At 63.3% G+C, this 52110-nt stretch carries 40 protein-coding genes and 4 tRNA genes (1 of these 44 running past the window's edge); 34 read left to right on the forward strand and 10 right to left on the reverse strand.

Translation table 11 applies throughout. The features are described from left to right. On the reverse strand, nucleotides 1–2706 hold the 5' portion of the coding sequence (locus HU750_RS20405) for a bifunctional diguanylate cyclase/phosphodiesterase (RefSeq protein WP_186682026.1). It extends 591 nt beyond the left edge of the window; the window shows 2706 of its 3297 coding nt (coding positions 1–2706); the start codon lies at nucleotides 2704–2706; the stop codon falls past the left edge of the window. A 61-nt stretch (nucleotides 2707–2767) separates the two neighbouring features. Then, nucleotides 2768–3646 (reverse strand): LysR family transcriptional regulator, encoded by an 879-nt coding sequence (locus HU750_RS20410; RefSeq protein ID WP_027596733.1) that lies wholly within the window; start codon nucleotides 3644–3646, stop codon nucleotides 2768–2770. A gap of 130 nt (nucleotides 3647–3776) precedes the next feature. Between HU750_RS20410 and leuC the strand changes: the two genes are divergently transcribed. The 5 genes from leuC to asd all read left to right on the forward strand — a co-directional run bounded on the left by leuC (nucleotide 3777) and on the right by asd (nucleotide 9077). Next, complete coding sequence (gene leuC, locus HU750_RS20415) at nucleotides 3777–5210, forward strand: 3-isopropylmalate dehydratase large subunit (RefSeq protein ID WP_027596732.1); 1434 nt, start codon at nucleotides 3777–3779, stop codon at nucleotides 5208–5210. After that, complete coding sequence (gene leuD, locus HU750_RS20420; protein ID WP_027596731.1) at nucleotides 5207–5851, forward strand: 3-isopropylmalate dehydratase small subunit; 645 nt, start codon at nucleotides 5207–5209, stop codon at nucleotides 5849–5851. Before leuC ends, leuD begins: the two co-directional genes overlap by 4 nt. Nucleotides 5852–5999: 148 nt before the next feature. Further along, complete coding sequence (locus HU750_RS20425; RefSeq protein ID WP_186682028.1) at nucleotides 6000–6764, forward strand: class I SAM-dependent methyltransferase; 765 nt, start codon at nucleotides 6000–6002, stop codon at nucleotides 6762–6764. 54 nt (nucleotides 6765–6818) lie between these two features. Continuing rightward, nucleotides 6819–7901, forward strand: coding sequence for a 3-isopropylmalate dehydrogenase (gene leuB, locus HU750_RS20430; RefSeq protein ID WP_186682030.1), 1083 nt, complete (start codon nucleotides 6819–6821; stop codon nucleotides 7899–7901). Nucleotides 7902–7964: 63 nt separating this feature from the next. Continuing rightward, entirely contained in the window at nucleotides 7965–9077 is a 1113-nt protein-coding gene (gene asd, locus HU750_RS20435; RefSeq protein ID WP_186682032.1) for an aspartate-semialdehyde dehydrogenase, read from the forward strand. Nucleotides 9078–9188: 111 nt separating this feature from the next. Here asd and HU750_RS20440 read toward each other — a convergent pair whose 3' ends face one another. Then, nucleotides 9189–12263 (reverse strand): TagA domain-containing protein, encoded by a 3075-nt coding sequence (locus HU750_RS20440; RefSeq protein WP_186682034.1) that lies wholly within the window; start codon nucleotides 12261–12263, stop codon nucleotides 9189–9191. A 209-nt stretch (nucleotides 12264–12472) separates the two neighbouring features. On the opposite strand from HU750_RS20440, the gene HU750_RS20445 reads away from it, so the two are divergent. From HU750_RS20445 to HU750_RS20520, 16 genes are all read left to right on the forward strand, one after another. After that, a complete protein-coding gene (locus tag HU750_RS20445; protein WP_186682036.1) occupies nucleotides 12473–13477 on the forward strand; it encodes an aspartate-semialdehyde dehydrogenase in 1005 nt (334 codons plus the stop codon). A 70-nt stretch (nucleotides 13478–13547) separates the two neighbouring features. Continuing rightward, nucleotides 13548–16250, forward strand: a complete 2703-nt coding sequence (locus HU750_RS20450) for a motility hub landmark protein FimV (protein ID WP_186682038.1) — start codon at nucleotides 13548–13550, stop codon at nucleotides 16248–16250. A 110-nt stretch (nucleotides 16251–16360) separates the two neighbouring features. Continuing rightward, nucleotides 16361–17218 carry a tRNA pseudouridine(38-40) synthase TruA gene (truA, locus tag HU750_RS20455; protein ID WP_099453327.1) on the forward strand — a complete coding sequence of 286 codons (858 nt, stop codon included), beginning with the start codon at nucleotides 16361–16363 and terminating at the stop codon, nucleotides 17216–17218. A 59-nt stretch (nucleotides 17219–17277) separates the two neighbouring features. Continuing rightward, entirely contained in the window at nucleotides 17278–17898 is a 621-nt protein-coding gene (locus tag HU750_RS20460; protein ID WP_099453328.1) for a phosphoribosylanthranilate isomerase, read from the forward strand. A gap of 218 nt (nucleotides 17899–18116) precedes the next feature. Beyond that, nucleotides 18117–19010 carry an acetyl-CoA carboxylase, carboxyltransferase subunit beta gene (gene accD, locus HU750_RS20465; protein ID WP_027596723.1) on the forward strand — a complete coding sequence of 298 codons (894 nt, stop codon included), beginning with the start codon at nucleotides 18117–18119 and terminating at the stop codon, nucleotides 19008–19010. Beyond that, a complete protein-coding gene (gene folC / locus HU750_RS20470) occupies nucleotides 19010–20296 on the forward strand; it encodes a bifunctional tetrahydrofolate synthase/dihydrofolate synthase (protein WP_186682040.1) in 1287 nt (428 codons plus the stop codon). Before accD ends, folC begins: the two co-directional genes overlap by 1 nt. A gap of 4 nt (nucleotides 20297–20300) precedes the next feature. After that, a complete protein-coding gene (locus tag HU750_RS20475) occupies nucleotides 20301–20960 on the forward strand; it encodes an SPOR domain-containing protein (protein ID WP_099453330.1) in 660 nt (219 codons plus the stop codon). A 148-nt stretch (nucleotides 20961–21108) separates the two neighbouring features. Further along, complete coding sequence (locus HU750_RS20480; RefSeq protein WP_012313468.1) at nucleotides 21109–21666, forward strand: CvpA family protein; 558 nt, start codon at nucleotides 21109–21111, stop codon at nucleotides 21664–21666. A 42-nt stretch (nucleotides 21667–21708) separates the two neighbouring features. Continuing rightward, on the forward strand, nucleotides 21709–23214 hold the full coding sequence (purF, locus tag HU750_RS20485; protein WP_027596720.1) for an amidophosphoribosyltransferase: 1506 nt from the start codon (nucleotides 21709–21711) through the stop codon (nucleotides 23212–23214). Nucleotides 23215–23229: 15 nt separating this feature from the next. Beyond that, nucleotides 23230–24441 (forward strand): O-succinylhomoserine sulfhydrylase, encoded by a 1212-nt coding sequence (locus tag HU750_RS20490; RefSeq protein WP_085273675.1) that lies wholly within the window; start codon nucleotides 23230–23232, stop codon nucleotides 24439–24441. After that, nucleotides 24438–25211, forward strand: a complete 774-nt coding sequence (locus tag HU750_RS20495) for an SDR family oxidoreductase (protein ID WP_027596718.1) — start codon at nucleotides 24438–24440, stop codon at nucleotides 25209–25211. The genes HU750_RS20490 and HU750_RS20495 overlap by 4 nt, the downstream gene beginning before the upstream one ends. Nucleotides 25212–25532: 321 nt before the next feature. Then, nucleotides 25533–25608 (forward strand) — tRNA-Val (locus HU750_RS20500). Nucleotides 25609–25700: 92 nt separating this feature from the next. Beyond that, nucleotides 25701–25777: transfer RNA gene (locus HU750_RS20505), tRNA-Asp, on the forward strand. A 101-nt stretch (nucleotides 25778–25878) separates the two neighbouring features. Next, nucleotides 25879–25955, forward strand: a tRNA-Asp gene (locus HU750_RS20510). A gap of 140 nt (nucleotides 25956–26095) precedes the next feature. Then, nucleotides 26096–26172 (forward strand) — tRNA-Asp (locus HU750_RS20515). 189 nt (nucleotides 26173–26361) lie between these two features. Beyond that, the gene (locus HU750_RS20520; RefSeq protein ID WP_186682042.1) at nucleotides 26362–27195 is read left to right on the forward strand and encodes a DUF2242 domain-containing protein; all 834 of its coding nucleotides are present in this window, start codon (nucleotides 26362–26364) and stop codon (nucleotides 27193–27195) included. 230 nt (nucleotides 27196–27425) lie between these two features. Here the strand turns inward: HU750_RS20520 and HU750_RS20525 are convergent, their stop codons facing one another. Both HU750_RS20525 and HU750_RS20530 read right to left on the reverse strand, forming a co-directional pair. Then, nucleotides 27426–28466, reverse strand: coding sequence for an AraC family transcriptional regulator (locus tag HU750_RS20525; RefSeq protein WP_027596716.1), 1041 nt, complete (start codon nucleotides 28464–28466; stop codon nucleotides 27426–27428). 4 nt (nucleotides 28467–28470) lie between these two features. Beyond that, nucleotides 28471–29589 carry a nitrilase-related carbon-nitrogen hydrolase gene (locus HU750_RS20530; protein ID WP_186682044.1) on the reverse strand — a complete coding sequence of 373 codons (1119 nt, stop codon included), beginning with the start codon at nucleotides 29587–29589 and terminating at the stop codon, nucleotides 28471–28473. A gap of 190 nt (nucleotides 29590–29779) precedes the next feature. Between HU750_RS20530 and HU750_RS20535 the strand changes: the two genes are divergently transcribed. Beyond that, the gene (locus HU750_RS20535; protein WP_186682046.1) at nucleotides 29780–31816 is read left to right on the forward strand and encodes an NADPH-dependent 2,4-dienoyl-CoA reductase; all 2037 of its coding nucleotides are present in this window, start codon (nucleotides 29780–29782) and stop codon (nucleotides 31814–31816) included. Nucleotides 31817–31894: 78 nt separating this feature from the next. Further along, the gene (locus tag HU750_RS20540; protein ID WP_186682070.1) at nucleotides 31895–32788 is read left to right on the forward strand and encodes a pyridoxal-phosphate dependent enzyme; all 894 of its coding nucleotides are present in this window, start codon (nucleotides 31895–31897) and stop codon (nucleotides 32786–32788) included. On the opposite strand, the gene cybB is transcribed toward HU750_RS20540, so the two are convergent. Further along, complete coding sequence (gene cybB / locus HU750_RS20545) at nucleotides 32779–33324, reverse strand: cytochrome b561 (RefSeq protein WP_099453335.1); 546 nt, start codon at nucleotides 33322–33324, stop codon at nucleotides 32779–32781. The genes HU750_RS20540 and cybB overlap by 10 nt on opposite strands. A gap of 137 nt (nucleotides 33325–33461) precedes the next feature. Then, complete coding sequence (locus HU750_RS20550; protein ID WP_186682048.1) at nucleotides 33462–34397, reverse strand: DUF1853 family protein; 936 nt, start codon at nucleotides 34395–34397, stop codon at nucleotides 33462–33464. A gap of 88 nt (nucleotides 34398–34485) precedes the next feature. Here HU750_RS20550 and HU750_RS20555 point away from each other — a divergent pair, with 88 nt between their 5' ends. From HU750_RS20555 to HU750_RS20605, 11 genes are all read left to right on the forward strand, one after another. After that, a complete protein-coding gene (locus HU750_RS20555; RefSeq protein WP_027596710.1) occupies nucleotides 34486–35376 on the forward strand; it encodes an NAD(+) kinase in 891 nt (296 codons plus the stop codon). Continuing rightward, on the forward strand, nucleotides 35376–36347 hold the full coding sequence (locus HU750_RS20560) for a metallophosphoesterase (RefSeq protein ID WP_027596709.1): 972 nt from the start codon (nucleotides 35376–35378) through the stop codon (nucleotides 36345–36347). Before HU750_RS20555 ends, HU750_RS20560 begins: the two co-directional genes overlap by 1 nt. Beyond that, entirely contained in the window at nucleotides 36344–37231 is an 888-nt protein-coding gene (locus HU750_RS20565) for a rhomboid family intramembrane serine protease (RefSeq protein ID WP_027596708.1), read from the forward strand. Before HU750_RS20560 ends, HU750_RS20565 begins: the two co-directional genes overlap by 4 nt. Nucleotides 37232–37244: 13 nt before the next feature. Next, nucleotides 37245–37505 (forward strand): YeaC family protein, encoded by a 261-nt coding sequence (locus HU750_RS20570; RefSeq protein WP_027596707.1) that lies wholly within the window; start codon nucleotides 37245–37247, stop codon nucleotides 37503–37505. After that, complete coding sequence (locus HU750_RS20575; protein ID WP_085273671.1) at nucleotides 37502–38332, forward strand: DUF2797 domain-containing protein; 831 nt, start codon at nucleotides 37502–37504, stop codon at nucleotides 38330–38332. Before HU750_RS20570 ends, HU750_RS20575 begins: the two co-directional genes overlap by 4 nt. 13 nt (nucleotides 38333–38345) lie before the next feature. After that, entirely contained in the window at nucleotides 38346–41003 is a 2658-nt protein-coding gene (gene pepN, locus HU750_RS20580; RefSeq protein WP_186682050.1) for an aminopeptidase N, read from the forward strand. Between the two features lie 227 nt (nucleotides 41004–41230). Next, on the forward strand, nucleotides 41231–42271 hold the full coding sequence (locus HU750_RS20585; protein ID WP_186682052.1) for a YCF48-related protein: 1041 nt from the start codon (nucleotides 41231–41233) through the stop codon (nucleotides 42269–42271). A 20-nt stretch (nucleotides 42272–42291) separates the two neighbouring features. Further along, on the forward strand, nucleotides 42292–44667 hold the full coding sequence (locus HU750_RS20590; protein WP_186682072.1) for an efflux RND transporter permease subunit: 2376 nt from the start codon (nucleotides 42292–42294) through the stop codon (nucleotides 44665–44667). Between the two features lie 139 nt (nucleotides 44668–44806). Continuing rightward, a complete protein-coding gene (locus tag HU750_RS20595; protein WP_186682054.1) occupies nucleotides 44807–45097 on the forward strand; it encodes a DUF5629 family protein in 291 nt (96 codons plus the stop codon). Further along, nucleotides 45063–46193, forward strand: coding sequence for a lactonase family protein (locus tag HU750_RS20600; RefSeq protein WP_186682056.1), 1131 nt, complete (start codon nucleotides 45063–45065; stop codon nucleotides 46191–46193). Before HU750_RS20595 ends, HU750_RS20600 begins: the two co-directional genes overlap by 35 nt. Before the next feature lie 136 nt (nucleotides 46194–46329). Then, complete coding sequence (locus HU750_RS20605) at nucleotides 46330–46509, forward strand: hypothetical protein (RefSeq protein WP_186682058.1); 180 nt, start codon at nucleotides 46330–46332, stop codon at nucleotides 46507–46509. Nucleotides 46510–46542: 33 nt separating this feature from the next. On the opposite strand, the gene HU750_RS20610 is transcribed toward HU750_RS20605, so the two are convergent. From HU750_RS20610 to HU750_RS20620, 3 genes are read right to left on the reverse strand one after another with little or no spacing between them, the layout of a single operon-like run. Continuing rightward, a complete protein-coding gene (locus HU750_RS20610) occupies nucleotides 46543–47136 on the reverse strand; it encodes a glutathione S-transferase N-terminal domain-containing protein (RefSeq protein WP_186682060.1) in 594 nt (197 codons plus the stop codon). After that, complete coding sequence (locus HU750_RS20615) at nucleotides 47133–50777, reverse strand: AAA family ATPase (RefSeq protein WP_186682062.1); 3645 nt, start codon at nucleotides 50775–50777, stop codon at nucleotides 47133–47135. Before HU750_RS20615 ends, HU750_RS20610 begins: the two co-directional genes overlap by 4 nt. Beyond that, entirely contained in the window at nucleotides 50774–52012 is a 1239-nt protein-coding gene (locus HU750_RS20620; protein WP_186682064.1) for an exonuclease SbcCD subunit D C-terminal domain-containing protein, read from the reverse strand. Before HU750_RS20620 ends, HU750_RS20615 begins: the two co-directional genes overlap by 4 nt. Nucleotides 52013–52110: the final 98 nt, after the last annotated feature.

Here is a 52110-nt window from a genome sequence, read left to right on the forward strand (position 1 = left end):
CAGGATCAGGCCGCTTTCTTCCAGTACCTGAATGAACTGCGCCGGTGGCTGCTGGCCGAGCTGCGGGTGGTGCCAGCGCAGTAGCACTTCGGCACCGACAATACGGTTGTCGCGGGCATCCACCTGGGGCTGGAAGTGCAAGGCCAGCTCACCCCGTGCGAGCGCCAGGCGCAGGTCGTTTTCCATGCGCAGGCGCTCGCTGGCAGCCTTTTGCATGGTGGTGTGGAACAACTGGGTGGTATTGCGCCCGGAGTCCTTGGCCCGGTACAGGGCGATATCGGCACGCTTGAGCAGGTCGGCGGGGGTGGTGCCGTGGTCGGGGATCAACGCCACGCCGATGCTGGGGGTTACTTGCAGGCGCTGGCCATCCAGCGACATCGGTTCGGCCAGCAGTTCGCGCAGGGTGTCGGCCAGCTCGCGCACTTTGCTTTCGACCTGTTCGCGGCTGCCTTCCAGGCCGCTGAGCAGCACCACGAATTCATCGCCCCCCAGCCGCGCCACAGTGTCTTCCAGGCGTACGCTGGCCTCCAGGCGCGCGGTGATGATCTTCAGTACCGTATCGCCTACCGGGTGGCCCAAGGAGTCGTTGATGTGCTTGAAGTGGTCGAGGTCAAGGAACAGCAGCGCGCCACGCAGGTTGTGGCGCTTGAGCAGGGCGATCTGCTGGCTCAGGCGGTCCATCAGCAGGGCGCGGTTGGGCAGGTTGGTCAGCGGGTCGTGGTACGCCAGGTGGCGGATCTGCGCCTGGGCATTTTTCAGTTGGCTGACATCGCGGGCGGTCAGCAGCAGGCAGTCGGTCTCGTTGAGGGTGATCGGTTCCACCGACACTTCGACGGTGAGGATGTCGCCGCGTTTGTTGCGCCCGAGCATCTCCCGATGGTGCACCCGGCCACGCTCTTTGAGCTCGGCGAGCAGGGCGCTGCGCTGCTTGTCATCGGCCCAGATGCCCAACTCATACACGCTGCGCCCGACCACTTCGGCCGCGCTGTAGCCGGTGAGCCGGCAGAAACCATCGTTGATTTCCAGGTAGCGGCCGCTGTAGCGCTCGGTGATGGTGATGGCATCAGGGCTGGAGTGGAAGGCCTTGGCGAACTTCTCTTCGCTGGATTTCAGCGCCGCCTCGGCCCGTTGCTGCTGGGTAATGTCGCGCAGGGTGGTGACGCTGCAGGGTTGGTCATCGACGCTGATCAGGCAGCTGGATATCACGCAGGTCAAGGGCACGCCGTTGCGGTGGTTGACCACCACCGCAACGTTGCTCAGGGCCTGTTCGCGGATCACCCGCTCGATGCGTTGCGCACGTTCGATGGACTCAGCCCACAGGCCGATTTCCTCGGCGGTGCGACCGATTACCTGGTCGGCGCTCCAGCCGAACGTCTGGGTAAAGGCCGGGTTGATCTCGATGAACTGGCCGGTGTCCTGGCGGGTCACGCAGATGGGGTCAGGGCTGACCTGGAACAGGCTGGCGAACTTTTCTTCCGAGGCGCTGAGGCGTTGCTCGCGCTCGACCTGGTCGGTGATGTCCAGCAGGGTGCCGGCCATGCGCAAGGGGTTGCCTTGGTCGTCCCGGTACAGCCGTGCGCGGCTTTCGATATAGCGTGACGCGCCGTTCTCCAGCTGCACGCGGTAAGTGATCTGGTAATTGCCCGCAGGCCCTTCGCGCAGGCTGCGGTAGGCTTGGCGCATGACATTGCGCTCTTCCTCCGGTACGCCCTCGAAAAAGGCATCGAACGATTCGTGGAAGGGGATCGGGTCCAGCCCGTGTAGCTGCGCGGCACGGGCCGAGCCGTAGAGCATGCCGCTGGGGATGTGCCAGTCCCAGGTACCCAGCTGGGCTGAGTCCAGGGCCAGGTCGAGGCGTTCCTGGCTGTCCTTGAGGGCCTGTTCGGCACGCTTGCGTTCGGTAGTGTCGACGAAGGTGCTGAGCAAAAATGTCACCCCCTCCAGTTCGATGGCCTGGGTGCAGAGGATGCCGTCGTGCACCTTGTCGTTGCTGGCCCGGAACTGCACTTCCATGATCAGTGGGCCTCCGCTGGCGCGGGTAGCGTCCAGCAGTTGCGGGCGCTGCTCGGGGTGCACCCACAGGCCCAGCTCCAGGCTGGTCTTGCCAATCACTTGGTTGCCTGGCCAGCCGAACATGTCTTCGAAATGCTGGTTGACCTCGAAGATCATGCCGTCGTGGCGGCGGGTCAGGAGGATCGCATTGGGGCTCAGGTGAAACAGCGTGGCAAAGCGTTTTTCCGAGTTGATCAGCGCCGTTTCGCGCTCGCGCTGGCGGGTGATCTCACGGATGACCCCGATCATCTGCGGTCTGCCGTGGCGGTCGTGGGTCAGGCTGCCGTTGATTTCCAGCCAGTGCAGGCTGCCATCCGGCCAGCGGATGCGGTGGCGCATGGCTTGCTCCACGGGCTCGCCGTTGACCACCGCTTGGAACAGCTGACGGGTGCGTGCGCGGTCTTCTTCGGGCAGCAGGTCGAGGTAGTCGATGTCGTTGGGCAGCGGGCGTAGCGGGTCGAAGCCGAACAGCGCCTGGGTACCGCGTGACCAGCTGACCCGGCCGGTTTCGATGTCCCACAGCCAGGCCCCCAGGCGGGCGCCGTTGAGCGCGGCGAGCAGTTGCGGGGCGTTTTGCCAGGCCTGTTCGGATTCCTGTGGGTCGGCCGCAGGAATGCGCGGCAGGCGCGGAAAGCGGTTTGCTGATTTGGGCATTGGTACCAGACCTTTGGCGTTTGACGAGTCCTTGAGTTGGAAATGCCGTACTGACGACCGGTCAGGCGGACCCTGCATGGCTGTCGAGCAAGGCCATGAAGGCCCTCGCCGCATTCGATAGCGTTCGCTCCGTGTGCAAAATGTAGCCTAGCTGGCGCGACAGCTGTATGCCGGGTAAAGCGATGGGTGCAACCTGATCATCGAGCATGGTGCGCGGCAGCACGCTCCAGGCCAGGCCAATGGAAACCATCATTTTGATGGTTTCCAGGTAGTTGGTGCTCATGGCGATGTTCGGCGTCAGGCCCTGGCTTTCGAACAGGCGCTGGACGATGTGGTGGGTAAAGGTATTACCACCCGGGAAGACCGCCGGGTGGCGCGCGACATCGGCCAGGCTGACCGCGTGGTTGTTGGCCAGCGGGTGTTCCGGGGCCGCCACGAAGTCCAGCGCGTCGTCCCACACCGGGATCGCCTTGATCAGGTGGTGGGGCTCTGGCGCCAGGGTGATAACGGCAATTTCAGCGCGGCCATGGAGTATTTCGTCGTAGGCAGCTTCTGAGTCCATGAACTGAATATCCAACGCCACCGAAGGGTATTGCCGTGTAAAGGCCCGTAAAAGTGGGGGCAAGCGGTGCAAGCCGATATGGTGGCTGGTGGCCAGGGTCAACCGACCACTCACTTCCCCGGTCAAATTGGTCAGCGCGCGTCGGGTATCATCAAGCACGTTGAGAATTTGGTAGGCCCGTGGCAACAGCGCCCGCCCGGCCTCGGTCAGGGTCACTTCACGACCCAAACGGTCGAACAGGCGCACATCCAATTGCTGCTCAAGCCCGGCGATGCGTTTGCTGATGGCGGGCTGGGTCAGGTGCAGGCGTTCGCCGGCCCCCGAGAAGCTGCCAGTCTCGGCAATGGCGATAAAAGCGCTGAGGTTGGCCAGATCCATCTTTCAGATTCCTGGTGGTTATGCAAAGCATAAAAATTATGAATTTGAGTTATTCAATCTATCGCCATAGCATCGTCCGTACAAGCCAAGGGGTCTTTGGCATAGAAAGACGCTGATGAGGAACAGTCTGATGGCTGGCAAAACGCTCTACGACAAACTCTGGGAAGCCCATGAGGTCAAGCGCCGTGATGACGGCTCGTCCTTGATCTACATCGACCGCCACATCATCCACGAAGTGACGTCGCCCCAGGCCTTCGAAGGCCTGCGCCTGGCGAACCGCAAGCCATGGCGTATCGATACCAACATCGCCACCCCTGATCACAACGTGCCGACCACGCCAGAGCGCAAGGGCGGTATCGACGCCATCGTCGACCAGGTGTCGCGCCTCCAGGTGCAGACCCTCGATGAGAACTGTGACGAGTACGGCATCGTCGAATTCAAGATGAATGACGAGCGCCAGGGCATCGTCCATGTCATTAGCCCAGAGCAAGGTGCCACCTTGCCGGGCATGACCGTGGTCTGCGGCGACTCGCACACGTCCACCCACGGCGCTTTCGGTGCCTTGGCCCACGGCATCGGCACCTCCGAGGTCGAGCATGTGCTCGCCACCCAGTGCCTGGTCGCCAAGAAGATGAAGAACATGCTGGTGCGCGTCGAAGGCGAATTGCCTGCAGGCGTCACTGCCAAGGACATCGTCCTCGCCGTCATCGGCAAGATCGGCACCGCGGGTGGCAACGGCCACGCCATGGAATTCGCCGGCAGCGCTATCCGTGGCTTGTCCATGGAAGGCCGCATGACCATCTGCAACATGTCGATCGAAGCCGGTGCCCGCGTGGGCCTGGTGGCGACCGATGCCACCACCGTCGCCTATGTCGAAGGCCGCCCCTATGCACCGAAGGGCGAGCAATGGAAGCAAGCCGTCGAGTCGTGGAAAGACCTCGTCTCCGATGAAGACGCCGTGTTCGACACCGTGGTCGAACTGGATGCCGCGCAAATCAAGCCACAGGTCAGCTGGGGCACATCGCCCGAGATGGTGTTGGCCGTTGATCAGCGCGTACCGGACCCAGCTGCCGAAGCTGACCTGGTCAAGCGGGGCTCGATCGAGCGTGCCCTGAAGTACATGGGCCTGACCGCCAACCAGGCGATCACCGATATTCAGCTGGACCGCGTGTTCATCGGCTCGTGCACCAACTCGCGGATCGAAGACTTGCGCGCCGCGGCCGAAATCGCCAAGGGCCGCAAAGTGGCCGCTACCGTCAAGCAGGCCATTGTCGTCCCGGGCTCGGGCCTGGTGAAGGCGCAAGCCGAGCGTGAAGGCTTGGACAAGATCTTCCTTGAAGCGGGCTTCGAGTGGCGCGAGCCTGGTTGCTCGATGTGCCTGGCGATGAACCCGGACCGCCTGGAAAGCGGCGAGCACTGTGCCTCGACGTCCAACCGCAACTTTGAAGGCCGTCAGGGTGCCGGTGGTCGTACTCACCTGGTCAGCCCGGCCATGGCCGCCGCCGCTGCGGTGACCGGCCACTTCATCGATGTCCGCGAGTTGATCCAAGGGAGCGCAGCATGAAAGCCTTTACCCAGCACACTGGCCTCGTCGCGCCGTTGGACCGTGCCAACGTCGACACCGACCAGATCATCCCCAAGCAGTTTCTCAAGTCGATCAAGCGCACCGGCTTCGGCCCCAACCTGTTCGACGAGTGGCGCTACCTGGACGTGGGCCAGCCCTACCAGGACAACAGCAAGCGCCCGTTGAACGAAGAGTTCGTGCTCAACCACGCGCGCTACCAGGGCGCCAGCGTGTTGCTGGCGCGCGAAAACTTCGGTTGCGGTTCGAGCCGCGAACACGCGCCATGGGCGTTGGACGAGTACGGCTTCCGCAGCGTCATCGCACCGAGCTTTGCCGACATCTTCTTCAACAACAGCTTCAAGAACGGCTTGCTGCCGATCATCCTGAGCGATGAGGAAGTCGATGAGCTGTTCAAGCAGGTCGAAGCCAACCCTGGCTATCAGCTGACCATCGACCTGCAAGCCCAGGCCGTGACCCGTCCTGATGGCAAGGTGCTGCACTTCGAGATCGACGCGTTCCGCAAGCACTGCTTGCTCAACGGCCTCGATGACATCGGCCTGACCTTGCAGGACGGCGATTCTATCAAGGCCTTCGAAGCCAAGCACCGCGCCAGCCAGCCTTGGCTGTTTCGGGATGCCTGATAGGCGTAGGTGACAGGGCTGGCCCCTTCGCGGGGCAAGCCCGCTCCCACAGAAACTCCTCTGCCTCAAGTCTTGTGCAGTACCTGTGGGAGCGGGTTCACCCGCGAAAAGGCCGGTAAAGGCAACAAGAAACCAAAAGGATTTATACATGACCAGCACCACCCACACCGACGTGGTCCAACGCCAGTTCGGCGAGCAGGCCAACGCCTACCTCAGCAGCGCCGTGCACGCCCAGGGCACCGAGTTCGCCCTGCTGCAAGCCGCGCTGGCCGGCCAGGCCGAGGCTCGCGTGCTGGACCTGGGCTGCGGTGCCGGTCATGTCAGTTTCCACGTTGCGCCCCTTGTCACCGAAGTGGTCGCTTACGACCTGTCGCAGTCCATGCTCGACGTGGTGGCCAGTGCCGCCGCCGACCGTGGCCTGGGCAATATCATCACGCAACGCGGCGCCGCCGAACGCCTGCCGTTCGCCGACGCCTCATTCGACTTCGTTTTCAGCCGCTACTCGGCACACCACTGGAGCGACCTGGGCCTGGCCCTGCGCGAAGTGCGCCGCGTGCTGAAACCGGGCGGTGTGGCGGCCTTCATCGATGTCATGTCGCCGGGCAGCCCGTTGCTCGACACCTACCTGCAAACCGTTGAGGTGCTGCGCGACACCAGCCACGTGCGCGACTATTCCGTCGCCGAATGGCAACGCCAGGTTAGCGAAGCCGGCCTGCATGTGCGCAGCCACACCCGCCAGCCGCTGCGCCTGGAGTTTGGCACCTGGGTCGAGCGTATGCGTACCCCCGAACCGATGCGTGTGGCCATACGCCAATTGCAGCAAGCCATGGGCGAGGAAGTGCGGCAGTATTACCAGATTGAAGCCGACGGCTCGTTCAGCACCGATGTGCTGGTACTGTGGGCTGAGCGCTGAGTTTTTTTCGGTGTGGCCGAGCTGGCCGCACCGCTTGAATGGATAGAGGAAAGCATGAGCAAGCAGATTCTGATTCTCCCAGGTGATGGCATTGGCCCGGAAATCATGGCCGAGGCGGTGAAGGTGCTGGAGCTGGCCAACGACAAGTTCCAGCTCGGCTTCAGCCTGGCCCACGACGTGATTGGTGGCGCGGCCATCGACAAGCACGGCGTACCGCTGGCTGATGAGACCCTGGAACGTGCGCGCCAAGCCGATGCCGTGTTGCTGGGCGCTGTGGGCGGCCCGAAATGGGACAAGATCGAGCGTGACATCCGCCCTGAGCGCGGCCTGCTGAAAATCCGTTCGCAACTGGGCCTGTTCGCCAACCTGCGCCCGGCCATCCTCTACCCGCAACTGGCCGATGCCTCGTCGCTCAAGCCGGAAATCGTCTCGGGCCTGGATATCCTCATCGTTCGCGAACTGACCGGTGGCATTTATTTCGGCGCGCCACGTGGCCAGCGTGAACTCGAAGGCGGCGAGCGCCAGGCTTATGACACGCTGCCCTACAGCGAAAGCGAAGTGCGCCGTATTGCCCGCGTCGGCTTCGACATGGCCCGCGTGCGCGGCAAGAAGCTGTGTTCGGTGGACAAGGCCAACGTTCTGGCCTCCAGCCAATTGTGGCGCGAAGTGGTCGAAGACGTAGCCAAGGATTACCCGGATGTCGAGCTGAGCCACATGTACGTGGACAACGCCGCCATGCAGCTGGTGCGCGCGCCCAAGCAGTTCGACGTGGTAGTGACCGACAACATGTTCGGTGACATCCTGTCGGATGAAGCTTCCATGCTGACCGGTTCCATCGGCATGCTGCCGTCGGCGTCGCTGGATGCCAACAACAAGGGCATGTACGAGCCGTGCCATGGCTCGGCGCCGGACATCGCCGGGCAGGGCATCGCCAACCCGCTGGCGACCATTCTGTCGGTGTCGATGATGCTGCGTTACAGCTTCAACCAGCACGCTGCCGCAGAGGCCATCGAGCAGGCGGTCAGCCTGGTGCTGGACAAAGGGCTGCGCACCGGTGACATCTGGTCGGCCGGCTGCGACAAAGTAGGCACGCAGGAAATGGGCGACGCAGTAGTCGCAGCGCTGCGGAATCTGTAATCTCTCTGGCCCGCCACCGTTTTTGGTCGGTGGCGGCCCACTTTTAGCAAAGGTGTAGTTGCGATGAAACGTGTAGGTCTGATCGGTTGGCGCGGTATGGTCGGTTCCGTGCTCATGCAGCGGATGCTGGAGGAGCAGGATTTCGACCTTATCGAGCCGGTGTTCTTCACCACCTCCAATGTCGGTGGCCAAGGCCCGAACGTGGGCAAGGATATTGCTCCGCTCAAGGACGCTTATTCGATTGAAGAACTCAAGACCCTCGACGTGATCCTGACCTGTCAGGGCGGCGACTACACCAACGAGGTCTTCCCCAAGCTGCGTGAGTCGGGCTGGCAGGGTTACTGGATCGATGCCGCCTCGTCGCTGCGCATGCAGGACGATGCAGTGATCGTGCTCGACCCAGTCAACCGCAAGGTGATTGACCAGCAGCTCGACGCCGGTACCAAGAACTACATCGGCGGCAACTGCACCGTCAGCCTGATGCTGATGGGCCTGGGTGGCCTGTTCGAAGCTGGCCTGGTCGAGTGGATGAGCGCCATGACCTATCAGGCGGCCTCCGGTGCCGGCGCGCAGAACATGCGTGAGCTGATCAAGCAGATGGGCGCTACTCACGCGGCTGTGGCCGATGACCTGGCCAATCCGGCCAGCGCCATTCTCGACATCGACCGCAAGGTCGCCGAGGCCATGCGCAGCGAAGCCTACCCGACCGAGAACTTCGGCGTGCCGCTGGCTGGCAGCCTGATCCCGTGGATCGACAAGGAACTGCCGAACGGCCAGAGCCGCGAAGAGTGGAAGGCCCAGGCCGAAACCAACAAGATCCTCGGCCGCTTCAAGAGCCCGATCCCGGTCGATGGCATTTGCGTGCGCATCGGCGCCATGCGCTGCCACAGCCAGGCGCTGACCATCAAGCTGAACAAGGACGTGCCGCTGGCCGATATCGAAGGCATGATCAGCCAGCACAACCCGTGGGTGAAGCTGGTGCCGAACCAGCGCGAGATCAGCATGCAGGAACTGAGCCCGACCAATGTCACCGGTACCCTGAACATTCCGGTAGGTCGCCTGCGCAAGCTGAACATGGGTTCCCAGTACCTGGGCGCGTTCACCGTTGGCGACCAGCTGCTGTGGGGCGCTGCCGAGCCGCTGCGCCGCATGCTGCGGATTCTGCTGGAACGTTGAGCCGGGTTTGAGCGTTCGAAGCCCTGCAAGGCGTTGGCCTTGCAGGGCTTTTTTTTGCACAGCGTTGGCGATGGGCAGCTCATGCGCGATCGAGCGGTTTGTCAGCTGCAATCACGGCTGGTCAGGTCCGTAGCTAAAGAACTGAGAGTCACCCCCCAAGGGTTTAAGCGAAACCGTACCATCCTGCCCTACATCCAGGAATTGACCAGTCTTCTTGTTCTGAAGTCGAATCGTGTAGAGCTGCGCGCGTAGCATTAACCAGGTGAGTCTGTCCGCACGCGGTTGCGCGCACCCCTGAAGCTTCAACTCGTCGTTCAGGCATTGACCTGCGCCGTTCATAAGTGCGATCTCGTTACCTTCACCTGGTATGTTGGTCGTGCTGATCCAGTACCAACTTTTCAGGGGATTGGGCTCGCAGGTCGACATTGCTACTGTTTCGCCCGAAGTTATCATGCAGCGATTTTTATGCACCACTGTGAGCTTCACTAGCGCTTGTTTCTGGAAACGTTGGCCTGGGCTGTAGGTCAGCGGGGCAAGCACTGGGGTGCTGTTACTTTGGCTGGCGGTGATGAACTTTCCGGTAGTCAGTTCCTGTAGATAGATGTCAGACGGGGTCTGGGTCAGGTCTTGGCGTGTCCACCAAACGGTATCTTTGCGCGGGAAATGGCATTCGCCAGTTGCTAAACGGGCGTTGATGCAACGGCCCGAGAGGTCGACTGGCTCGTATGCGTCGAACTGATGGGGGAACACATTCTTGGGTGGGAGGCGCCAAATTGCGTCCGCATTGCAGGTCGCAAGTTTCAAACCTTGATCGGTGGCTGTTAGGCAGGCGTTTCGTTCTTTTGAATACAGATATAGCGGCTCCCAGACCTGATTTATCTGCTCGCCGTGCTCAGCCCCCATGCTAATGACCAGGGGAAGGCGGTTATCTTCCAGCTGTCGCTCATAAACGACGGCGTTATCCACCTTGAGCACCGCTTTGACAGGTTTACGCTGGGAGTTGACATTGAAAACGGCCGTTTTCAACGTGTCTTTCGCGATGGGGCCGGCGTAGAGTGGGTGTGTTTCGATGGCGCCGCTGGCGTAATGAATATCGACCCGATAACTGTGCGGGTTGTGATCGTCGCCTGGCATGAAATGTTGCAATTCGTTATCGCTGCTATTGGGGAGCAAGTCCAGGTCGCGGGGGCCAGTGGGGGTAATGAATTTGCCTGTGTTGCTTTCTTGCAGCTTCAGCAGGCGAGAATGATTCGTGAGGTCTATGCGGCCGCGCCAGCGAACTTGTCGTTCGGCGTTGACGCAACTGCGAAAGTGAAAATTGAACTCCAGGCATTTTCCCTCCCTGTTACGCACGATGACAATCGGTGCGAGTGGCGCTTCCGCTGCGTTATTAGGGGGTACGGTTTCTATGGTTAATTGAGCCGATTCGTCATCGCAAGCTTTCAATACCAGCAGGTCGTTCTCCGAGGCGAGGCATTGCGAGGTTGTCGTCATCAATACGGAATAGCTTGCGCTGCGCTGTGGGCGGGTCGCAGAACTGGCAGATAACTGTGCAGGCCTGAAGACATTCCCATAGTTGCTCAAAATGGCCGGATAGATTTGGTTGATGCCGTCCCGGTTGTGGGACGGGTCTGAAAAGGTCGCCACCAAGGTATGGACCGGCACTGCAGTTTCAATAGGGACTTGATTTGATTCGGGCGAAAGCAACGACGGTAGGGCGGCAGGTTGCTGAATGCCTGAGTCAGGGAGGCCGTGAGAGGGGGCAGTCACCGCAAGGCCTTTGTCTTCCTTGGCGGCAACGGCAGTGACGCCAATGGCGGGCGGGCGGTGGTCGTCAAACACATCAGCGTACTTTGCGCCGTCCGGCAGCCGTCCGAAGCGCTGTTGTACACGCAGCGTCTGCTGGTGGTTATAGGGAGAAATATAGCGCTTCCAACTGGCGCCTTCTGTCGATTTCAGGCCCAGTTTTTCGAACTCGTCAATCAAGGGCGCCGAAGCGGGACCGGAAGCCCAAGGAGGGGCGGAGAGTGATCCAACAACCTGGCCGAAGTAGTGCAAGCCCAAATAGTCTACCGGGAGACTGTAGCGGTGTGGGTCAGGATGTGTGTGTGGCAGAAAGACATTGTCATACGCCCTATACGACCAGTCTTCGTAGCGTGGGGGTGTATCGTGGGGGAGGCCAAAGGCGTGGCCTGTTTCATGCCAGAAGCCATCGGGGAAGTAAGGGTAATTACAGCTGTTACCTCCACAGCTGGCGGCTACGCCTGGCGGCAATGGAGGCATGCCGTTTGGCGTGTCAAGCAATTGCCCCGTAATGGCCACAGGGTATCCCGCTTTCTTGTCGCCCAGGTTCGAAGCCGCGCGCCAGTAGTGGCCCATGCCCACTTTGGCCGGTAACGTCTTGTCGCCGAACGCAGCCCACTCCATGCCATTCGTTTTGTCGTAAACATGCGGCTTTTGGTCGGGGCCCATGGCAATGATGCGTGGCCAGTAGGCTTTGCCGGTCCCTAGGTGAAGGCGTTGAGTGGGCAGTTCGGAGAGCATTTCCCGTGCTGCAATACGCGCGGCAGTGGGGTTGTACTCACCGTCGAACTGTTCGAGGGTATCCCTGCACGTCGACTCATCCTTGAAGATGCAGCCCTTGATGTTCATCAGCGTCAGCCCCTCGCTTTCAGGGGTCATGAACACGAATTTGTAGGTGGGTAGTGAGCCTTTATTGTTCGGGTTGCCAGCTTGCTGAAAACTGATGCGTGCATCAGCGGTGAACAGGTTCCAGGGTATCTGATAGGTGAACGTGTTTTCCCTGAACTTCGGGTAGCTGCCTTCAATGGTCTTTCCAGAGAAGGTGTCCGTCTGGTCATATACCGCAGTGCCTGGAAGCGCTTCCGGGCGATCCATGCGTACGGTGGTGGTGCGGCCCTGCCGCGTTATGATCATCTCAACGTCAGTGACGGGCTTGTTGGGCCTGAACAGGACCAAGGCCGCTTTGTGCGGCACCAGAAAAGGGTCGAAGATTCTGCGAGTCGCCGCTACCACATGCGTTTGGGCAAAATCTACCTGCCCCCCCAGAGTGCCCTGCAGATCATTCCTCGGCGCATCCGCGAAGTTAGTCGGGTCGTAATCCTGAGGTGCGCAGGCGCTAGTGGCCAAACAGGACAAAAGTGTTGTTACCAGTAGTGGGCGCATAACGTGTCCCTTGATGAACAGACGTCATGCGAGAGTGGTGGCGATCGAGAAATCCCGAAACTGGCAAAAATGTCAGGTAGCGCCTGTCGTTCTCACCGGCCTGATGTTCGTCTGTCGGTCGCAGAGGGGCTGGCGTATTGAGGGTGTTCGTTGTTCCATAATCCGAGTAAAGTGCCGCCCCCCGCCGTTTCAGCAAAAGGATCCCCTCCATGACCCAACCTCTGGACATCGCCGTCGTCGGCGCCACCGGTAGCGTCGGTGAAACCCTCGTACAGATCCTCGAAGAGCTGGCATTTCCGGTCGCGACCCTGCACCTGCTGGCCAGCATGGAGTCGGCGGGCAGCAGCGTGATGTTCGCAGGCAAAACGATCAAGGTGCGTGAAGTCGACAGTTTCGATTTCGCCCAGGTCAAGCTGGCCTTCTTCGCTGCCAGCCCTGCCGTCAGCCGCAGTTTCGCCAACAAAGCCCAGCAGGCGGGCTGCACGGTCATCGACCTGTCCGGCGGCCTTGACGACGCCCTCGCCGTGGTGCCGGAAGCCAATGCTGACAGCATCGCCAACCTTAAGCTGCCTGCGCGCTTGGCCAGCCCTGGCTCTGCAGCCGTTGCCCTGGTTGTCGCGCTGGCACCACTGAAAGGCCTGCTGGACATCGAACGGGTGCAGGTCATGGCCAACCTGGCGGTCTCTGCCCAAGGCCGCGAAGCGGTCAACGAACTGGCCCGTCAAACCGCCGAGCTGCTCAATGCTCGCCCGTTGGAGCCGCGCTTCTTCGACCGCCAGGTGGCGTTCAACCTGCTGGCCCAGGTGGGTGCGGTTGACGAACAAGGCCATGCTGGCCTTGAGCGGCGTCTTGTCAGCGAGCTGCGCGAGTTGCTGGGGCAGCCCGAGCTGAAGATTTCCGTGACCTGCATTCAAGTCCCGGTGTTTTTCGGCGATAGCTTCAGTGTGGCGGTGCAAAGCCGTAAACCGGTAGACCTGGTGGCAGTCAATGCTGCGTTGGAGAGTGCCGACAGCGTCGAGCTGGTCGAGCGAGACGATTATCCGACGCCGGTAGGTGACGCAGTGGGCCAAGACGTGGTCTATGTTGGACGTGTACGCCATGGTGTCGATGACGACCAGCAGCTCAACCTCTGGCTGACCACCGACAACCTGCGCAAAGGCGCCGCGCTCAATGCTGTGCAAGTGGCGCAATTGTTGATTAAACACAGGCTGTAAAAGATACTGCGAGCACTTTTGTCCTGCTCTGCATGCAGGTTTCGGGACGATTCATACAAGGGAAGAGGTCATGCTTCGAATTCGCAAACTGGTTCTGGCCATGGCGGCTGCCTCGGCGCTGTCGTCGGGCATGGCCAATGCGTTGGGCTTGGGGGAGCTGACCCTCAAGTCGGCACAGAATCAGCCGCTGGACGCCGAGATCGAATTGCTCGACGTGCGCGACCTCACTGCCGCCGAAGTGGCGCCCAGCCTGGCGCCGCCGGAAGAGTTCAGCAAGGCGGGGGTAACCTTTGCGACTTACCTCGAAGACCTGACATTCACGCCGGTGATCAACCCCAACGGCAAGAGCGTGCTGCGCGTCACCTCCAGCCAGCCGCTGCCGGGGTCTGTGGTCAAGTTTCTGGTGCAGGTGATGTGGCCGCAGGGGCGACTGCTGCGTGACTACAGCGTCCTGCTCGACCAGGCCAAGGCCCAGGGCAAGCAGCCTGCGCCAGGCAATGTTGCACCCGCAGTGACGGGTGCCAGCAGCTACACCACTCAGCGCCGCGACACCCTGTGGCAGATTGCTGCGCGCAACAGCCAGGGCGGCTCGATTCAGCAGACCATGATTGCGATCCAGGCGCTGAACCCGGACGCCTTCATTGGCAACAACATCAACCAGTTGAAGGTGGGCCAGGTACTGCGCCTGCCCGACCAGCAACAAATCCAGGCCATTGCTCAGGGCGAGGCGGTTCGCGACGTGGCCGAGCAGTATGCGGCCTGGCGTGAAGGCCGGCGCCTGGGGCCGCGTGCCCGTCAGCTCGACGCCACCCGCCGCGGTGCCGCCGAGGCCGCGCCAGAGCGCATTGCCCAGGGTGACAACCTGCGCCTGGTCAGCCCCGGCAACCAGGCAGGTGCTGCGCCGGCCAAAGGCCTGAACGACAAACTGGCCGTGGCCCAGGAAAGCCTCGATACCAGCCGTCGTGACAACGATGAGCTCAAGAGCCGCATGGCGGACCTGCAGAGCCAACTGGACAAGCTGCAGCGTCTGATCGCACTGAAAAACGACCAGTTGGCCCGGCTTGAAGCCCAGGGCGCAGCAGGTGAGGCGCCAGTCGCCGCTGCGCTGCCAGGCGAGCCTGCGCCGGCCAATCCGGCAGCTAACGCCGAGCCGGACGTAAAACCTGCACCGGCGGCCGTCGATACTGCGCCGGCCAGTGTGCCTGACGCCCAGCCGCGCGCTGACGGCGTGCTTGGCAACCCGTTGCTGCTGTGGCTGATTGCAGGGTCTGCGTTCCTCGTGCTGTTGCTGCTGCTGGTGCTGTTGATGCGCAAGCGCAAGGCCCAGGAAGAAGCCGAGAAACACCTGCGCATGGCGCGGGCCTTGGCTGAGGAAGAGCAGGGTGCGGGCCTGGATATCGATGCCGACAGCTTTGAAGGCCTGGAGGTCTCTGCGCCGAGCGTAACGCTGTCGCCAGCGGTGGTCGCGGCGTCTGCTGCTGCCGCCACTGCTGCAGAAAAGCCCGCGGTCGCGCTCGCCGAGCCAGCGCCGCAGCCAGACACGACGGCCGCCCTGTTGGCGGAAGTCGAGCAAAGCCTGCAAAGCGGCCGCCTGAACCATGCCGCCGAGCTGCTTGAGACGGCCCTTGCCGCAGCGCCTGAGCGTGACGTACTGCGCCTGAAGCTGATGGAAGTGTATGCCCGTCAGGGTGATCACAGTGCGTTCGTCGAGCAGGAGCGTGTGCTGCCAGCGACTGAGCAGAATGTTGCTCAGGTTGACGAACTCAAAGGCCGTTTCCCAGCCATGCTGGGGCTGGCCGCCGCCGGTTTGGGTGCGGCAGCGTTGGCTGCCGAGATGGATGAGCAGTACGTGCAGGGCCTGCTGCAGGACCAGCCTGAGGCGCCGGTGGTTGAAGACATCGTGCCCGAGGGCGCGTCAGAGGCCGAGCCAGAGGTGCTGTCGGAGCCCGATTTCGTCGCAGAGCAAGCGCTGGACGACATCGTTGAGCCTGAGGTCGAGGCCATCAGCGAAGTTCCAGCGCTTGATGCGTCGGATCTGGACAGTGACTTCGACCTGAGTCTGGGTGAAGACCTGCCCGAGGAAGACCCGTTGGCAGCGCCGCTGCTCGACGAGCCAGTGCTGGACGAAGTGCAGGTAGAGGAACAGCCCGCTGCCGTGGAGGCTGAGCTGCAAGCTGACGCTGAAAAAGACGCTGAAACAGACGTCGCAGCCGATGCCGATGCTGATTTCGAGGCGATGCTGGCGCAGGCCGAGCCGCAGCCCGTTGCCGATCTGGATGATTTCGACCTCGACGTCAGGGAGCCCGTAGCCCCGGCTGTCGCCGAACAGACGCCGGTAGACGTTGCCGACGAGCTGGCAGCCTTCGACAGCGTGCCGGCGTTTGACCCGACCACCGAACTGGACCTGCCGTCGGACTTCGACCTTTCGCTGTCGCTGGAGGATGACTCGCCGGCTGCCAAGAGCTTTGCTTCGGAGCTGGATGACGTCAACGCGGAGCTGGACAAGCTGTCCCAGAACCTCGAGTCGCCTTCGCTGGAACCGCACTTCACCGCTGAAGACGCCGTTGAGCAGCCCGAGCCCGAGCCGCTGGACGACTTGGACTTCGACTTCTTCTCTGGCAGTGATGAAGTCGCCACCAAGCTCGACCTGGCGCGCGCCTACATCGACATGGGCGACCACCAGGGCGCCCGTGACATCCTCGATGAAGTCGTCAAGGACGGCGACGGGACGCAGCGTCAGGAAGCCGAGGACCTGTTGTCTCGGTTGGTCTGAGCCCCGTTCTGAGGTCTCGCGGCTAAACAGATGTAACCACCCCCAACGGCAGCCCAACAGGGCTGCCGTTGTCGTTATAATCCCGCCATTGCGTAATCACCACAGGTTTCATGCTTTTGGACATCATCGACACCACCGCCGAATCTGCGGCTGAAGGCTACTCCCGCATCGCCCTGGGCGTGGAATACAAGGGCTCGCGCTACCGCGGCTGGCAGCGCCAGGCCAGCGGCGTGCCCAGCGTCCAGCAAGCCCTCGAGCAGGCGTTGTCGAAAGTCGCGAACGAGCCGATTTCCGTGATCTGTGCCGGGCGTACTGATGCCGGGGTTCACGGTTGCGGGCAAATCGTGCACTTCGACACGCGCGCCATCCGCGATGAGCGCGCCTGGACCCTGGGCACCAATTTCAACCTGCCCCACGACATCAGTGTGGTCTGGTCGCGCCCGATGCCGGCGGACTTCCATGCCCGCTTCAAGGCCACCGCCCGGCGTTACCGCTACGTCATCTACAACGACCCGATCCGCCCCGCGCACCTGGCCGAGGAGGTGACCTGGAACCACCGCCCGCTGGATGTCGAGCGCATGGCCGAAGCCGCCGAGTTCCTGCTCGGTACCCATGACTTCAGCGCCTTCCGCGCCAGCCAGTGCCAAGCCAAGTCGCCGATCAAACACATCCATCACCTGCGCGTCACCCGCCATGGCCAGATGATCGTGCTGGACGTGCGCGCCACGGCGTTCCTGCACCACATGGTGCGTAACATCGCCGGTGTGTTGATGACCATCGGCGCGGGTGAGCGGCCCGCCACCTGGGCGCGGGAAGTACTGGAAGGGCGCAACCGCCGCGAGGGTGGGGTGACGGCACACCCGTACGGTTTGTACCTGGTGCAAGTGGAATACCCCGAAGCCTTCCAATTGCCCCAGCGTTACATCGGCCCACACTTTTTGACCGGCTACGAGGCATTGGCAGACTGACGGGCCAAAAGCCTTTTGCTAACATCCGGCCTTCACCGAAACAGCAGGGTTCGCAGTCCATGAGCAACGTTCGCAGCAAGATCTGCGGGATTACCCGCATCGAAGACGCGCTGGCTGCCGCCGAGGCGGGGGCCGATGCCATCGGCTTCGTCTTCTACGCCAAGAGCCCGCGTGCCGTGGACGTGCGCCAGGCGCGCGCGATCATTGCCGAGCTGCCGCCGTTCGTGACCACCGTCGGGTTGTTCGTCAACGCCTCGCGTTGCGAGCTGAACGAGATCCTCGAAGTGGTTCCCCTGGACCTGCTACAGTTCCACGGCGACGAAACCCCGCAAGACTGTGAAGGCTTCCATCGCCCCTGGATCAAGGCCCTGCGCGTGCGCCCGGGTGATGATCTGGAAGCGGCCTGCCGGCTTTATGCTGGCGCCCGCGGTATCTTGCTGGACACCTATGTGCCCGGCGTGCCCGGGGGCACGGGTGAAGCCTTTGACTGGTCGCTGGTGCCGGCGCGCCTGAGCAAGCCGATCATCCTGGCCGGTGGCCTGGACGCGCAGAATGTCGGCCGGGCCATTGCCCAGGTCAGGCCTTATGCGGTGGATGTCAGCGGCGGGGTGGAGCAGGCCAAGGGCATCAAGGATGCGGCAAAGATCGAAGCCTTCATGCGTGCGGTGAAACAGGCGTGACGGTGGATGTGACGGTTGGCGGCGCACCATCGTCCATAGCTATCGCAGCCCCTGCGGGGCGCCCGCCGATACGGTGGGCGAACAACACATTAACGGTGGCGCGGCGCGCCGGAAGCCCCGGCGGCCGTGCCATCATCGTTTCATAAAAGATTTTGAGCTCAAGGGCAGGGCAGGCCGGTTACGCCGGCCCCCGCCCGCCGATACTGGAGAAAGAAAGCATGAGCAACTGGTTAGTCGACAAACTGATCCCTTCGATCATGCGTTCCGAGGTGAAGAAGAGCTCGGTGCCTGAAGGCCTGTGGCACAAGTGCCCGGCTTGCGAGGCCGTGCTGTATCGTCCGGAGCTGGAAAAGACCCTCGATGTCTGCCCTAAGTGCAACCACCACATGCGCATCGGCGCACGTGCGCGTATCGACATCTTCCTCGACGCCGAAGGCCGTGCTGAGCTGGGCGCCGAGCTGGAGCCGGTCGACCGCCTGAAATTCCGCGATGGCAAGAAGTACAAGGACCGCCTCACCGGTGCGCAGAAGCAGACCGGCGAAAAAGACGCGCTGATCTCCATGAGCGGTACCCTGATGGGCATGCCGATCGTGGTCAGCGCGTTCGAATTCTCCTTCATGGGCGGCTCCATGGGTGCCATCGTCGGTGAGCGTTTCGTTCGCGCCGCCAACTACGCCTTGGAAAACCGCTGCCCAATGGTCTGTTTCTCGGCCTCCGGTGGCGCACGTATGCAGGAAGCGCTGATCTCGCTGATGCAGATGGCCAAGACCTCGGCTGTGCTGGCGCGCCTGCGTGAAGAAGGCATTCCGTTCATCTCCGTGCTGACCGACCCGGTCTACGGCGGCGTTTCCGCCAGCCTGGCGATGCTGGGCGACGTCATCGTCGGCGAGCCCAAGGCACTGATCGGTTTTGCCGGCCCGCGCGTGATCGAGCAGACCGTACGTGAGAAGCTGCCAGAAGGCTTCCAGCGCAGCGAGTTCCTGCTGGAACACGGCGCTATCGACCTGATCATCTCCCGTGGCGAACTGCGCCCGCGCCTGGCCCGTCTGCTGGCGCAGATGACCGGCCAGGAAACCCCGGAGCAGGCACGTGAGGCGGCTGCGGTCGCGTGATGAAACAACGATCCCTGGGCGAATGGCTCGCCTACCTCGAGCAGTTGCACCCTTCGGCCATCGACATGGGGCTGGAGCGTTCGCAGAACGTGCTTTCCCGCCTGGCGCTGGGCAAGTTGGCGCCGCGCGTGGTGACCGTCACTGGCACCAATGGCAAGGGTTCCACCTGCGCCTTCGTCGCCGCGATGCTGCGTGCCCAGGGGCTCAAGGTGGGCGTGTACAGCTCGCCACACCTGTTGCGTTACAACGAGCGGGTGCTCATCGATGGCCAAGAGGCCAGTGATGAGCGCCTGTGCGAAGCCTTCGCCGCCGTCGAGGCGGCGCGAGGCGACATTTCCCTGACCTATTTCGAGATGGGCACCCTGGCGGCGTTCTGGTTGTTCTATCAGTCCAAGCTGGATGCCGTGGTGCTCGAAGTGGGGCTCGGTGGCCGTCTGGACACCGTGAACGTGGTGGATGCCGACCTGGCGCTGGTGACCAGCATCGGCGTCGACCATGTCGATTACCTGGGTGATACGCGTGAGCTTGTCGCTTTCGAAAAGGCCGGCATCTTCCGCGCTGGCAAGCCGGCGCTGTGTGGCGACCTTGACCCGCCGCAGCCCTTGCTGGACAAGGCCCATGAGCTGGCGGCGCCGTTGTTCTTGCGTGGGCGTGACTTCGACCTGGAAAGCACAGGCGACAGCTGGCACTGGCGTGGGACCACGGCCGAAGGTGCGCTGGTAGCATTGCGCGATCTGCCGTTGCTAGACCTGCCCATGGAAAACGCCACCCTGGCCCTACAGGCCTACCTGTTGATGGGCCTGCCCTGGGATGTCGGTCAACTGCGCCAGGCGCTGCTCGATACCCGTATCACCGGTCGCCTCGATCGCCGTGAAGTGCGCTGGCAGGGCAAGCGTGTGGAGCTGTTGCTGGATGTCGGCCATAACCCGCATGCTGCGGCGTACCTGGCACGGCGTCTGGCGGTAAGGCCGGTCAAGGGGCGCCGCCTGGCAGTGTTCGGCCTGCTGGCCGACAAGGACCTGCCGGGCGTTGTCGAGCCTTTGCAGGCGCTGGTCGACGACTGGGCGGTCGCACCGCTGGACACGCCGCGCAGCCGTCCGGCCGCAGAACTGGCTGACGCCTTGACGAACCTCGGCGCCGCAGTGAAGTCTTATGCCAGCGTCGACGCGGCCCTCGAAGGGCAATGCGCGCAGGCGACGGCGGATGATCAGGTCCTGCTGTTCGGTTCGTTTTTCTGTGTCGCCCAGGCCCTGGAGTGGTTGGCGCGGCAGGCCCCGGAGGGTTGAGTAGATGGCAGTGCTGGATAAAGGGATGAAACAGCGCATGGTAGGTGCGTTGGTGCTGGTGGCGCTGGCGGTGATCTTCCTGCCGATGCTGTTCACCCGCGAGGACGAGATGCGCCAGGTGCGTGTCGAGGCCCCGCAGGCGCCGGCCATGCCGAGCCTGCCAGAGGTGCAAGTGGAGCCGGTCGCCGTGCCGGAGCCGCAGGTCCTTCCGGAAGAGCCGCAGCAGCCACCGGTGGTGGTTGACGAGTCTACCGCGCCAGCCAGCACGCCTAGCCAACCGATTACGCCATCCCCGCAGACGCAAACGCAGGCCCAGGCTGCCAAGCCGCCAGCGCCCAAGGTTGAAGCCACACCGGCCGCCACGCCTGCGCCTGCCGTTGCCGCCGCCAAGCCGGCAGCGCCGTCTAAGATCGACGTGAATGGGTTGCCGGTCAGTTGGTCTATCCAACTGGCCAGCCTTTCCAATCGTGCCGGGGCTGAAAGCCTGCAGCAGACGTTGCGAAGCCAGGGCTACAACGCCTACATCCGCTCGGCGGGTGGTATGAACCGGGTGTATGTCGGGCCACTGATCGAGCGCGCCGAGGCCGAGCGCGTACGTGATGCAATCAACCGCAAGCACAGCCTCAAAGGCTTTGTGGTGCGCTTCCAGCCCGAGCGCGGCTGATAGCGCTGCCTCTTTGTAGGAGCGGCCTTGCGTCGCGAAAGGCCGCTCCTACAAGTATCGCGCAGTTGTTAATCGGCCCGACATTCCGCTTACCCCCAGCCCGCCGCTCTGGTAAAATGCGCCGCCTCAAACGTCTGCAGGCAGCACCGTGGCATTTACCTGGGTTGATTGGGCGATCATCGCGATCATCGCCGTCTCCACACTGATCAGTCTCAAGCGCGGCTTCGTCAAGGAAGCCTTGTCCTTGCTCATCTGGATCATTGCCGGTGCGGTTGCCTGGATGTTCGGTGGCTCGCTCTCGGTGTATCTTGAAAGCTACATCCAGACGCCATCGATGCGCATCATCGCAGGCTGCGCCATTCTTTTCGTCGCCACCCTGCTGGTGGGGGCCATGGTCAACTTCCTTGTCGGCGAGCTGATCCGCGTGACCGGGCTGTCGGGTACCGATCGTTTCCTCGGCATGGCTTTCGGCGCCGCGCGCGGGGCCTTGCTGGTGGTAGTGGCCATCGGGCTGCTTAGCCTGGGGCCGGTTCAACAAGACACTTGGTGGCAGGAATCACGCCTGATACCACAATTTCTCTTGGTCGCTGACTGGTCGAAAAACCTGATTCTGGGTTTCACCAGCCAGTGGATGTCCAGTGGGGTGATCAGCACACCGGCTGATCTCCCGTTCAAGGAACAGTTGCTCGGGCCGGCAAAGCCCTGAGCGCTATTCACTCAAGTTTCGTCAAAGTAGGGGTTGCGTCGCATGTGTGGCATCGTCGGTATCGTCGGTAAGTCGAACGTCAATCAGGCGCTGTATGACGCGCTTACGGTCCTCCAGCACCGCGGCCAGGACGCTGCCGGTATCGTGACCAGCCATGACGGCCGGTTATTCCTGCGCAAGGATAATGGCCTGGTGCGCGATGTCTTCCAGCAGCGCCACATGCAGCGGCTGGTCGGCCACATGGGTATCGGCCACGTGCGCTACCCAACGGCGGGCAGCTCGACCTCGGCCGAGGCCCAGCCGTTCTACGTCAACTCGCCGTACGGCATCACCCTGGCGCACAACGGCAACCTGACCAACGTCGAGCAGTTGGCCAAGGAGATCTACGAGTCCGACCTGCGCCACGTCAACACCAATTCCGACTCGGAAGTGCTGCTGAACGTGTTCGCCCACGAGCTGGCCGTACGCGGCAAGCTGCAGCCGACCGAAGAAGACGTGTTCGCTGCGGTTTCCCACGTGCACAGCCGCTGCGTAGGTGGTTATGCGGTGGTGGCCATGGTCACCGGTTATGGCATCGTCGGTTTCCGTGACCCGAACGGTATTCGCCCGGTGGTGTTCGGCCAGCGTCACACCGACGAAGGTGTGGAGTACATGATCGCCTCCGAAAGCGTCGCCCTGGACGTGCTCGGCTTCACCCTGATCCGCGACCTGGCGCCGGGCGAAGCGGTGTACATCACCGAAGAAGGCCAGCTGTACACCAAGCAGTGTGCACAAAACCCGAAACTGCAGCCGTGCATCTTCGAACACGTCTACCTCGCCCGTCCGGACTCGATCATGGATGGCGTCTCGGTGTACAAGGCGCGCCTGCGCATGGGCGAAAAGCTGGCCGAGAAGATCCAGCGTGAACGCCCTGAGCACAACATCGACGTGGTCATCCCAATCCCGGACACCAGCCGCACTGCGGCGCTGGAACTGGCCAACCACCTGGGCGTCAAGTTCCGCGAAGGCTTCGTCAAGAACCGCTACATCGGCCGTACCTTCATCATGCCCGGCCAGGCTGCGCGCAAGAAATCGGTACGCCAGAAGCTCAACGCCATCGAGCTGGAATTCCGCGGCAAGAACGTGATGCTGGTGGACGACTCGATCGTGCGCGGCACCACCTGCAAGCAGATCATCCAGATGGCCCGCGAAGCCGGCGCCAAGAACGTCTACTTCTGCTCCGCAGCCCCTGCGGTGCGCTACCCCAACGTCTACGGCATCGACATGCCGAGCGCTCACGAACTGATCGCCCACAACCGCACCACCGAACAGGTGGCCGAGTTGATCGGCGCCGACTGGCTGATTTACCAGGACCTGCCGGACCTGATCGAATCGGTCGGTGGCGGCAAGATCAAGATCGAGCACTTCGATTGCGCAGTGTTCAATGGTGAATACGTCACCGGCGACATCGACGCAGCCTACCTTGATCGTATCGAGCAGGCCCGTAACGACCTGGCGAAGGTGAAGACCCAGGCGGTCAGCGCGATCATCGACCTCTACAACAACTGATTAGGGAGCGACGGCATGACGGATCAATGGGATGCCGGACGACTGGACAGTGACCTCGAGGGTGTCGGCTTCGACACCCTGGCGGTGCGCGCCGGGCAAAACCGTACACCAGAGGCCGAGCACAGCGAAGCGCTGTTCCTGACCTCCAGCTATGTTTTCCGTACGGCTGCCGATGCGGCTGCACGTTTTGCTGGCGAAACGCCAGGTAACGTCTACTCGCGCTACACCAACCCGACTGTGCGTGCCTTCGAGGAACGCCTGGCGGCCATGGAGGGCGCCGAGCAGGCAGTGGCGACGTCCACCGGTATGGCGGCGATCCTTGCCGTGGTCATGTCGCTGTGCAGCGCCGGTGACCATGTGCTGGTGTCGCAGAGCGTATTTGGCTCGACCATCAGCCTGTTCGAGAAATACTTCAAGCGCTTCGGCGTCGAGGTGGACTACGTGCCGCTGGTCGACCTGTCGGGTTGGGAAAAGGCCATCAAGGCCAATACCAAGCTGCTGATCGTCGAGTCGCCGTCCAACCCGCTGGCCGAGCTGGTCGATATCACTGCTCTCAGCGAAGTCGCCCACGCGCGTGGCGCCATGCTGGTGGTGGACAACTGCTTCAGCACCCCGGCACTGCAGCAGCCGCTCAAGCTGGGTGCCGACATTGTGTTCCACTCGGCAACCAAGTTCATCGATGGCCAAGGCCGTTGCATGGGCGGTGTGGTGGCTGGGCGCAGTGAGCAGATGAAAGAAGTGGTGGGCTTCCTGCGTACAGCAGGCCCGACCCTCAGCCCGTTCAATGCGTGGATCTTCACCAAAGGCCTGGAAACGCTCAAGCTACGCATGCGTGCGCACTGCGAGAGCGCTCAGCAACTGGCTGAGTGGCTGGAGCAGCAGGACGGCATCGAGAAAGTGCATTACGCCGGCCTGCCAAGCCACCCGCAGCACGAACTGGCCAAGCGCCAGATGAGCGGCTTTGGTGCGGTGGTCAGCTTCGAGGTCAAGGGCGGCAAAGAGGGCGCCTGGCGCTTCATCGATGCCACGCGGGTCATCTCGATCACCACCAACCTGGGTGACAGCAAGACCACCATCGCGCACCCTGCCACCACCTCCCACGGCCGCTTGTCGCCGCAGGAACGTGAGGCAGCGGGTATCCGCGACAGCCTGGTCCGCGTCGCCGTGGGCCTTGAAGATGTGGCCGACCTGCAGGCAGACCTCGCGCGTGGGTTGGCGGCACTGTGATTGAAATCAGCGGCAGTAAGCCAGGCCATAACGGCCGGGTAGCCTTGGTGACTGGTGCCGCTCGCGGCATCGGCCTGGGGATTGCCGCCTGGTTGATCTGCGAAGGCTGGCAGGTGGTGCTCAGCGACCTTGACCGCCCACGCGGGGCCAAGGTGGCCAAGGCGTTGGGTGACAACGCCTGGTTCATCACCATGGACGTTGCCGACGAGGCGCAGGTCAGTGCCGGGGTGTCCGAGGTACTGGGGCAGTTCGGTCGGCTCGACGCGCTGGTGTGCAATGCGGCGATCGCCAACCCGCACAACCAGACGCTGGAAAGCCTTAGCCTGGCGCAATGGAACCGCGTACTGGCGGTCAACCTCAATGGCCCGATGCTGCTGGCCAAGCATTGCGCACCTTACCTGCGTGCGCATAACGGGGCGATCGTCAACCTGACCTCGACCCGGGCACGGCAGTCCGAACCGGACACCGAAGCCTATGCGGCAAGCAAGGGCGGCCTGGTTGCGTTGACCCATGCCCTGGCCATGAGCCTGGGCCCGGAGATCCGCGTCAATGCGGTGAGCCCGGGCTGGATCGATGCACGAGACCCTTCCCAGCGCCGTGCCGAACCGTTGACCGATGCCGACCATGCCCAGCACCCGACGGGCAGGGTAGGGACGGTGGAAGACGTGGCGGCCATGGTGGCCTGGCTGTTGTCGCGCCAAGCGGCTTTCGTCACCGGCCAGGAGTTCGTGGTCGATGGCGGCATGACCCGCAAGATGATCTACACCTGAGCTGTCAGATGTTAAGAAGGGGACCGAAAGGTCCCCTTTTTGTTTCCAGCGATTATTCATCGCGCGACCGCTTGGTGCAGGGGTAGCCTTATGCTGCGAAGAGGGCAGTGAGCTCATGCTGAATCATCGGTGCTTTCATCGGCCTCTTCGCAGCACAAGGCTGCTCCTACAGTGAAGGCAGCATTGATCCGTTGGCCTCACACCGGCAAACCTCTTTTTTGCCCTTTTTGAAAAAAAATTCAATGGGGGTATTGACTTAGCATCGGTACCTGCGTAAATTTCGCGGCCTCAGCGAAGCAAACGCAACAAGCAACATCGCGGGGGTGATTAGCTCAGCCGGGAGAGCATCTGCCTTACAAGCAGAGGGTCGGCGGTTCGATCCCGTCATCACCCACCACTTCCTGAGCGTTCCTGGTGCAGGAAGCTTCGAAAGAAGCAGATAGCCAGAGAGGAACAAGGCCTGATAAGCCACGACGTAAGTCACTATGCGCAGCGGTAGTTCAGTCGGTTAGAATACCGGCCTGTCACGCCGGGGGTCGCGGGTTCGAGTCCCGTCCGCTGCGCCACTTTTTAGTAACAGATGGGTGCCTTGCACCGGTCTGAGATCGAAAGGCAAATATGCCTGAGGTCGATCCCAGTTTCAATCGGGCGCAAGCCTGAACGATACGCAGCGGTAGTTCAGTCGGTTAGAATACCGGCCTGTCACGCCGGGGGTCGCGGGTTCGAGTCCCGTCCGCTGCGCCATCTTAGCTTCGAAGCCCCTTGAACGCTTCGAAGCAACAAAAAGAGCGATCAACGTGTCGCTTTTTTTGTTCCTGACTTCACTGTGCCCTTGGCCGGTAAGCAGGCAACAGGTTTCAACTGGGCGCAAGCCCAAGCGATACGCAGCGGTAGTTCAGTCGGTTAGAATACCGGCCTGTCACGCCGGGGGTCGCGGGTTCGAGTCCCGTCCGCTGCGCCATCTTCGCCTCGAGGCCGCTTGAACGCCTCGAAGCAACGTGAAAAGCGACCTTAGGGTCGCTTTTTTCGTTTTCACGCCCCGCCAGCCCACATTTACACGAAGCTGACAGACTCTTCACGGATGAACGGTTTCAGTGCCCGTGCGCAGTGATGCACAATAGGCACCTTCTCGACTTACCCGGAATTCGCAATGACCAGATCATCCGTCTTTGGTGCGCTCGGGCTGGCCCTGGTGCTGGCGGGCGTGACCGGTTGTTCCTCAAAAAAAGCTGCCATCTACGAACATGAGAACTTCGATGACTCGGGCACCTTCTCGCGCAGCTTCCCGGTGACCGATGCCGGCTCCTGCGAGGCCGCTCGCCGCGCCTTGCTCAGCCAGGGTTACATCATTACCAGCAGCGGTGCCAACCAGGTGACCGGCAACAAGAGCTTTCAGCAGAACAGCGAAAACCACCTTCAGATCAGCTTCAACGTTACCTGCGCACCCGACGTGAGCGACGAGCAGCGCTCGACCATGTTCGCCAACGCCCTGCAGGACCGCTACAGCCTGAAGAAATCCAACACTTCCGCCAGCCTTGGCGTGGGCGTGCTGGGTTCTGTGTCCATGCCGATAGGCTCCAGTGATGACTCGATGGTCAAGGTCGCCAGTGAGACGGTGACGGCGGCGCAGTTCTACGACCGTTACTTCGCACTGGTAGAGAGCTATCTGCCGAAGCCGAAAAAAGCCAGTAAGGCTAAGGCCAAAGTCGAGCCTGAGGCGCCCGCCCCCAAGGTTGAAAAACCAGCGGTCGACCTGGGGTTGCCGGAGCAGGCGGCTGCAGCGCCTGTGGCCGCTCCTGTAACGCCCGCGGCTGAACCCACCCCAGCGCCTCCTGCCGCCATTGCCCCCGCCAGCGAAGTGCCAGCAGCGCCAGCGGCAAATGACAGCCAGGGGTCACAGCCTGTAGCGCCGCCCGCCGAACCTGCGCCTATCCAGGTGCAACAGGAGACACAGCCTGCAGAGCCGGTACCCGCGGCGCTCTGACACATTCCCTGTTACAGACAGGCGGCGATAACGCCGTCGATTCCTGCTACGTTTACTTCTCATGAGCTTGTCATCATTCCTTCACCCAACCTGCTTAGGTTGAAGGCGACATCTACGAAGACAAATGAGAAAAGAGGACGCAGGGCAATGGATGAATATCAGGAAGAGCTGCTCGAGTTCCAGGCATACGAACTGGACACCCCGGAACCCGCCGACGACGCCACCGAGCTTTAGCCGGCCTGCCGCTGACTGCGGCGAAACTCCCCCGGCGTGAGGCCGGTCCAGCGCTTGAATGCGCGCTGGAAAGCCTCTGCCGAAGCAAACCCCAACAGATAAGCGATTTCGCCGAAAGCCAGCTCCGTGTCACGGATGTAGGTTTCGGCCAGGTCGCGCCGTGTCTCGTTCAACACGTCGCGAAAACGCGTTCCTTCTTCGGCCAGCTTGCGCCGCAATGTCCAGGTCGGCAGTTGCAGGCTCAACGCCACTTCGTCCAGGTCCGGTTCGCGGCCGCCATTGAGCAGCGGGCCGAGCAGGTGCGTGATGCGTTCACCGAGGCTGCGCACCCGCGTGCGCTGTTGCAACTCCGCTTCGCAAAGCTGCAGCAGGTGCTGCCAGGTGCTCGGGCAGTGCTGCGGGTTGGCCATCTGCAGGGTGGCGCGGCTCAGGCGCAGTTGATTGCCGTCGGCGCCGAATTGCACCGGGGTGCTGCACAGCGCCTGATACTGGGCGGCATAGGGAGGCGCAGCAAATTCGATTTCAAGCCGTTCGGCCTGCAGCACAGTCCCCGCCAGGTCGCCCAGTTGCGCCAGCCAGCCGGCGAGCAGGGAGTCGACCACGAAGCGGTTGTAGGTGTTGTAGGGGCTGATGGAATAAAAACGCAGCCAGGCGCCTTGGGCATCTTCCTGGAAGCGCGAGTGGCCCCGGTAGTTGGCAGCGTACAGCGGCTCGAAGCGCAACAAGGTGCGCGCCGCTTCGCCCACGGTGGGCGCCTGGGCTGCGGTGATGCCCGCAAGGCCTGCATGCGCCAGACGGCTGAGGCGGCCCATGTGCAGGCCCAAGGCCGGCTCGGCGCACAGCGCGATGGCGGCATGCCCAAGGTGCATGTAACGCGGGATCGACAGGCGTGCTCCGGCTTCGGCCAGGCGTGCCGCATCCAGGCCATAGCGTTGCAGCAGGGGCGCAGGGTCGTGGCCCAGCACGCGCAATGCCTCGGCCAGTGGCTGGACAAACCCTACCGACAGATCACCCAGGCGCACGCGGGGGCGGGCCACGGGGTTACAACCAGAGGTTCAGCAGGCGGGCGCCATGGCTGGGGTTGCCCGCCAGCAGTTGACCCGACTGATGGGCGAAGCCCTGGCCATCGCTGGCCTGCTCCCAGAACTGCCCACGCATGAACACGCTCATGCTGCTGACGTCTTCGCCAGCGGCCTGGGTCAGGCGTTGCCAGGCGTTTTGTTCGCTGACTTCGCCACGCTTGAGGGCGAGCTCCGCCGCCGCGTCCTGATGGCGATTGCCACGCCATGGCGCCTCCCAGCTGCCTTTGCCACTGAGGAATACCGGGTTGGCGATCAATTGCACGGATTGTTGTGTCAGTTGCTGGTGGTTTTCCGGGTACCAGCTGTCACTGCCGACCAGTACGCCCAGGCGCCCGGCCGGGGTTTGCAGTACTTGCAGCGGTTGCTGGCGGCCATCATGGATGAAACGGCGCGTTTCGCTGTCCGGGTACTGCTGACGCTGTGGCTGGCCCAGCAGCGAGCCGTCGCCGGCAAACACCACGCTGCTGTTGTACAGTGGGCCATTACCGGCGTGCAGCACACCTTGTTTGACATAGGGGGCCGGCAGCACGATGGAGCCGGCCACCAGGGTGACACCAAACTCCTTGGCCAGGCCACCGAACAACTGCTGATAATCGGCGGCCATCTGCTCGGCCTTCATGCGCAGGTGGGCATCGCTGCGCCAGTCGTCGGCGTTGGCGCGCAGCATGGCCAGGCCATAGCGCAGCGGGTTGCTCAGCTCCAGCCATTGCAAGGCCTCGCGGCTCTGCGTGACTTGGTACAGCTCGTTCTTTTCACCCCGTGCCCACAGCCAGGTACCGATGTGCTCGGGCAGCACCACCACCGTGCGTGGGCCGACCAGCCCCTGTACGCGAGCCTGCTGCAAATAGGCCGAAAGCTTGCGGTGCAGGCGTTGCAGGTTCTGGTAGTCACTGGGGTAGAGCAGCGGTTCGACGCCAAGCAAATTGCCTCGCTCACCGGGCACGCCATGATTGAGCGCCAGCTCGATGCGCAGGTCGGAAAGGTAATGGCCTTCCGGGCGCTGCTGGGTCCAGAAGCCGTAGCCGCACAGGGCGGCTATCATCACCAGCGCCAAGGCGCTTGCCAGAAGTTTTTGCATGAAGCGGTACAGCGCCTTGGAAGTTGGAGTTGTCTAGGGTAGCCCTGCTGTACGGGAGGATCAATAAGTTGTCAGTTTCGATCATTGAGACTGTTCAAACAGCTGTTTAATGTCAGTGGCAGATAAACGACGGGGCCCGCCAGCTGGCGAGGCACCCGCATTCCGTGATCACGCCACAGGGGGACATTCCATGGCTGCCGACCGTTATCCGCACCTGCTCGCACCGCTCGACCTGGGCTTCACCACCTTGCGCAACCGCACCCTGATGGGTTCGATGCACACCGGTCTTGAAGAACGCCCCGGCGGCTTCGAGCGCATGGCGGCCTATTTTGCCGAGCGCGCCCGTGGCGGCGTCGGCCTGATGGTCACCGGCGGTATCGCTCCGAATGACGAAGGCGGCGTCTATTCCGGCGCTGCCAAGCTCAGCACCGAGGAAGAGGCCGACAAGCACCGCATCGTGACCGAGGCGGTGCATGCCGCTGGCGGCAAGATCTGCCTGCAGATCCTCCATGCCGGGCGCTATGCCTACAGCCCGCGCCAGGTCGCGCCCAGCGCCATCCAGGCGCCGATCAACCCGTTCAAGCCCAAAGAACTGGACGAAGCAGGCATCGAGAAACAGATCGCCGATTTCGTCAATTGCGCCGCGCTGGCCCAGCGGGCCGGCTATGACGGCGTCGAGATCATGGGTTCGGAAGGCTACTTCATCAACCAGTTCCTGGCCGCCCACACCAACCACCGCACCGACCGCTGGGGGGGCAGCTATGAAAACCGCATGCGCCTGGCCGTCGAGATCGTCAGCCGTGTGCGTGAGGCGGTGGGCCCGAACTTCATCATCATCTTCCGCCTGTCGATGCTGGACCTGGTCGAAGGGGGCAGCACCTGGGACGAAATCGAGCTGCTGGCCAAGGCCATCGAGCAGGCGGGGGCGACCCTGATCAACACCGGTATCGGTTGGCACGAAGCGCGTATCCCAACCATCGCCACCAAAGTGCCACGGGCGGCGTTCAGCAAGGTCACCGCCAAGCTGCGTGGCACCGTGAGCATTCCGCTGATCACCACCAACCGCATCAACACCCCGGAAGTCGCCGAGGCGGTGCTCGCCGAAGGCGATGCTGACATGGTTTCGATGGCCCGGCCGTTCCTGGCCGACCCGGACTTCGTCAACAAGGCCGCTGCCGGGCGCGCTGACGAGATCAACACCTGCATCGGTTGCAACCAAGCCTGCCTGGACCACACCTTCGGCGGCAAGCTGACCAGTTGCCTGGTCAACCCGCGCGCCTGCCACGAAACCGAACTCAACTACCTGCCTGTGCGCACCGTGAAGCGTATTGCCGTTGTCGGTGCTGGCCCGGCCGGCCTGGCTGCCGCCACCGTGGCCGCCGAGCGGGGCCACCAGGTGACCTTGTTCGATGCCGCTGGCGAGATCGGCGGGCAGTTCAACTTGGCCAAGCGGGTGCCGGGCAAGGAAGAGTTCTTCGAGACCCTGCGCTATTTCCGTAACAAGCTGAGCAGCACTGGCGTAGACCTGCGCCTGAACACCCGCGTCGATGTACAGGCGCTGGTGGACGGCGGCTTCGACGAGGTCATCCTGGCCACCGGGATTGCGCCGCGTACGCCAGCGATCCCGGGGGTCGAGCATGCCAAGGTGCTCAGCTACCTGGACGTGCTGCTCCAGCGTAAGCCAGTCGGCCAGGCGGTCGCGGTGATTGGCGCCGGTGGCATCGGTTTCGATGTGTCCGAATACCTGGTGCACCAGGGCGTGGCCAGCAGCCAGGACCGCGAGGCGTTCTGGAAAGAGTGGGGCATCGACACCCAGCTCGAGGCCCGCGGGGGTGTGGCCGGCATCAAGGCTGCGCCGCACGCGCCGGCACGCCAGGTGTATCTGCTGCAGCGCAAGCAGTCCAAGGTCGGCGACGGGTTGGGCAAGACCACCGGCTGGATCCACCGAACGGGGCTGAAGAACAAGCAGGTGCAGATGCTCAACGGCGTGGAGTACCTGGGTATCGATGATGCCGGCTTGCATATTCGGGTCGGCGGCGGTGAGCCGCAATTGCTGGCAGTGGACAACGTGGTGATCTGTGCCGGGCAGGAGCCGCTGCGAGAGCTGCAAGAAGGCTTGCTGGCCGCAGGCCAGTCGGTGCACTTGATCGGTGGCGCGGATGTGGCGGCCGAGCTGGATGCCAAGCGGGCGATCAACCAAGGCTCGCGGTTGGCTGCCGAGCTTTGAGATAGCCGGGGGCCGCGAAGCGGCCCCCGATGTTCACTGATAAACTGAAGCCTTCGCTTCAGGCCCCGATCCATGTCTATCGATTTTCTCGACCTGCCCCAGGCTCCTCTACACCCCCTGAACCTGCCCTGGCTACAAAACGCCAAGGTCGAAGTCGCCATCCTGCGCTTGGACTTGATCGACCCCCTGATCAGCGGCAACAAGTGGTTCAAGCTGCGCCACCACCTCCAGCACGCCCATGAGTCAGGTGCCCCTGGCCTGATCAGCCTCGGCGGCAGCCACTCCAACCACCTTCATGCCCTGGCCGCTGCCGGCAAGCGCTTCGGCTTCGCCACGGCCGGCCTGCTGCGTGGCCACCCCCAGGACACGCCGACGGTGCGGGATCTGCAGGCGTTGGGCATGCACGTGCATTGGCTCGGCTATGGCGGCTACCGCGCCCGTCATGAGGCGGGTTTCTGGCAACCCTGGCAGGCACGCTACCCCGGTTGGCACTGCATTCCCGAAGGCGGCGGCGGCTTGGCCGGCGCGCAGGGTTGCGGGTTGATCGTCGCGCAGGCGCGCGCGCAACTGGCCGAGATCGGTTGGGACGATTACAGCGCCTGGTGGCTGGCCGTGGGTACCGGTACAACGTTGGCCGGCCTGGTGCTGGCAGAGGCGGGCGCGCATGACGTGCACGGCGCGCTGGCGGTGCCCCGCGATCACGGCGTGCCGGACGTTGTGATGGATCTGGCCGGCGGCAGTGGCTATCAACTGCATGATGCCTGCCGGGGCGGTTTCGCTCGGACCGACGACGAGCTGCTGGCGTTCATCGACGCTTGCGAGCGGCACACAGGCGTGCCGCTAGAAGCGCTCTACACCGGTAAGGCCCTGCTGGCGCTGCGCGAGCAGGTCGAGGCCGGCCTGTTCGCGCCCGGCACCCGCCTGATCGTGCTGCATACCGGTGGCCTGCAAGGCCGGCGCGGTTATTTGTAGGGCAGCATGCGCAGCAGCGTGTTGTCGCGCTGCACGTAGTGGTGATACAGCCCGGCCACTGCATGCAGGCCGATCAGCCAGTAACCCCAGCTGCCGATGCGTTCATGCCAGCCTTTGATGAATTTGGCCTGGTCTGGGTCCGCGCCGATGAGGTGCGGCAGTTCCAGCCCATAAAAGGGGACTGGCTTGTCGGCGGCACTCAAAATCAGCCAGCCGGCGAGGGGTAGGCCGATCATCAGCAGGTACAGCGCCAGGTGCATCAGGTGGGCAAGGCCGGTCTGCCAGGCCGGTGGCTTGGGCAGGATGGGCGGGGTGGGGCGGCTCAGGCGCACAGCCAGGCGCAGCCAGACCAGCACGAACACGGTCAGGCCCAGCATGAAGTGCAGGTCCTTCATCAGATTGCGCTCGGCGCTGTCCTTGGGGAACAGGCCGCGAAACTCGATGCAGGCGTATACGACGGCCAGTAGCACCAGCATCAGCCAATGCAGGGCGATGGACAGGCGCGCGTAATGTTGCGTGGGGGTGGATGAAACCATGGTTGATCCTCATCATCAGGTCTTGAAGTGGCGCTCTTGGTGGCGCTCAGTAGTCACTGTATCCGCTTGAGGGAACCAATCTTTGCTCCAGGTCGGTGAAAATTGTGTTGCTTGTACCGGCCTCTTCGCTGGCAGAATCATCGCGTGGGCAAAAGTGGCCAGCTATCAGCCACCAAAAACACCCGCTCCACTTCATGCCAGGCACCCTCGGCTTCCTGCTCCAGCCTGACCAGCATCTGCGCCGGCGCATGCTCATCTAGCCCCCGCAGCCAAGCCCCGAACTGCAGTGCCGTCCAGCATTCATTCGCCTCGACCCGCGCCGGTGCCAACCAGGCATCGCGGGGCAAAGGCTGCCAGCGTTCGCCAGTGGCCATCGACCAATCCCGCCGCCGCAACCAGCGCCCGCGCAGGTGCAGTGGGTTGGCCCCCTCGGGCGGTTCTGCCTGCCCAGGCCATGGGTAGAACAGGTAACCGGCCAGCCACAGGTGCGCCTGCACCTGCTGCACGCCAAGCCCGGCCAGGGCCGCGCGGCTCTGCGCGCCACTGGACATCGGCAATTGATGCCCAGTCAGGTGCGCCAGTTTGATCCCCAGCCGGTCATGGCAACCTGGGCCAAGCCACTGCGTCGGGTCTCGGCCATCGCTGTGGGTCGGCCCCAGGTAAAACTTGATGGCCAACTCGAAATGCTGCACCCCCTCGTCATCCCGCAACAGAATGTCCAGCTCACCCAACGTCTGCCCGCCTGCGCGAATCGCCAGGTTTGCTGCCAGCAACTCAAGGCCCGGCGCCTGGCCCAGGGCGAACTGCCAGAGGCATTCGTAGTACAGGCCCAGCCGCCGACTGGTCAGGCGCGCCAGCCTGTCGCGCAGCGCTTGCTCGTCGGCATCCAGGGCCAGCAGCCAGGCCTTCAGGCGTTGCGGATCATCGGCCCAGGCGCTGCCGGCCAGCGGGTGGCGCTGGGGGCAGGGCGGGGCGCTCAGCAGCGGGGGCGACAGCAATGCCCAGGCCAGGTCGCGCACGGCAGGGCGGCGCAACTGGCGAGGCAAGTCGTGGAGTTCGGCGAAAGGCATCATCCAGCGAGCATAGCCGGTTTGCCGCTACCCGGTCGTTTCGCCCATAATCGGCGCATAGTCACCCGCCGCAGAGCCTCGCAGGAGCCCCATGGAGCAATTTCGCAATATCGGTATCATCGGACGCCTTGGCAGCTCGCAGGTGCTCGACACCATTCGCCGACTGAAAAAATTCCTCCTCGAGCGCCACCTGCACGTGATCCTCGAGGACACCATCGCTGAAGTCCTGCCCGGCCACGGCCTGCAGACGTCCACGCGCAAGCTGCTGGGCGAGGTCTGCGACCTGGTCATCGTCGTCGGCGGTGACGGCAGCCTGCTCGGCGCCGCCCGCGCGCTGGCCCGGCACAACATCCCGGTGCTCGGCATCAACCGCGGCAACTTGGGCTTTCTCACCGACATTCGCCCTGACGAACTGGAAGAAAAGGTCGCCGAAGTGCTCGACGGCCACTACCTGGTGGAAAACCGCTTCCTGCTGCAGGCCGAAGTGCGCCGTCACCACGAGGCCATCGGCCAGGGCGATGCGCTCAACGACGTGGTCTTGCACCCCGGCAAGTCGACGCGGATGATCGAGTTCGAAATCTACATCGACGGCCAGTTCGTCTGCAGCCAGAAGGCCGATGGCCTGATCGTCGCCACCCCGACCGGTTCGACCGCCTACGCGTTATCGGCCGGCGGCCCGATCATGCACCCCAAGCTCGACGCCATCGTCATCGTGCCGATGTACCCGCATACCCTCTCGGGGCGGCCGATCGTGGTGGACGGCAACAGCGAACTGAAGATTGTCGTGGCCAAGGACCTGCAGATTTACCCGCAGGTGTCCTGTGACGGCCAGAACCACTTCACCTGCGCCCCTGGCGACACCATCACGGTGAGCAAGAAGCCGCAGAAACTGCGCCTGATCCACCCGCTGGACCATAACTACTACGAAGTGTGCCGTACCAAACTCGGCTGGGGCAGCCGCCTTGGAAGCAGGGACGACTGATGCTCGATCCGGCGCGAAGTTTTGACATCATCGGTGACGTGCATGGCTGTGCGCTGACCCTTGAACGCTTGCTCGACGCCCTCGGTTACAAGCGTGTGGCCGGCGTCTGGCGTCACCCGCGGCGCCAGGCATTGTTCCTCGGCGACATCGTCGACCGTGGGCCGCGCATCCGCGAGGCATTGCACATCGTGCACGACATGGTCGAGGCCGGCCAGGCGTTCTGCATCATGGGCAACCATGAGTACAACGCCCTGGGCTGGGTCACCCCGGCGCTGCCCGGCAGCGGCAAGGCCCATGTGCGCGAACACACGCCACGCCACGCCCGGCTGATCGACGAGACCCTCACGCAGTTCGCCCACCACCCGGGCGACTGGCATGACTTCGTCAACTGGTTTTACGAACTGCCGCTGTTCGTCGACGCCGGGCGTTTCCGCCTGGTGCATGCCTGCTGGGACCCACGGCTGATCGAGCCGCTGCGCCAGCAATATCCGGATGGGCGCATCGACGAACATTTCATCCAGGCCTCGGCCGTGCCCGGCAGCTTTGCCGCCACCGTGTGCAATCGCCTGCTGCGGGGCACCGACATGCGCCTGCCGGACGGCTTGACCCTAACCGGTGGCGATGGCCTGACCCGCGCGTTCTTCCGCACCAAGTTCTGGGAAGAAGACCCGCAAACCTATGGCGACATCGTGTTCCAGCCCGATGCGCTGCCTGAAGCCGTCGCCAGCACGCCACTGAGCCATACCCAGAAGAACGCCTTGTTGCGCTATGCCGAGGACGAGCCTTTGTTGTTCGTCGGCCACTACTGGCGCAGCGGCCGCCCAGCGCCGATCCGCGACAACCTGGCCTGCCTCGACTACAGCGCGGTGCTTTACGGCAAACTGGTCGCCTATCGGCTGGATGATGAAACCCGTATCGACCCGCACAAGTTCGTCTGGGTCGACGTCGACCGCCCACAGGCCAATCAATGAACATAATCGAAGTGATGCGCCTGCCGCTGTCGGTCGACCTCAGCGGCTTCGTGCACCTGCTGCAACGCTTGCAGGTGCCACACCGGGTCAGTGAAGAAGGTGAAGTCCAGGTCCTGTGGGCCCCCGACACGCTGGCCCAGGATGTGCTGCAACTCTACCAACGCTATCCCGACGGTAACGCCGACCTTGAGCTTGCGCAGGCCCCTGTGGAAGGGGATTCAGCCGCGAGTGCCCCCACACAGCCCTCCCTCAAAGACCAGGTAAAAGCCTGCAAGGTCACCGCCGCTGTCCTGCTGCTGTGCTTCATCGTTGCCGGCATCACCGGCCTTGGCGACAACTTCTCGACCATTGGCTGGTTCACCTTCCTCGACTTCCGCGTGCAGGGCGACTACCTCTACTTCACCCCGCTGGCCCAGGGCCTCGCCGAAGGCCAATGGTGGCGCCTGGTGTCGCCGATGCTGCTGCATTTCGGCGTGCTGCACCTGGCCATGAACAGCCTGTGGTACTGGGAACTGGGCAAGCGCATCGAGCTGCGCCAGGGGCCCTGGCTGTTGCTGGGCCTGACCCTGTTGTTCAGCCTGGTTTCCAACCTGGCCCAGCACTACACCAGTGGCGCGAGCCTGTTCGGTGGCCTTTCTGGGGTGCTGTACGGGCTGCTCGGGCACATCTGGCTGTACCAGTGGCTGGCGCCCAACCCGCACTTCAACCTGCCCAAGGGCGTGCTGGTGATGATGCTGATCTGGCTGGTGGTGTGCCTGACCGGCGTAGTCGGCCAGCTCGGCTTCGGCCAAATCGCCAACGCCGCCCACGTCGGCGGCCTGCTCATCGGATGCCTGACAGGGCTCTTGGGTGGCGGCATGGCCCGGCGTAAACTGTCGGCTTGAATTAGGAGACGCTATGTCCACTTTCGCGCAAATGATTGAAAACATTACTCCCGAGATCTACGAGAGCCTGAAAACGGCCGTGGAAATCGGCAAATGGTCTGATGGCCGCAAGCTCACTGCCGAGCAGAAAGAGCTGTCGCTGCAGGCGGTGATCGCCTGGGAAATGAAAAACCTCCCCGAAGACCAGCGTACCGGCTACATGGGGCCGCAAGAGTGCGCCTCGAAGTCTGCGCCGATCCCTAACATTCTGTTCAAGTCGGACTCGGTACATTGATCGAACTCGCTCGTGGCTCTTTGAGCAAGATGGCGGTGCGCCTTGAGGCACCGGTCGTGCAATACAGCTTTCGCCTGGGTGAAGAGCAGGTACCGGTCAACCCGTTGATCGGCCAGCGCTTGCGCCTCGAGTACCTCGGCGCCATTCACTGCAGCCATTGCGGCAAGCGCACCAAGACCAGCTTCAGCCAGGGTTACTGCTACCCGTGCATGACCAAGCTGGCCCAGTGCGACGTGTGCATCATGGCCCCGGAACGCTGCCACTATGACGCCGGCACCTGCCGCGAACCGTCCTGGGGCGAGCAGTTCTGCATGACCGACCACGTCGTCTACCTGGCCAACTCGTCAGGGGTCAAGGTCGGCATTACCCGCGCCACCCAGTTGCCCACCCGCTGGCTCGACCAGGGTGCCAGCCAGGCGCTGCCGATCATGCGCGTTGCCACCCGCCAGCAGTCGGGCCTGGTCGAAGACGTGCTGCGCAGCCAGGTACCGGATCGCACCAACTGGCGCGCTCTGCTCAAGGGTGACGCCGAAGCGCTGGACCTGGTGGCCATTCGTGAACAGATTTTCGATGCCTGTGCCGACGGCCTGCGCGAGCTGCAAGGGCGCTTCGGCTTGCAGGCGATTCAGCCGCTGCCGGATGCCGAAGTGGTGCAGATGCGTTACCCGGTCGAGGCCTACCCGACGAAGATCGTCAGCTTCAACCTGGACAAGAACCCGGTAGTGGAAGGCACGCTGTTGGGCATCAAGGGCCAGTACCTGATCTTCGACACCGGCGTGATCAACATTCGCAAGTACACGGCCTACCAATTGGCCGTGCTCCAGTAAAAAGGACCTGCACATGCGTACCGAACAACCGCAAGTGATCTACCTCAAGGACTACCAGGCGCCCGAGTACCTGATCGACGAGACGCACCTGACCTTCGAGCTGTTCGAGGACCACACCCTGGTCCATGCGCAACTGGTCATGCGCCGCAACCCGGCACGCGGTGCCGGTCTGCCGCCGTTGGTGCTCGACGGCCAGCAGCTTGAGCTGCTGCGCGCTTCCCTTGACGATACCGAGCTGCAGGCAAGCGATTACCAGCTCGAAGCCGATAGCCTGACCGTGCAGCCCAAGGCCGAGCGTTTCACCCTCGACACCAGCGTGAAGATCCACCCCGAGAGCAACACCGCGCTGGAAGGCCTGTACAAGTCCGGCAAGATGTTCTGCACCCAGTGCGAGGCCGAGGGCTTCCGCAAGATCACCTACTACCTCGACCGCCCGGACGTGATGAGCACCTTCACCACCACGGTGATCGCCGAGCAGCATCGCTACCCGGTGCTGTTGTCCAACGGTAACCCCATCGGCAGCGGGCCGGCAGAAGACGGCCGCCATTGGGCAACGTGGGAAGACCCGTTCATGAAACCGGCCTACCTGTTCGCCCTGGTGGCCGGTGACCTCTGGTGCGTCGAGGACAATTTCGTGCGCCAGTCGGGCCGCGATGTGACCCTGCGCATCTACGTCGAACCCGAGAACATCGACAAGTGTGACCACGCCATGGTCAGCCTGAAGAAGTCCATGCGCTGGGACGAAGAAGTCTATGGCCGCGAGTACGACCTGGACATCTTCATGATCGTCGCGGTCAACGACTTCAACATGGGCGCCATGGAAAACAAGGGCCTGAACATCTTCAACTCCAGCTGCGTGCTGGCCCGGGCCGAAACCGCCACCGACGCCGCCCACCAGCGTGTCGAAGGCGTGGTCGCCCACGAATACTTCCACAACTGGTCGGGCAACCGCGTCACCTGCCGCGACTGGTTCCAGCTGTCGCTCAAGGAAGGCTTCACGGTGTTCCGCGACGCCGAGTTCAGCGCCGACATGAACTCACGCACGGTCAAGCGCATCGAGGACGTCGCCTACCTGCGGACCCACCAGTTCGCCGAAGATGCCGGCCCCATGGCCCACCCGGTGCGCCCGGACAGCTTCATCGAAATCTCCAACTTCTACACCCTGACTGTGTACGAAAAGGGGGCCGAGGTTGTACGTATGGTCCGCACCCTGCTGGGGGCGGAGGGCTTCCGCAAAGGCAGCGACCTGTACTTCGAACGCCACGATGGCCAGGCGGTGACCACCGACGACTTCATCAAGGCCATGGAAGATGCCAACGGCGTCGACCTGACCCAGTTCAAACGCTGGTACAACCAGGCGGGCACGCCGCGCCTGGAGGTCAGCGAAGCGTATGATGCAGGCGCCCAGACTTACAGCCTGACCTTCCGCCAGAGCTGCCCGCAGACCCCCGACAAGGCCGAGAAGCTGCCGTTCGTGATCCCGGTCGAGCTGGGCCTGCTGGATGCCGAAGGCAACGACCTGCCGCTGCGCCTGGCGGGTGAAGCCGCGGCTGGCGGCACCAGCCGCGTGCTGTCGGTGACCGAGGCGGAGCAAACCTTCACCTTCGAAGGCCTCACGGCCAAGCCGCTGCCCTCGCTGCTGCGAGGCTTCAGCGCGCCGGTGAAGTTGAGCTTCCCGTACGACCGCGACCAGCTGATGTTCCTCATGCAGCACGACAGCGATGGTTTCAACCGCTGGGAAGCGGGCCAACAGCTGTCGGTGCAGGTGCTGCAGGAGCTGATCGGCCAGCATCAACGTGGCGAAGCGTTGAAGCTCGACCCGCGCCTGATCACCGCCCTCGGTACCGTGCTGGGCAACGAATCGCTGGACGCCGCCATGGTCGCCGAGATGCTCTCGCTGCCAGGCGAGGCCTACCTCACCGAAATCAGCCAGGTAGCTGACGTCGATGCCATTCACGCCGCCCGCGAGTTCGCCCGCCAGCAGATCGCCGAGCAGCTGTTCGATGGCCTGTGGGCCCGCTACCAGGCGCACCGCGAGGTCTCGCGCAGCACGGCCTACGTCGCTGCGGCCGAGCACTTTGCCCGCCGCAGCCTGCAGAACATCGCCCTGTCGTACCTGATGCTCAGCGGCAAGCCGCAGGTGCTTGAGGCGACCCTGGAGCAGTTCGACCAGTGCGACAACATGACCGAGCGCCTGACCGCCCTGGCGGTGCTGGTCAACTCGCCGTTCGAAGCCGAGCGGGCCAAGGCGCTGGAAACCTTCGCCGAGCACTTCAAGGACAACCCGTTGGTCATGGACCAGTGGTTCAGCGTGCAGGCCGCCAGTTCGCTGCCAGGCGGGCTGGCGCGGGTCAAGGCGCTGATGCAGCACCCGGCGTTCACCCTGAAAAACCCGAACAAGGTGCGGGCGTTGGTGGGGGCGTTTGCCGGGCAGAACCTGGTCAACTTCCATGCGGCCGATGGTTCGGGTTATCGCTTCTTGGCGGACCTGGTGATCGAGCTGAATGCGCTGAACCCGCAGATTGCCTCGCGCCAATTGGCACCGCTGACCCGCTGGCGCAAGTACGACGACGCGCGTCAGGCGTTGATGAAGGGTGAGCTGGAGCGGATTCTGGCTTCTGGGGCGCTGTCCAGTGATGTGTATGAGGTGGTGAGCAAGAGCTTGGCGTGAGTTCTCGATAGCCTGAACGGGCCCTTTCGCGGGACAAGCCCGCTCCCACAGGTACTGTGCACTACCTGTGGGAGCGGGCTTGTCCCGCGAAGCTTTTGGGCGGTTAACAAAACATAACGTCCCGTTCGTTGTAATTCTTCAGTCATCCCCGATACGATCCCCACAAGCCTCTAACACAGGCTTTTCAACGCACAGACCCACCAAGAAGAACACAATAGGGGATGGTCATGAGGGAGCGTGTGATGACGCAGGCCAGGCGTGGTGCCTGGCCGTTGGCGGCTGGCGCGGTGCTGGCGCTGGCACTTGGGATGTGGGCGGACACCGCGCAAGCGGCACCTGCCGACGAATACTCGACCGAATCGGCCAAGGCCAGCCAAAGCCTGCTGATCGACGCCGCCCAGGCCGGCAAGCGTCTGGTCGTGGTCGGTGATCGCGGTCATATCCTGTTCTCCGACGACCAGGGCAAGACCTGGACCCAGGCCCGGGTACCCACCCGGCAACTGCTCACCGCTGTGTTCTTCTTCGACGACAAGCACGGCTGGGCTGTCGGCCATGATGCGCAGATCCTCGCCAGTACCGATGGCGGCGCGACCTGGAGCAAGCAATTCGAAGACCTGTCCCGCGAAGCCCCGCTGCTCGACGTCACCTTCCTCGACGCCCAGCACGGTTTTGCCGTGGGTGCCTATGGCGCACTGCTGGAAACCACCGACGGCGGCCAGCACTGGCAGGACGTTGCCGAACGCCTGGACAACGCCGACCAACTGCACCTTAACGGCATCGCCGTAATCAAGGACGCCGGCCTGTTCATCGTCGGCGAGCAGGGCAGCATGTTCCGTTCAGGCGACAACGGCCAGACCTGGGCCAAGGTCGACGGCCCGTACGAGGGCTCGCTGTTCGGCGTGATCGGCACCGCCCAGCCACAGACGCTGTTGGCCTACGGCCTGCGTGGCAACCTGTTCCGTTCTTCCGACTTCGGCGACAGCTGGCAGCCGATCGAACTCAAAGCCGCGCGCGGCACGCTCGAATTCGGCCTGGCAAGCGCTACGCTTGTCGAGGATGGCAGCGTGGTGCTGGTCGGTAACGGCGGCAGCGTGTTGCGCAGCCATGACGACGGGCAAACCTTCAGCGTCTACAACCGTGCCGACCGCATCGCCCTGGCCGGCGTCACCGGCCTGACAACCGGCGGCTTGCTGCTGGTGGGGCAGGGTGGCGTGCACCTGGCCACCGCCGAAGGCGCCGACCAGGCTGCCAAGGAGGCGCGTCCATGACCAGCAGGGAGAGCATCACCATGCACCCGCATCACCAGGACAAAGCCACGCTGCTCGAACGCCTGATCTTCAACAACCGCCCTGTGGTCATCGCCCTGTGCGTGCTGGTCAGCATTTTCCTGTTCTGGCAGGCCACGCAGATCCGCCCCTCGACCAGTTTCGAGAAGATGATCCCGCTCGAGCACCCGTTCATCGAACAGATGATGAAGCACCGCAACGACCTGGCCAACCTCGGCAACACCGTGCGTATTTCGGTCGAGTCGGTCAACGGTGACATCTTCGACAAGGACTACATGGAGACCCTGCGCCAGATCCATGACGAGGTGTTCTACATCCCCGGCGTCGACCGCGCCGGGCTGAAGTCGCTGTGGAGCCCCAGTGTGCGCTGGACCGAGGTGACCGAAGAGGGCTTCTCCGGTGGCGAGGTGATCCCCAATACCTACAACGGCTCCCCCGAAAGCCTCGATGCCTTGCGCGACAACGTGCTCAAGTCCGGCCAGGTCGGGCGCCTGGTGGGCAACAACTTCAAGTCCAGCATCGTCGATGTGCCGCTGCTGGAGAGCTACCCCGACCCGCAGGACCAAGGCAAGCAGGTCAAGCTCGACTACCAGCAGTTCTCGCACCTGCTCGAAGAGAAGATCCGCGACAAGTTCCAGGCGCAGAACCCCAACGTGAAGGTCCATATCGTCGGCTTCGCCAAGAAGGTCGGCGACCTGATCGACGGCCTGGTGATGGTGGCGATGTTCTTTGGCGTGGCCCTGGGCATCACCTGGGTGCTGCTGTACTGGTTTACCTGGTGCATCCGCAGCACCATCGCTGTGCTCATCACCACCCTGGTGGCGGTGGTCTGGCAGCTGGGCTTGATGCATGCGGTGGGCTTCGGCCTCGACCCGTATTCGATGCTGGTACCCTTCCTGATCTTCGCCATCGGCATTTCCCACGGGGTGCAGAAGATCAACGGCATCGCCTTGCAGTCGAGTGGCGCCGACAACGCACTGACCGCTGCCCGGCGCACGTTCCGCCAGCTGTTCCTGCCGGGGATGATCGCCATCCTTGCTGATGCGGTGGGCTTCATCACCCTGCTGATCATCGACATCGGGGTCATTCGCGAGCTGGCCATCGGCGCCTCGATCGGCGTCGCGGTGATCGTCTTTACCAACCTGATCCTGCTGCCGGTGGCGATTTCCTATGTCGGCATCAGCAAGAAGGCGGTCGAGCGCAGCAAGAAGGACGCGACCCGCGAGCACCCGTTCTGGCGCCTGCTGTCCAACTTCGCCAGTGCCAAGGTGGCGCCGGTGTCTGTTGCCGTGGCCTTGGTGATGTTCGCCGGTGGCCTCTGGTACAGCCAGAACCTGAAAATCGGCGACCTCGACCAGGGCGCGCCGGAGCTGCGCCCGGACTCGCGCTACAACCAGGACAACAATTTCATCATCAGCAACTATTCGACCAGCTCGGACGTGCTGGTGATCATGGTCAAGACGCCGTCGGAAAGCTGCTCGATCCACTCCACCATGGCGCCGATAGACGAGCTGATGTGGACCATGGAGAACACCCCGGGCGTGCAGTCGGCGATCTCGCTGGTGACCGTGTCCAAGCAGGTGATCAAGGGCATGAACGAGGGCAGCCTGAAATGGGAGACCCTGTCGCGCAACCCGGACATCCTCAACAACTCCATCGCCCGCGCCGACGGCCTGTACAACGCCGACTGCTCGCTGGCGCCTGTGTTGGTGTTCCTCAACGACCACAAGGCCGAAACCCTGGAGCGCGTCACCGCAGCCGCCAAGGCCTTTGCCGACAGCCACAACAAAGAGGGCCTGGAGTTCCTGCTGGCAGCCGGTAACGCCGGGATCGAGGCGGCCACCAACGAGGTGATCAAGTCGGCCGAACTGACCATTCTGGTGCTGGTGTACATCTGCGTCGCGGTGATGTGCCTGATCACCTTCCGCTCGTTCGCCGCAACCCTGTGTATCGTCCTGCCGCTGGTGCTGACCTCGGTGCTGGGCAATGCGCTGATGGCCTACATGGGCATTGGCGTGAAGGTCGCGACGTTGCCGGTGGTGGCCTTGGGTGTGGGCATCGGCGTGGACTATGGCATCTACATCTACAGCCGCCTGGAAAGCTTCCTGCGTGCAGGCCTGCCGTTGCAGGAGGCCTATTACGAAACCCTGCGCTCGACGGGCAAGGCGGTGCTGTTCACCGGGTTGTGCCTGGCCATTGGTGTGTGCACCTGGATCTTCTCGGCGATCAAGTTCCAGGCCGACATGGGCTTGATGCTGACCTTCATGCTGCTGTGGAACATGTTCGGTGCGCTGTGGCTGCTGCCGGCGCTGGCGCGGTTCCTGATCAAGCCTGAGAAGATGGTGGGCAAGGAGGGCGGGTCCATTTTTGCCCATTAAGTGAGGGGGCTGTAGAGGGCCTGTGGGAGCGGGTTCACCCGCGAATACGGTGGTGCATTCGCCGACGCATTCGCGGGTAAACCCGCTCCTACAGGTGCCATGTCGCTATACTGTCGCTCTTTTCCCAATTGGTACCCTCATGTCCCCCCTCGCCACCGCCCTCCAAACCTGCGACATGCTGCTGATCGACGGCCTGCACGCTTTCAACTTCACGTCCAACGAAACCGGCCTGACCGTCGAATGCATGGATGGCCGCCAGCTGCGTCGCTGGAACTTCACCCCCGAGCAGATCGCCGCCGCCACCGCCACGGGTGACGAGTGGACGCTCAACGGTGCCCAGGGCGAGCATCGTCTAGTCTGTATGAGTGCCTTTCGCGCCCCGGATGAAGACCACGATGAACCGGATCTGGACGAGCCTGCTGACCGCTAGCCTGATGAGCCTGACAATCAACGCCCACGCCGCCACGCTGCTGGTGGGCAGCTACACCGATGGCCAGAGCCAAGGCATCTACCGCTACCTGTTCGACAGCAAGACAGGCCAGATCACGCCGACCCCGCAACAGGTGGTCAAGAGCGAGAACCCTTCCTGGCTGGTGCTCTCGGCCGACCAACGGCAACTGTTTGCAGTCAACGAAACCGCGCAAGGCCACGTCAGCAGTTTCAGCGTGAGCCGCAAAGGCGAGATCAAACCGCTCAACCAGGTGGCCACCCGAGGCGACGAGCCGACCCACGCCAGCCTCAGTCGCGACCAGCGCTTCCTGTTCGTTGCCAACTACGCCGTCAAGCCAGACCCCGGCGGCAGCTTGGTGGTGATCCCGGTGGCCAAGGACGGCAAGCTCAAGGACGTGGTGCAGCAAGCCCGCCATAAACCAAGCGGTGTAAACCCCGAACGCCAGGCCGGCGCCCATGTGCATTCGCTGGTGCTGTCGCCGGACGGCCAGCACCTGTATGCCTGCGACCTGGGCGCCGACAAGGTGTTCATCTACCGTTACGACGGTGCCAGCACAGACCACCCACTGACGCCAGCGATTCCGGCGTCGGTGGCCCTGCCGCCGGGCAGCGGCCCGCGTCACCTGCTGTTCGACGCCAAGGGGCGACACGCCTACCTGACCTTGGAAATGAGCGCTGAGGTGGTGGTGTTCGATGTGCAGAACGGCAGCCTGGTCGAGCGCCAGCGTCTACCCCTGACGGACCACCAGGACGCTGCGGCCAAGGCCGCTGGCGGCCTGCACCTGGCGGCGGATGGGCGCTTCTTGTACGTGAGCAATCGCGGCACGGCCAACGAGATCGTGGCCTTCAGCGTGGGCAAGGACGATGGCCAGTTGGCGTTCTTGCAACGCCGTTCGGTGGAGGGCGATCACCCTCGTGAATTTGCCCTCGACCCTAGCGACAACTTCCTGTTGGTGGCCAACCAGAAGAGTGACCAGATCGTGGTCATGCGCCGTGACCCGCGTAGCGGCAAGCTCGGTGAGACAGTACAGACGCTGCCGCAGGCTGCGCCGTCGGACCTGAAGTTCATCGAGTGACCGTTTCGAGCGACTATCGATCAGCGTGATAATGGTTACTGTCGCAATGAATTTCTACGCGTGAGCTTGGCGGCGTAAGTTTGACCCAAGGCCCAAACGGGCCAACGTCAAACCACCGCCGTCGAGGTCAGCCCACATGAACTTCAATCTCTTCCCGGTCATCGCCGCATCCACCATTTCCGCTTCGGTCGTGTTGCCGACGCATGCCCATGCCGACACCCGCAGCAAGGCGTCCTCTACCCACAGCTATACCGAGCAGTACTTGCGTCAGAGCGCGAATTTTTATGCGGCGTTGGGTGGCAAGCACAGCCACTGATTCGCCCGCACAGGTTTCGCGCCAAGTCTGAAGCTATCGCGCCATCACTGCCTTGAATAGATCCGACCCCAGCCAGCCCTCCAGCCAGCTCCGCACACGCGGATAAGCCGCCTCGGCGAACCACTGCGGTTCGACCCCGGCAAACTGGCGCATCAGGGGCAGCAAGGCGGCATCGGCAAGGCTCGGGTGATCGGCCAGCAGGTAAGCACGCCCTTCGAGCAAACCCTCGAGCTCCGCCAGCCAGGCTTCGGCCTGCTGGCGGTAGTGCTCGCGGGTATGTTCGGGGTAGCGCTCGGCGTACTTGTACAGGTTCACCAGCGCCTTGAACGTGCTGTCGTTTCGGGCGATCAGCGCCTCGGCCTGTTGCGCCGCCGCAGGGTCGGCCAGTAGCTGCCAGTCTTGCGGGTCGTTGTGTTGCAGTGCCCAGCGCATGATGTCCAGGCTTTCTTCCAGCACACCCGCCCCGGTGTCCAGCACCGGCACCGTGCCCTTGGGCGACAAGGCCAGCAGCGCGGCGGGCTTGTGCTTCATCGCCACTTCTTCGATCTGCACCTCGCACCCGGCGTAGCGCAAGGCCAGGCGCGCGCGCATGGCCCAAGGGCAGCGGCGGAACGAGTAGAGGATCACCCGCACACCTCGACGTCACTCAGGCCGTTGCCCTGGCGGCGTACCTGGATCTGCACCGGGATCCGCTCATGCATCTCTTGCACGTGGGAGATCACCGCCACCTTGCGGCCTTGCGCCTGCAGGCCGTCGAGGGCATCCATAGCCAGTTGCAGTGACTCAGGGTCGAGGCTGCCGAAGCCTTCGTCGATGAACAGCGATTCGATGCGCAAGGTGCTCGACGCCATCGACGCCAGCCCAAGGGCCAGGGCCAGCGAGACCAAGAAGGTTTCACCGCCCGACAGCGAATGCACCGAGCGCAGCTCGTCGCCCATTTCGGTGTCCAGCACCAGCAGGCCGAGGGCGCTGCCGCCACGTTTCAGGCGGTAACGACGCGCCAGCTGGCGCAATTGGCTGTTGGCATGGTGCAGCAGCAGGTCGAGGTTGTAACCCTGGGCGATCTTGCGGAACACATCGCCAGAGGCCGAGCCGATCAGCGCATTGAGCCGCGCCCAGCGCTGCCACTGCTGATGGGCGTGCTCGATTTCCGTGGCCAGGGCCTGGTACGCCTGTTGACGGCGTTGGTCTTCGGCTTGGGCGGCGCGCAGCTCGGCGCACTGCTGTTCATGGTTGGCCAGCACTTCGCGTAGCTCAAGCAGCGACTGCTCCAGGTCTTCGGCCGTGGCTTCGACACTGGCTTGCGCGGCATGTTGCTGCAGCCGCTGTTCACGCTCCTGCAACAGCACGCGGCCTTGTTCGATAGCCTTTTCCGCCGCCTGCAGGTGCTGGCGCAGTTCGGCCATTTGCGCGTCGTCCATGGCCAGCAAGCGGTCCAGGCCACTGTCGTCCAGCTCGGGGTGTTCAGCGCGCCATTGGGCGATTTCCCCCTGCAACTGCTGGTGCTCCTGTTCGAGCGCCTGTTGGCGGGCGATGTTGGCCTTGAGTTCGCCGGCCAGTTGCAGGGCTTGGGTGCGGGCGTGTTGCAGGCGCTCGGCCGTTTCGGCCTCGCTTGTGCGGGCCTGCTCCACCTGCTGTTCCAGATGGCGCTGCCAGTCTTCGGCACGCGGGTGGTCACCCAGCAACTCGGCCAATGCGGCGCGGGCTTTTTCCATCTGCTCGGCCAGCCCGTTGATCTGCTGCTGCAGGTCTTGCTGGCGCTGCACGCGGGTGTGTTGCTGATCGTGCAGGCGCTCCAGCTGTTGCTGGCGTTGCTGTTGTTCCTGCAGTTCGTCCTTTTGCTGGTCCAGCTGTTGCTGGCGCTGGGCGATCTGCTGGTCAAGGCTGAGGAAGGCATGCGCTGGCTCATCGTGCAGTGCCTGCAACACAGGCGCTGGCAGCAAGGTGGCGAAATCAGCCAGGGCCTGTTCGAGGCGTTCCTGGTCGGCGGCCAGGGCTTGATGCTGTTGGTCCAGGCGGCGTTGGGCCTGCTGTTGGGCTTCGCTGGCAGCCTGCAACTGCTGGTTCAGGCGGGCGGCATCGCGTTGCAGGGTCAGCAGGGTGGACTGGCGTTTTTCGTCGCGGGCGATCTCTTGGTCGAGGCGCTGCAACTGGCTGTCCAGCCAACCACTGCGGGCCTTGCCTTCATGGGCGCTGAGGGCGGGCCACAAGGCATGGGCGGCGAGTTGGCCGGCCAATGGCTGCAATTGCTCGTTCAGTTGTGCCTGTTGGTGCTGGTATTCCTTGATCTGGCCGTTGACCACACCCACCTGGGTGCGCAGTTCGATCAGGCGGGTGTTGAATTGCTCAACCTGGGCCAGGGCCGTGGCTTCTTCGGCCTGGTCATGCCGGCCAAGGCTCTGCAGCAGCGCTTCAGGCTGGTGGAAGGGGTGTTCGGCGCTGCCGCAAACCGGGCACGGTTCGCCATCGTGCAACTGCGCACGCAGTTCTTCGACGCTGGTGTTGCGTGCCAGGCGCTGGCGTTCCAGCAGTTGCCGGGTCAGTGCCAGCGCCTGCTCGGCGGCTTCCAGCTCGGCCTTGGCGGCAGTGCCTTCGCCAATCAGTTGCTGGCGTTGCTGCATGGCCTGTTGCTGGCGTTCGCGCAGCGACTGAATACCCTGTTGCAGCTCCTGCTCGCGGGCGTGCAGGCGCGACAGTTCTTCCACGGCGCGTTGTTGCTTGCGGTTTTCTTGCAGCATGCCACCCAGCAGGTCGAGCTGCTCGGCCAGGGCCTGAGGCTCTGCTGCGGCTTCGCGGAACAACACGTCGAGGGCGTCGCGCTGTTCCTGCAGTTGCGCATTGGCCTGGCTGGCTTGGGCCTGCAGGCCTGGCAGCTCTTCACGGCCCTGGTTCAGGCGGTTGCCGATTTGCAGCAACTGTTGCAGCTGCGGGCGATAGGCCTGCCAGGCGTTGGTCAGGGCGGCCAGGGGCGCACTGTCAGCCAGGGCTGCTTCAATGTGAGCCAGTTGCTGCTGGCCGCGCTGCTGGTGCTCGGCCAGCTGCTGCAATTGTTGCTGCAGCTCGGCCGCGGCCAGGTCGGCCTGCTGGCCGGTTTCGCGCGCCTTGACCAGTTCCTGTTCCAGGCGGGTGAGGGTGTCTTGCTCGGCGAACGCCTGGCGCAAGCGTGGGGCGTTTTCGCCTTGGCTGGCCTGTGCCTGGCTCAGCGCCTGGCGGGCTGATTCGAGGGCCAGCTCCAGTTCGCCGGTGCGGTTGTGCAGGTCGCTTTGCTGGCGCTGTTGTGCGTCGAGCTCACTGGCCAGTGGCGTGAGTTGCGCGGCCAAGGCCTGCTGCCGGTGGAACTGGTGGCGCTGTGGCGCCAGGCGCTCCAGGCGTTGCAGGTCCAGGCGCTGTTCGGCCAGCTGCTGCCAGGCCTGTTCGGCGGCCTGCAGGGTTGCATGGGCTTCGGCCTGCTGTACCTGCAGCAGGCGCTGCTCATTGAGCCAGCCACGCTGTTGCTCCAACTGGCGCTCACGCGCCTGGTCGGCCTTGAATTGCTGCTGCGCCTGCTCCAGGCGTTGGTCGAGCTCGGCGCGGGCTTCGGCCAGCAGCGGCAGCAGGTGGCTGGCACGGTCTTTCAGGGCGTTGTGCGTTTCACCGGCCTCGCGGGCCTTGCTGAAGGCGCGTTGGCCAAGGCGGGTGTAGATCGCCGTGTTGGTGAGCTTTTCCAGCAGCTCGCTGCGTTCCTTGTCGTCGGCCTTGAGGAACGCACCGAACTCGCTCTGGGCCAGCATCACTGCGCGGGTGAACTGCTCGAAGTTCAGGCCCAGGCGTGCTTCGACCAGTTGCTTGTATTCGTTCTTGCCGCTGGCAAGCACCTGCTCGCTGTCCAGGTCATAGAAGCTCTGGCGGCTGTGTTGCAGCTTGCCATTGGCCTTGTCGCGGGCGCGGTTGGCTTCCCAGCGGGCACGGTAGCGACGGCCATCGATGCCGACGAAGTCGACTTCGGCAAAGCCGCTGCCCGTGCCGCGGCGCACCAGGTTGCGCGGGTCCGAGGTCGGGATCTCGCCGTCGGCGTCCGGTACCTTGGCTTCGCGGCCGATGTCGTTGAGCCGCGGCACGGTGCCGAACAGCGCCAGGCACAGGGCATCGAGCAGCGTGCTCTTGCCGGCGCCGGTTGGCCCGGTGATGGCGAACAGGCCGGCGCTGGCCAGGGGCTCGGCGGTGAAGTCGATGTCGATTGGGCCGGCCAGGGATGCCAGGTTCTTCAGGCGGATGGCGAGAATCTTCATGGCTGTTCCTCTTCCAGCTGGACGTCCTGCAAGAGCAGGGCGAAATCGGCCAGGGCCTGCTCATCGGCGGGGTTGCCGTAGGCCTGTTCCCAGGCGCGGCTGAACAGGTCCTGCGGGGTCATCTGGGACAGTTCGACGAAGGCCTGGTCGTCGTCCTCGGCACTCGTGCGCCCGGCGTATTCGGCGCTGATGCGGATCAGCCGCACGGCCTTGCCTTGCAGCGCCCCCTCCACTTGCTGACGCAGGTCGGGTTGCGGTTCGTCCAGCACCACGCGCACTTCGAGCCAGGGCTGACGATTGGGGTCTTCGAGCAAGTCGATCACCGGCAGCTCAGCCAGCTGTACCAGCAACTCGCCGAGCGGCGCCGGGCCAATGCGTTGCAGGGCCACGGCGCGGGGCACCAGGCGCGGCTCGACGCTGACCAGCTCGGCGCCGTCCAGCTCCACCTCCAGCACCTGGTGCGGGTAGTTGATTTCGGCAAACGACAGCGGGATCGGCGAGCCGCTGTAGCGAATGCGCGCTTCGCGATTGACCTTCTGCGGCTTGTGCAGGTGGCCCAGGGCGACATAGCTGATGGCCTTGTCGAACAGCTTGGCCGGCAGGGCTTCGGCATTGCCGATGATCAGGCTGCGCTCAGAGTCCTCGGACACCGCACCCCCGGCCATGTGGGCATGGCTGATGGCGACCAGCGCCTGGTCCTTCTTGCGCTTTTGCTGGGCAGCGGCAATCAGTTGCTGGTGCACCTGGGTGATGCCTTGCAGGTAATCGTCACCCAACTGCGGGCCGGTCACTTCTGCCGGGCGCAGGAAGGGCAGGGCCAGGCACCAGGCGCTGACCTTGCCGCGGGCGTTGGTCAGCGGGATCAGCAGGCGCTCGGCATCCAGCTGGCCTTCATCGAGCCAGTGCACACGGCCCAAGGCGTGGGTGCGCAGGCGGCGCATGAGCGCGGCGGGCAGTTCGATGCGTGAGCCGGAGTCGTGGTTGCCGGCGATCATCACGATGTCCAGCTTGGGCTGTTGCTCATGGGCTTGGACGATGAAGTCGTAGAGGCGCTCCTGGGCTTTGACCGGTGGGTTGACCGTGTCGAAGATGTCGCCAGCGATCAGCAGCGCATCCGGCTGGCGCAGGTGCAGCTGGCCGAGCAGCCAGTCGAGGAAGCAGGCGTGTTCGAAGTCGCGTTCCTGGCCGTGCAGGCTTTGGCCCAGGTGCCAGTCGGAGGTATGAAACAGACGCATGGATGACCTGTTGGTGTCGAGTCGAGCAAGCGGGGGCTTGGCTTGGATGATGGGCGTTGCGCAGGGGGGTATGGTAACTCAATGGTGGGGGTAGGGGG

The organism is Pseudomonas sp. SWRI50, assembly GCF_014269095.1.
In the GTDB taxonomy this organism is placed as follows: Bacteria; Pseudomonadota; Gammaproteobacteria; order Pseudomonadales; family Pseudomonadaceae; genus Aquipseudomonas; species Aquipseudomonas kermanshahensis.

Excerpts from the sequence above, each read along its gene's own strand:
- HU750_RS20410 (WP_027596733.1), bottom strand. The coding sequence starts at position 3,646 with ATGGATCTGGCCAACCTCAGCGCTTTTATCGCCATTGCCGAGACTGGC.
- leuC (WP_027596732.1), top strand. The coding sequence starts at position 3,777 with ATGGCTGGCAAAACGCTCTACGACAAACTCTGGGAAGCCCATGAGGTC.
- leuD (WP_027596731.1), top strand. The coding sequence starts at position 5,207 with ATGAAAGCCTTTACCCAGCACACTGGCCTCGTCGCGCCGTTGGACCGT.
- HU750_RS20425 (WP_186682028.1), top strand. The coding sequence starts at position 6,000 with ATGACCAGCACCACCCACACCGACGTGGTCCAACGCCAGTTCGGCGAG.
- leuB (WP_186682030.1), top strand. The coding sequence starts at position 6,819 with ATGAGCAAGCAGATTCTGATTCTCCCAGGTGATGGCATTGGCCCGGAA.
- asd (WP_186682032.1), top strand. The coding sequence starts at position 7,965 with ATGAAACGTGTAGGTCTGATCGGTTGGCGCGGTATGGTCGGTTCCGTG.
- HU750_RS20440 (WP_186682034.1), bottom strand. The coding sequence starts at position 12,263 with ATGCGCCCACTACTGGTAACAACACTTTTGTCCTGTTTGGCCACTAGC.
- HU750_RS20445 (WP_186682036.1), top strand. The coding sequence starts at position 12,473 with ATGACCCAACCTCTGGACATCGCCGTCGTCGGCGCCACCGGTAGCGTC.
- HU750_RS20450 (WP_186682038.1), top strand. The coding sequence starts at position 13,548 with ATGCTTCGAATTCGCAAACTGGTTCTGGCCATGGCGGCTGCCTCGGCG.
- truA (WP_099453327.1), top strand. The coding sequence starts at position 16,361 with ATGCTTTTGGACATCATCGACACCACCGCCGAATCTGCGGCTGAAGGC.
- HU750_RS20460 (WP_099453328.1), top strand. The coding sequence starts at position 17,278 with ATGAGCAACGTTCGCAGCAAGATCTGCGGGATTACCCGCATCGAAGAC.
- accD (WP_027596723.1), top strand. The coding sequence starts at position 18,117 with ATGAGCAACTGGTTAGTCGACAAACTGATCCCTTCGATCATGCGTTCC.
- folC (WP_186682040.1), top strand. The coding sequence starts at position 19,010 with ATGAAACAACGATCCCTGGGCGAATGGCTCGCCTACCTCGAGCAGTTG.
- HU750_RS20475 (WP_099453330.1), top strand. The coding sequence starts at position 20,301 with ATGGCAGTGCTGGATAAAGGGATGAAACAGCGCATGGTAGGTGCGTTG.
- purF (WP_027596720.1), top strand. The coding sequence starts at position 21,709 with ATGTGTGGCATCGTCGGTATCGTCGGTAAGTCGAACGTCAATCAGGCG.
- HU750_RS20490 (WP_085273675.1), top strand. The coding sequence starts at position 23,230 with ATGACGGATCAATGGGATGCCGGACGACTGGACAGTGACCTCGAGGGT.
- HU750_RS20520 (WP_186682042.1), top strand. The coding sequence starts at position 26,362 with ATGACCAGATCATCCGTCTTTGGTGCGCTCGGGCTGGCCCTGGTGCTG.
- HU750_RS20530 (WP_186682044.1), bottom strand. The coding sequence starts at position 29,589 with ATGCAAAAACTTCTGGCAAGCGCCTTGGCGCTGGTGATGATAGCCGCC.
- HU750_RS20535 (WP_186682046.1), top strand. The coding sequence starts at position 29,780 with ATGGCTGCCGACCGTTATCCGCACCTGCTCGCACCGCTCGACCTGGGC.
- cybB (WP_099453335.1), bottom strand. The coding sequence starts at position 33,324 with ATGGTTTCATCCACCCCCACGCAACATTACGCGCGCCTGTCCATCGCC.
- HU750_RS20550 (WP_186682048.1), bottom strand. The coding sequence starts at position 34,397 with ATGATGCCTTTCGCCGAACTCCACGACTTGCCTCGCCAGTTGCGCCGC.
- HU750_RS20555 (WP_027596710.1), top strand. The coding sequence starts at position 34,486 with ATGGAGCAATTTCGCAATATCGGTATCATCGGACGCCTTGGCAGCTCG.
- HU750_RS20560 (WP_027596709.1), top strand. The coding sequence starts at position 35,376 with ATGCTCGATCCGGCGCGAAGTTTTGACATCATCGGTGACGTGCATGGC.
- HU750_RS20565 (WP_027596708.1), top strand. The coding sequence starts at position 36,344 with ATGAACATAATCGAAGTGATGCGCCTGCCGCTGTCGGTCGACCTCAGC.
- HU750_RS20570 (WP_027596707.1), top strand. The coding sequence starts at position 37,245 with ATGTCCACTTTCGCGCAAATGATTGAAAACATTACTCCCGAGATCTAC.
- pepN (WP_186682050.1), top strand. The coding sequence starts at position 38,346 with ATGCGTACCGAACAACCGCAAGTGATCTACCTCAAGGACTACCAGGCG.
- HU750_RS20585 (WP_186682052.1), top strand. The coding sequence starts at position 41,231 with ATGAGGGAGCGTGTGATGACGCAGGCCAGGCGTGGTGCCTGGCCGTTG.
- HU750_RS20590 (WP_186682072.1), top strand. The coding sequence starts at position 42,292 with ATGCACCCGCATCACCAGGACAAAGCCACGCTGCTCGAACGCCTGATC.
- HU750_RS20595 (WP_186682054.1), top strand. The coding sequence starts at position 44,807 with ATGTCCCCCCTCGCCACCGCCCTCCAAACCTGCGACATGCTGCTGATC.
- HU750_RS20600 (WP_186682056.1), top strand. The coding sequence starts at position 45,063 with ATGAACCGGATCTGGACGAGCCTGCTGACCGCTAGCCTGATGAGCCTG.
- HU750_RS20605 (WP_186682058.1), top strand. The coding sequence starts at position 46,330 with ATGAACTTCAATCTCTTCCCGGTCATCGCCGCATCCACCATTTCCGCT.
- HU750_RS20615 (WP_186682062.1), bottom strand. The coding sequence starts at position 50,777 with ATGAAGATTCTCGCCATCCGCCTGAAGAACCTGGCATCCCTGGCCGGC.
- HU750_RS20620 (WP_186682064.1), bottom strand. The coding sequence starts at position 52,012 with ATGCGTCTGTTTCATACCTCCGACTGGCACCTGGGCCAAAGCCTGCAC.